Below are 54,407 nucleotides of genomic sequence, written 5' to 3' on the forward strand. Positions count from 1 at the left end.
TGAAGACCTGAAGCGCCTGACGCAGATACTTGCCGCACTGCGATCCCTGGCCGTTGTGGACCGGGCCGTGCGCGACCAGGAGCTAGAATATGACGAATGAAGACGTACTCGCGGTGTTTCGCGAGGCAGGTGCCCTCCTGGAGGGGCATTTTATCCTTTCCTCCGGACGGCGCAGCCCCGTCTTCCTGCAGAAGGCGCTCGTCTTTTCGCAGCCTGACCTGTCGGAAAAGCTGTGCAAGGCGCTGGCGTCTAAGCTGACGGCGGCCTTTGGCAAGATCGACGTGGTGGCCGGGCCGGCCGTTGGCGGCATCATTCCGGGCTATGAACTGGCGCGGCACCTGAAGGCGCGGGCGATCTTTGCCGAGCGAGTGGATGGCAAGCTTCAGTTCCGGCGCGGCTTTTCGATTGCCGAAGGCGAGCGCGTGCTGATCGCCGAGGATATCGTGACGACGGGCCTGTCGTTCCGCGAGACGGTCGAGGCGCTGGACAAGCTGCCGGGCGAAGTCGTCGGCGGGGCGTGCATCATTGATCGGTCGAACGGCAAGGCCGATGTCGGCTGCAAGCTGGTCTCGCTCGCGGCGGTGGACTTCCCGGATTATGCGGCAGACGACCTGCCGCCGGAACTCGCCGCAATGGAAGCGGTGAAGCCCGGTTCGCGGGGCCTTGCCTGATGGCGGAGCGGATACGCCTCGGCGTGAATATCGACCATGTGGCAACGATCCGGAATGCGCGCGGTGGCTCGCACCCTGACCCGATGCGCGCGGCGCTGATGGCGACGGAAGCCGGCGCTGACGGCATCACGCTGCACCTGCGCGAAGATCGCCGGCATATTCGCGATGGCGACCTGACGGAAATCCGCAACGCCACGGCGCTGCCGATCAATATGGAAATGGCGGCGACCGAGGAAATGCTCGAGATCGCGCTGAAGTTCAAACCCGAGACGGCGATGTTCGTGCCGGAAGAGCGCGCAGAGCTGACGACCGAAGGCGGCCTTGATGCGGCGCGGGCACACAACCATCTCGCGCACTTTGTCCGTCAGCTGAACAAGAATGGCAGCCGCGTCTCGTTCTTCATCGAGCCGGACATGGTGCAGCTGCATGCCGCCCATGCGCTGGGCGTGCAGATTACCGAGTTTCATACCGGGCGCTATGTCGAACTGGTGCATGCGGGCGAAGCCAAGCTGGCCGAGCTGGAGCTGGACCGGATCCGCAATTGCGCTGAAGAGGCCCATCGCATTGGCATCGAGCCGCAGGCCGGTCACGGGCTGACGTTTGATACGGTGAAGCCGATTGCGGCCATTCCGCAGATTACCGAGCTGAACATTGGCCACTTCCTTGTCGGCGAGGCGATCTTCATTGGCCTGCCGGCCGCGATTGGCGAGATGCGCCGCCTGATGGACGAGGCGCGCGCATGATCATCGGCATCGGCAACGACCTCTGCAATATCGAGCGGATCGAGAAGACGCTGGCCCGCTTTGGCGAGCGGTTCGAGAAGCGCGTCTTCACCGAGACCGAGATTGCGCTGGCCCGTCGCCGCAAGCTGACCGCCGAGACCTATGCCAAACGCTTTGCCGCGAAAGAGGCCTGCGCCAAGGCGCTGGGCACCGGCGTGCCGCGCCGCGGCGTGCACTGGCAACATATGGGCGTGGTCAATCTGCCGAGCGGCAAGCCGACCGTGGCGCTGACTGGCGGCGCGGCCGCGCGGCTCGCGGCGATGACGCCGGAGGGCCACACGGCCATTATCCACCTGACCATCACCGATGACCATCCGTGGGCGGAAGCCCAGGTGATTATCGAAGCCTTGCCGGCCGTCTGATGAAAGCCGCCCGCCCAAAACGCACCCGCCTGCGCGCTGCTGCGAAAGCGCATGTGCCGAGTCTGTCTGATGCGGACGTGAAGGCGATCCAGGAGCGGATCGGCTATAGTTTCAAGGACCGTGACCTGCTGGTGCGCGCACTGACCCATCCAAGCGCTGTGGCGTCGGCGGACTCTGTGCGCCTGTCGAACCAGCGACTGGAATTCCTCGGCGACCGCGTGTTGAACCTGACCATTGCCGAGCGCCTGATCGAGCGCCGCAAGACCGAGAGCGAGGGCGACCTTGCCCCCCGCCTTAACCGGTTCGTCAGGAAGGGTGCCTGCGCCGAGGCCGTGCGCCATTTCGGCCTGCAGGACTACATCATCCTGTCGGACGGCGAAGTGGCCTCAGGCGGACGCGACCGGGAATCGACCTTGGGCGATGCCTGCGAGGCCATGATTGGCGCGATCTATCAGGATGGCGGCCTCTCTGCCGCGCGCAAATTCATCGAGCGGGGCTGGGCACAGCAATTTGAGTCCGCCCCCGTGGAAACGCGCGATCCGAAGACGCTGTTGCAGGAATGGGCGCAGGGCCAAGGCCTTCCGCTGCCGAAATACAGCGTCGTCAGCCGTTCGGGCCCTGACCACGCCCCTGTTTATGAGATAGAAGTACAAGTGGCGCCCCATGGCGAGGCAATTGCCACCGGATCCTCCAAACGCGACGCCGAGCGCAATGCAGCCGCCTTGCTGCTGAACACCTTGACTGGAACACAATGACTGAAACTGAAATCACCCGCGCAGGCTTTGCCGCCATAATCGGCGCGCCGAATGCGGGCAAGTCCACGCTGACCAACCGCCTCGTCGGCGCCAAGGTCGCCATCGTGACGCACAAGGTGCAGACGACGCGCTTCCCCGTGCGGGGCGTGGCGCAGGTGGGCGATGCGCAGATCGTGCTGGTCGATACGCCCGGCATTTTCGTGGCCAAGCGCCGGCTCGACCGGGCCATGGTGAAAGCGGCCTGGAGCGGCGCGGCGGACGCGGATGCCATCGTGCACCTGATCGACAGTTCGGCCTGGGTGGCCGACAAGGCGGGCAATGCCACCGGCGCGCAAAAAATGTCGATTGCCGACGACCTGCGCGTGATCGAGCAACTGAAGCTGACCGAGAAGCGCGCCTTCCTTGCGCTCAACAAGATCGACCTTTTCCCGCATGATCAGGTGTTGCCGGTGATGGGCGAACTCAATGACACGGGCGTCTACGACGAGATCTTCATGATCTCGGCCGAGAATGGCGATGGCGTTGACCGGCTGTCAGCTGCGTTGGCCGATCGCATGCCTGCGGGCACGGCGCTCTATCCGCCGGATCAGACCGCCGACCTGCCAATGCGCCTGCTGGCTGCTGAAGTGACGCGCGAGAAGCTGTTGCTGCGCATGCACCAGGAATTGCCTTACCAGCTGATGGTGGAGACCGAGAGCTGGGAAGAGAAGAAGGACGGGTCTGTCCGTGTGCAGCAGGTCATCATTGTCGGGCGCGATGGCCACAAGGCCATGGTGCTGGGCAAGAATGGCGCGTCGATCAAGGAGATCGGCCGCATGGCCCGCAAGGAACTGATCGAGATGCTCGACCGGCCCGTGCACCTCTTCCTGTTCGTGAAAGTGGATGAGAAATGGCAGGAGCGCCGCGACAGCTATTCCGGTATCGGCCTGGAGTTTGATGTCTAGAAGCCCCTCTCCCTAGGGAGAGGGGTTGGGGTGAGGGGACACCGTGGTGCCCCCGGGAGCATGATTTGATGGATTGCCTGAATGATGCCGCTCGCCTCCGCAACCAGATGCCAATGGGCAAGCCTGTGACCCCTCACCCCCAACCCCCTCTCCCAGAGGGAGAGGGGGCTTCAGCATGAACTGGACCGATGAAGGCCTGATCCTTGGCGGTCGCCGGTTTGGTGAGGGCGGTCTCATCATTGATGTGCTGACGAAGACCAGGGGCCGCCGGTCGGGCCTTGTCTATGGCGGCGCCTCGCGGGCGCGTCGGGCGCAGTATGAGGCCGGGAATACCGTTTCATTATCGTGGACAGGCCGGCTGGAGGAACAGCTCGGACGCTTTGACGTGGCGGAGGCGAGCCGGGAGCGGGCCTCGCGCGTGCTGGACGATGCCGGTGCGCTGTCGGCCATATCGGCGGTGACGACGCTTCTGCGCGGTGCGCTGGACGAGGGCGATGCCGCCGGTTCGGCGCTCTACGAGGCAACCACCATCCTGCTCGACCAGATCGAGGCGCGCGAAGTTTGGCCCGCGCTCTACGTGCGCTGGGAGCTGGGCCTTCTGTCGGCTTTGGGCTTTGGGCTGGACCTTGATGAATGTGCGCTGAGCGGTGCGAACGATGGGCTCACCCATGTGTCGCCGAAGACGGGCCGAGCCGTGCGTGGCTCGGAGGCGGAAGAATATGTCAGCCGCCTTCTGCGTCTGCCGGGCTTCCTTGTGACGCCGGGCGCGCCGGTGGGTGTAGATGACATTGCCGACGGGCTGGCGCTGACGGGCTATTTCATCGAGGCGCGCGTGTTCAACGGCATGAACCGCGCCGTACCGGCCCAGAGGGCCCAGCTTGTGGCGCGGCTCCTGAAGCGGGTCTAGACGCTGGCGCTTGGCCGGGCGCCGACTTTCTCGAACCATGCGGTGAGATGCTGGAAGGCCGGGTTCAGCGGCTGGCCGACCTGGTTGCCGAAGGCGAGGAAGCAGAACAGCATGATGTCTGCGAAACTGAAGCTGTCACCGGCCACATAGGCGCGGCTGGCGAGTTGGCCGTCGAGGAATTTCAGCTTGTCCTGCGCGCGGGCTTTCAGGCCCGGTGCGGCGTCCGGCAGGCAGCGCGTGCGATCCTTGAACATGGCAAGGCCTTCGGAGAAGCGGAAGCCATTGGTCATGGGCTCGAGCACATTGAGGTCGACCCAGCGGGTCCAGCGGCGCGTCTGGGCGCGTTCCTCGGGATTGGCGCCGAACAGGCTGTCGCCGGTATGGGTCTCGTCGAGGTATTCGCAGATCGGCCAGATCTCGGTGATGATGGTGCCATCGTCCAGCTCCAGCGCGGGTGACTGGGCAGCCGGATTGACCGACAGATAGGGCTCGCCGAGGTTTTCGCCCTTCACGATATCCACGTCCTGCGTGGGCAGGGTGATGTCGCGCTCGGCCATGTACATGCGCACGACGTGCGGGTTGGGGCCGATGGATGTGTAGAGTTTCATGAGGCGCTTCCCTTTGGAATGATTGTTGTTTTCAGCTTGTGGCGAGGATGTAGATCGCCCGCCCGGCAAGCGGGAAGAGCATCAATGTCGAGGCGATGAAGAAGTAGAAGCGGATCATCACCTTGTTGGCCGTCGCCTGCCAGAGCGAGTGTCCTATCCGGATGATGACATAGGCCCACGCAAAGCCGACATCGATCATGCCAGCCGCGCCGCTGATGGCGAGGGCCAGCGCCAACGCATAGAAGATGGTCGGCTGTTCCATCAGGTGGTTGTAATTGTCGGCAACCTGCCGGACTTCCGACGGAAGGGCATTCCAGGCGTCGCCGCGTGTGTGCCTCGCTTTTTCAGGATGCATCCGGGCCTTGCCCATGGCTGGCACGCGCGTCGCGAGCATCCATATCCACATCACCAGTGACCAGGCCGCGAGGACCGCGACGGGCAGAAGCATGGCATGGGTCATTCGAAACTCCCTGATCTTCTTGTTTCTCAGGAGTGTAGCGAAGATTGCCGGGCGCAGAAGGGGCGACGCTGGGGCAAGGCTTTAGCGGCAGACGCGGCCCGGCCCCATGTCGAAGTGGAAATGGTCCTTGTGGGCGGCGTTATAGTCGGGCCCGAGGGTGACCGAGAAGATATCGCAGCCGCCATCATGGACGCGTTTCAGGAATTTCTCTTCCTTTCCGCCCTGTTTCCAATGGGTTTTCACGTCGATCAGGCGGCCATCCTCCAGCCGGAAGCCTGAAATATCGACCGCATTGGCATGGGCGTGCTGGGAGAGGCGGCTGCTGCCGGCGATGTTGCGGCAGGAAAAGCTGCCATAGGTCTCGATCCGGGCGATGGGAGAGCCGAAGATTTCCACAGCTGCGGGCCGGGCGACATGGCGCTCCCATGTATAAACGGCCGCGGTCTCTGCGCAGGTCATGCTGAGCGTGGCGGAATAGGGCGTTAGCGTGCGGTCAAGCGTCAAGGCATTGTAAAGGCCGCATTTTTCGCCCTTTTCCGCGTCTTCCAGCGGCGTGTAGAGCACGCCGGCATCGTCCAGGGCCTTGAAGCAGACTTCGCGCTGGTCGCGGGCCCGCTGCAGCTTGGCGTGGGTGGCGAGGCCGATGCGGTCGGTCAGGTCTATCGGCGCAAACGGGTTATGCCGGGGCGGGGCCAGCCATACCAGCATGGCCACCAGCAGGAGCGGTACGCCGAGAAGGAGGAGCCAGGCCCGAAACTCAGTCATGTACTTGCGATTTACCCATTTCTTAACCAAACCCCCGTCTTTGTTAATGCTGCACAGCGGCTCCGAGTCGGTATAGATTCGGTCCTGCACCAGAATGTGGCACGAGATGCAAAGAGGCCAGAATGTCCGACCTGCTAGATGACGGCCCGGAAGACCGGATCATAAACGAACCCATGAGCGAGGCGCTGTCGAAGCGCTATCTTGCCTATGCGCTCTCGACCATCACCTCCCGCGCCCTGCCGGATGTGCGCGACGGGCTGAAGCCTGTCCAGCGCCGTATCCTGTATGGCATGCGCGAACTGCGGCTGGATCCCGAAGGCGGCTTCCGCAAGTGCGCCAAGATCGTTGGCGATGTGATGGGTAACTGGCACCCGCATGGTGACAGCTCGATCTATGACACTCTGGTGCGCCTCGCGCAGGATTTCAACGTTCGCTACCCGCTGGTCGATGGCCAGGGCAACTTTGGTAACATCGATGGGGACAGCGCGGCTGCCTATCGTTACACCGAAGCGCGGATGACGCATGCGGCCGAGCTGCTGCTGGAAGGCCTCGACGAGAACGCGGTCGATTTCCGCGCCAACTATGCCGAGAATGACGAAGAGCCGGTCGTCCTGCCGGCGGGATTCCCGAACCTCCTCTGCAATGGTGCGACGGGCATCGCGGTCGGCATGGCGACCAGCATTCCGCCGCACAACGCGGCTGAAGTGATCGATGCCGCGCGCTTCCTGATCGAGACGCCGAAAGCGACGACTGAACAGCTGATGGGCTTCGTGAAGGGGCCTGACTTCCCGACCGGCGGCGTAATCGTCGAGACGCAGGAAGCCATGCTGGACGCCTATGAGACGGGCCGTGGCAGTTTCCGCATGCGCGCCAAGTGGGAAGTCGAAGACACCGGCCGGGGCACCTACCAGATCATCGTCACGCAGATTCCGTATCAGGTGCAGAAGTCGCGCCTGCTGGAGAAGCTGGGCGAACTGCTGGAGCAGAAGAAGCTGCCACTGCTGGACGATGTGCGCGACGAGAGCGCCGAGGATGTACGGCTTGTTCTGGTGCCGCGCGCCAAGACGGTTGAGCCTGATGTGCTGATGGAAAGCCTGTTCAAGTCGTGCGACCTGGAAACGCGTTTCAGCATGAACATGAACGTGCTGCACAAGGGTGCGCCGCAGGTCATGGGCCTCAAGGCCGTGCTGCAAGCCTATCTGGAGCATCGCCGCGAAGTGGTGGTGCGCCGGGCCGAGTTCCGCCTCGACAAGATCGAGAAGCGCCTGCACCTCCTCGATGGCTATCTGGTCGCCTACCTCAATATTGATGAAGTGATCCGCATCATCCGCGAGGAAGACGAGCCGAAACAGGTGATGATCGCCCGGTTCGGCATCACGGACATTCAGGCCGAAGCCATCCTCAACCTCCGCCTGCGTGCATTGCGCAAGCTGGAAGAGATGGAAATTCGCGGCGAGCACGCGAAGCTGGTCGAAGAGCGCGACGAGCTGGTCAAGCTGATCGGATCAACCGCGCGCCAGTGGACGACGGTTTCGAAACAGCTGAAAGCCGCCCGTGATACGCTTGGCCCGGATACCGAGCTTGGCCGCCGCCGCGCGCAGTTCGAGGACGCGCCGGACGTCGACCTCGCCGCCGCGCTGGAAGCCTCCAAGCCGAAGGAGCCGCTGACGGTGGTTCTCTCCGCGCAAGGCTGGATACGCGGCATGAAGGGGCACGGGCTCGACCCGGATTCGACCAAGTTCAAGGATGGCGACGAGCTGTACCTGACGGAAGAAGTGATGAGTACGGACAAGATCATCCTGATGGCGTCTGATGGCCGCGCGTTCACGCTGATGGCTGACAAGCTGCCGGGAGGACGCGGGCATGGCGAGCCGATCCGGCTGTCCATCGACCTGGAAGACAATGTCGATATCGTCGCGATGTTCCGCTACGAGGAAGGTCGCAAGCGCGTCATGGCCTCGACCGTGGGCTATGGTTTTGTGGTCGACGAGAAAGAGCTGGAATCCAACCGCAAGGCGGGCAAGCAGGCCGTGAACCCCGGCGAGGGCACACTGAACGTATGCATTCCGGTTGAAGGCGACATGCTGGCCGTGGTCGGCACGAACCGGAAGATGCTGATCTTCCCGCTCGACGAGCTGCCTGAAATGGCGCGCGGCAAGGGCAACAAGCTGCAGGCCTATCGCGGTAAGGATGCGATGGCCGACGTGATGACATTCGACAAGGAAGACGGCCTGATCGTGATGACCGGCGGTCGCCACCGCGCCTTCCCGGAATGGCAGGAATGGATCGGCAAACGCGCCCAGGCCGGCAAGACCGTGCCAAAAGGCTTCCCGAAGTCGGGCACGTTTAATGGGTAGACTGAGGATGACGTAATGGCCGTAGTCCTGTTCAACATTCAGGCGAACGGCTCATCCTGAGCGAAGTCGAAGGATCGCAACACGCCCCAGCTCGTCCTTCGACTTCGCTCAGGATGAGCGCGGCTCTGGTGGCAACTATAAAGGCGCACTGAACCTCTAACCTTCCTCAATGGCCCTGCCGACCCTAAATAGTCGCCAGTAGCATTGAAGAGGAGACAGCCATGTCCCAGCCCAAGCCCGTTTTGCGTATCCATCCTGCCGAGCGCGATGATATAGCCGATCTGGTAACGCGTCGGCCTGTGCCGGGGCGGGGCATCGATAATGTCGGCGCCTTCCTCTTCCTCAATCATCACGGGCCCCAGACCTACAAGCCGGGCAATCGCGGCCTGCCATTCGGGCCGCACCCGCATCGCGGGTTCGAGACGGTGACCTTCATCCTTGAGGGCAACCTCGCGCACCGCGACAGCGCCGGGCATGAAAGCATTATCAGCAAGGGCGGCGTGCAATGGATGACCGCCGGCAGCGGCCTCGTGCATGAAGAGGTCTCGCCGGAAGCGTTCAAGCGCAGCGGCGGGCCGATGGAAATATTGCAGCTATGGGTGAACCTGCCGTCCAAGCTGAAAATGGTCCAGCCGCGCTATATTGGCGTGCAGGCAGAGAAGATTCCGGTGGTGGAGACAGATGGTGTAAAGCTTCACCTCGTCTCGGGCGAATGGCAGGGCCAGACCGGCGCGATCGAGTCGCTGACGGGCGTGTTCATGACCTGGCTGGAGATGAAGGCGGGCAGCCGGATTGGGTTTGATTCGCTGGCGGGCCGCGATGTGTTTGCCTATGTCGCGCGCGGCGAGGTGGCGATCAACGGCACGTCGGTGAAGGGCTTCAATCTCGCCGAACTCGGCGCGGGCGACAGTGTGGAACTGGTCGCCAGTTCTGACGCCGTGGTCCTGTTCGGCCATGCCGAGCCGATTGACGAACCGATCGTTTCGCACGGCCCGTTCGTGATGAACACGGTCGCGGAAATCCACGAGGCCTATGCGGACTATCAGGCGGGCAAGTTCAGCGCGCCGGTGAATGTGGGTTAGGCCAACGGTTGCGGCAGGCTCATCCTGAGCGAAGTCGAAGGACGAGCCGGCGCGTGTTGCCATCCTTCGACTTCGCTCAGGATGAGTGCAGCTCTTGTGGAATCATAATGCCAGCTGCTCCACAACGTCGCTCATCAGCGGGCCGATCTCGGTGTGCAGCACAAGGTCTGCCATCTGGTCCTGATCGGTCGCCTCGCGGTTGACGATGACGAGTTTCGCGCCGTTGCGCTTGGCTTCGAGCGGTATGCCGGCGGCGGGGTAGACGACGAGAGATGAGCCAAGCACGAGGCAGAGGTCGCACAGCAGCGCCTCTTCGGCGGCATGGGCCATTTCGGCTTCCGGCATGGCTTGGCCAAACGAGATGGTCGCGGTCTTGATGAGGCCCTTGCAGAAGATGCAGGTGAGATCTTCGCCTGCCTCCCAGCGGGATTTGAGCTTTTCGATCTCGTAGCGCTTTCCGCAATTGAGGCAGCGGGCATAGGTGGCGTTGCCATGGATCTCGATTACCTGATCGGCTGGCACGCCGGAATCCTGATGCAAATTGTCGACATTCTGCGTCACCACCGCGCCGACCTTGCCAGTAGTGACGAGTTTCGCGATCGCATCATGGCCGGCATTGGGGCTGGCATCGGTCCAGCCGGCCGAGCGGTTGAAGACGCGGGTCCAGGACTCGTGGCGCTTCTCGGCGGAGGACACAAAGTCCTGGAAATAGATCGGCGCCATCTTGGACCACACGCCGCCGGGGCTGCGAAAATCCGGTATGCCGCTCTCTGTGGAAATGCCCGCACCCGTGAAAACCATCACGCGGGTGGCGGCGTCGATCATGCGCGCAAGGGTGGCAGCATCGGACATGGATATGATGCTACATGACTTATCGGCGAAGGCCAGACACTGATTTTCTGTTTTCCCTCACCTCCTACATTCTTCGGGTGCGGGTCCCCCCTCTCCCAGAGGGAGAGGGGTTGCCGCTCTGAGTGACTTAACCCCTCTCCCTCTGGGAGAGGAGGGGCCCATCGCATAGCGATGGGAGGTGAGGGGTTATTTATACATGCCCTCGCGCAGGTTGATGCCATGCTCGACATAAGCCTTCATGGCACAGAGCATCTGCATCCATCCCGAACAATTGCCATAGGAGGATTTCAGGCCGGACGGGGTTTCGCGCCAGCCTTCTTCGGCGATGGTGACAAGGGTGCGGCCGTCATCTGTGGGCTCGAAGCGCATCGTGACTGTGGTCTGATAGGGCGCGGAGGCCGCCGGATCGTGTGCGTCCCATTTGAGGATGATACGCTTGTCCTTTTCCACCTCGACGACATGGACCGGGAAGGCGCCGGGAAAGTCGCTGAAATCCCACGTCACAATGGCGCCTGTCTCGATACGCCCCTTCGCGCCGCCCGTGGTGAAATAGGCTGACAGTTTGTCCGGGTTCACGACAGCTTCGAACACTTCGGATACCGGGCGGTTGATACGGCCGCTGATTTCAAATTTCAGGTCCATCACATCACTCCTTGTCTTGGCCCCAATCATGTTATAAAAATATAACATGTCAAGTGATGATCAAACCGACCTCGTCTTCAAGGCCCTCGCGGCGGCCATAAGGCGCGACCTGATGGATGCCCTGAAGGACAATCCGCAGACCACCGGCGAGCTGTGCGCGCGCTTTGACAGGTTGAATCGCTGCACGGTGATGCAGCACCTTGGCGTGCTGGAGGAGGCGGGCCTCGTGATCGCCCGCAAGCAGGGGCGCCAGCGCTGGAACTATCTCAATGCCCTGCCGATCAAGCAGATCCATGACCGCTGGATTGGCGCCTATGCCTCCGGCGCTGTCGACCTGCTGGCGCGCATGAAGGACGACATGGAAAACCTCCCGGCCAACGAAGAGGCGTAAGCGTGCTTGCCACAGTGTCATTCAATCGATAAAATCGATTGATAATACAATTATACACCGTTGGAATGATTGTTCATGGCCCTGTATCTCAAAGGGATTCCCATGAAGGCCGAGATGATGCTGACCCTGTTCCACACACAAACCCATGCGCCAAAAACAGTCGTGCCCACTACGCCCGGCATCCTGCCGGGCCTGTTGCTGGCCTCGCTGATCGCGGCAGCGGCCTTTGCGCTGCGCATGCTGCCGGGCGTCCATGCACTGAGCCCGCTGATCCTCGCCATCCTGCTTGGCATGGCTTTCCACAACCTGATCGGAACACCGGCCAGCGCCAAAGCGGGCGTCAGGTTCAGCCTGAAGCGCGTGCTGCGCGCCGGGATTGTGCTGCTCGGACTGCAGCTGACGCTGTCGCAAGTCGTGGCTGTTGGCGGCACAGGTGTGCTGGTGATCGCGGTGACGCTCGTCTCGACCTTCGCCTTCACGGTCTGGCTGGGCCGCATGCTGAAAGTGGACGCGCGGCTGACAGAGCTGATCGCGGCGGGCACGTCAATCTGCGGCGCGTCGGCCGTGATCGCCACCAATACGGTGACGCGGGCGCGAGACGAGGATGTCGCCTATGCGGTGGCTTGCGTGACCGTTTTCGGGTCATTGTCCATGATGCTTTACCCCGTGCTGGGCGGCCTGATGGACCTCGGGCCTCACGCCTTTGGTCTTTGGGCCGGGGCATCAATCCACGAGGTCGCGCAAGTCGTGGCGGCGGCTTACCAGCGCGGCACGGAGGCCGGGGAATTCGGCACGATTGCCAAACTGACCCGCGTCATGATGCTGGCGCCCATGGTGCTCGGGCTCGGCATGCTGGCCGCGCGGCGCCTCAAGGCATCGGGCGGGGAGGCAAGCCGCACGGCGCCGCCGCTGCCATGGTTCGTGTTCGGCTTCATCGCCATGGTCGGCGTGGCGAGTCTGGGTGTTGTTCCGCACGCGGTGTTGCAGCCCGTCTCCACCGCCACGCAATTCCTGCTCGCCATTGCGCTTGCCGCCATGGGCCTTGAGACAGACGTAAGAAAGCTCGCGGCGGAGGGCTTTCGCCCGGCCCTTGTCGGTGCGGGCGGGTGGATATTCATTACATTGGTCAGCCTTGTGCTGATCCGGCTCACGACGGGATAAGCCTTCAATGACGCTCGAACAGCTCCGCATTTTCGTCGCCGTCGCCGAGCGGGAACACATGACCCGCGCGGCCGAGGCGCTGAACCTGACCCAGAGTGCGACAAGCGCGGCGATTGCTGCGCTGGAAGAGCGTCATGACGTGAAGCTGTTTGACCGGGTTGGGCGGCGCATCGTGCTGACGCAGACCGGGCATGCCTTCCTGGACGAGGCCCGCGCCGTTCTCGCCCGCGCGACACTGGCTGTGCAGGCGCTGGACGATCTGGCGGGCCTGCGCCGTGGGGTGTTGCGGCTTGGGGCCAGCCAGACGGTGGCGAACTATTGGCTGCCGCCGCTGATGCAGGCTTTCAGGCTGGCGCATCCCGGCGTGACGCTGGACCTGCAGATAGGCAATACGGAGCAGATCGCCGAAGCCGTTGCGGACCTGTCGGTCGATCTCGGCATCGTGGAGGGCAAACCACAGCGCAATGACCTGAAGCAAACGGCTGTGACCGGCGACCGGACAGCGCTTATCGTGCCGAAGGGCCATGAGTGGACCGGGAAGCCCCCGCGAACGGGCAAGGATTACCGCGCGGCGCGCTGGGTGCTCCGCGAGCCGGGCTCAGGCACGCGGGCGATGCTGCAAGACTTGCTGGCCGGCCATGGCCTCACCCTTGGTGATCTCGATGTGGCGCTCGAACTGCCCTCGAACGAGGCCGTGCGGTCCGCCGTGCAGGCGGGCGCAGGCGCAAGCCTGTTGTCGATGCTGGTGGCGGAGCCGTCGATCATGGCGGGGACATTGTGCGAAGTGGCGGTCGGCCTGCCGCCGCGCAGTTTCCACATCCTGCGCCACAAGGAACGCCATGAAACGGGGCTGGAACAGGCCTTTATCCGCCTCGCCGACGCGCAGGGTCCAGACGCGGAAGCCTGACATCCGAGGCGTCACTTGCCTCTGCGGCAGATGGCGGTTACGCCTGATATATCGTTTTTGTGGAGGGACGGCCCATGAGCCCCATTCTGATCGTACTTGCGATCGCAGTCGCCATCGTCGGCTTTATTATCCTTATCTACAACGGACTGGTGATGAAGCGCCAGCGGGTCAACCAGGCCTTTGCCGACGTGGATGTGCAGCTGAAGCAACGCCAGAACCTGATCCCGAACCTCGTCGAAACCGTGAAGGGCTATGCCAAGCACGAGCAGGAGACATTCCAGCAGGTGATCGCGGCGCGCGCAGCGGCCCAGTCGGCCTCGACACCGGCCGAAATGAGCCAGGCCGAAGGCATGCTGACCGGCGCATTGGGCAAGCTGTTCGCGCTGGCCGAGGCCTATCCTGACCTGAAAGCCAACCAGAACTTCATCCAGTTGCAGAACGAGCTGTCGACCATCGAAGACAAGCTGGCCGCCGCGCGCCGCTTCTACAACTCGGCCGTTCAGGACTACAACACGTCGCGCGAACAGTTCCCGGGGTCTGTCATCGCTGGCATGTTCAGCTTCGAGCCGCGTGACTTCTTCGACGTCGGCGTGGAAGGCCGCGAGGCGCTCTCGACGCCGCCGGAAGTTAAGTTCTAGTCAGAGCGTTTATCATGTAGGGTGCCTCCCATGCCTGTCGTGGGAGGACGCATGATGAAACCTTATCTATTTGTATCGGCCCTGTTTCTGGGCGCGTGCGTCAGTTCCGGCGCAAGCTGGAGCGCATCGACCTGGGACGGCCTCGTACCGCAGACGATTGCGACGCAGAATTATGCCTTCATGGCCGCGCCGATGGCGGGGCAGGGCTTCAAGCTGAAACTCTCAATCAAGACCGATGGCAGCTTTGGTGTCGCCAATGCGGGCCCGCCAACGGATGACCAGCTGACAGAGGCCGCCATCGTCGCGGCGCCGGATGGCTGCACGTTTGTGTCGCTCGAACGCACGCCGGATGGCGGGGCGGAAGCCGCTTACGATTGTAAATAGGTTGAGCCTCTAACTTCATCCGCAGTCCCGGCGAACGCCGGGACCTCAGGCAATTGAAGCAGGAAGCCAGCCGCAAGAGACCCCGGCGTACGCCGGGGATGCGGAGTTATTATAGGGATTGAGCCTCGCCGCGCGCCCTGAACCATGGCGTGATCCGCTCGAGCGCATCCTCCAGCTCCGGGGTTGAGACGGCGAACGAGAAGCGCATGAACTTGTGGCCGTTGACCGGGTCGAAATCGACGCCGGGGGCGGTGGCGACGCCAGTGTCTTTCAAGAGCTGCATGCAGAAGCCGAGGCTATCATCGGTGAAGCGCGAGATGTCCGCATAGATATAGAAGGCGCCGTCGGGTGGGGCGATGCGTTCGAGGCCGAGCGCGGGCAGGGCGGCCAGCATCAGGTCGCGGTTGCGGCGGTATGTGTCGAGGTGGCCTTCCAGCTCGTCGCGGCAATCCATGGCGACGAGGCCCGCGTGCTGGGAAAGCGATGGCGCGGTGAGGAACATGTTGCCGATATAGGCGGCCGTGCGGCTGGCCATGCTGTCGGGCGAAACGATCCAGCCGAGACGCCAGCCCGCCATGGAGAAGTATTTCGAGAATGAGTTGATGACGTAGGCGTCGTTCGTGTGTTCGAGGACGGACGCCGTGCGCGGGCCATAGGAAAGGCCGTGATAGATCTCGTCGGAGATGATGCGGATATTGCGCTCGGCGCAGACCTTGACGATTGCCGCGAGTTCCTCGGCGGGCAGGATGGTTCCGGTGGGGTTCGCGGGGCTGGCGATGATGAGGCCGGCGGGGGCGGGATCAAGCGCGGCGATCTGGGCGGCGCTGAGTTGGAAGCGCGTTTCCTCGCCGCATTCGATTTCGACGGGCACAAGCTTCAGCGCCTTCAGCGTGCCGCGATAGGCGACATAGCCGGGCCGGGCGAGCGCGACCTGATCGCCGGGGTTGAAGGCGGATGACAGGGCCAGCACGAGCGCGGGCGAGGCGCCGCAGGTGATGGCAAGGCGTCGGGGCGTGACTTCTACGCCGTACGTGTCGGCATAGTGCTGGCAGATGCGCGCCTTGAGCTGGGGGCTTTCCCAATAGCCCATGGATTCGGCATCGAGCACGGAATGCGCCGTTTCGACGGCGCGTTTCGGGGCGCCGGTCGAAGGTTGGCCGAATTCCATGTGGATGACAGAGCGCCCGGCCGCCTGCAGCTCATGCGCGAGACGGCTGACGGCGATGGCCTGGAACGGGGAGACGTCGCTACTCAATTGGCGGCGAGGCTCGGCAGCCATGTGGCGAGGGCAGGGACGAAACCGACGAGAATGATCATGGCGATCTGTAGCCCGATGAAGGGCACAGCGCCACGCCAGATGTCCATGGTTTTGATCTCGTCCGGGGCCGCGCCGCGCAGGTAGAAGAGGGCGAAGCCGAAGGGCGGCGTCAGGAAGCTGGTCTGCAGGTTGAGCGCCATCAGGATGGCCAGCCAGATGGGATCAAAGCCCAGCATGATGAGCGGCGGTGCGACGAGCGGGACGACGACGAAGACGATCTCGATGAAGTCGAGGAAGAAGCCGAGCACGAACATGACGAGCATGGTCATGGCAAGGGCGCCCCATTTGCCGCCGGGCGCCTGGTGCAGCATTGCGGCCACCATCTCGTCGCCGTCATAGCCGCGGAAGACGAGGCTGAAGAGCGAGGCGCCGATCAGGATGAGGAAGACCATGCTGGTAATGTGCGTGGCGCTGGTGAGCGCAGGCAGGAGCTGGCGCATCTTGCGCAGCACGAGGAGGCCCGCTGCGACGCCAGCGAAAAAGACCAGGCTGGCGAGCACGGTGAGGATGATGCCGATGGAGTTGGCGCCGCTGATACTGGCGACGCCCGCGCGCAGGTCCATCGTGTTGCGCAGGACGAGGATGGCGATGATGCTGCCGAGACCCGCGAGGATGAGCGGCGCGAGGCGGCTCTTGGCTTCGTCGGCAAGGCGGATGCCGGCGAGGAGGATGGCGCCCGCTGCGCCAATTGCGGCGGCTTCCGTGGGCGGGGCAACGCCGCCGAGGATGGCGCCGAGCACGGCGATGATCAGCAGGAGCGGCGCGCCAAGACCGAAGGCGACCTCTTTTACGGTCAGCGGCTCTGTGTCTTCCGCGAGTGTAACAGGTGGGCATGTGGCCGGCCGGAAGATGGCCATGGCTGCGATATAAAGCAGGTAGAACACGACGAGCAGGACACCGGGGATGAGCGCGCCGGCGAAGAGGTCTCCGACTGATACAACACCAGAGCCTGCGCCTTTGAGGCTGGCCTGGCTGGCGGCATTTGAGACAGCATCGGCGAGCAGGATCAGCACGATGGAGGGCGGAATGATCTGGCCGAGCGTGCCGGACGCGGCGATCGTGCCGGTGGCGAGCTTGGGGTCATAGCCCTGGCGCAGCATTGTGGGCAGGGCGATCAGCGTCATCGTGATGACGGTGGCACCCACAATGCCGGTGGAAGCAGCGAGCAGCGCGCCGACGAGGACGACGGCATAGCCGAGGCCGCCGCGTACACGCGCGAGCAGGCGGCTGGCAATGTGCAACAGGTCTTCTGCCACGCGGGAGCGTTCGAGGATCACGCCCATCAGCACAAAGAGGGGCACAGCCACCAGCGTCTGGCTCTGCATGATCGAGGCGCCCTGGATACGGCTCGGGAAGGCGATCAGGAAGGAGGGCGAAAAGGTGCCGGTGGCGATACCGAGCAGCGCAAACAGGAGCGCGACGCCGCCGAGTGTGAGCGCCACGGAATAGCCCGCCAGCAGGCCGAGAATGGCGCAGGCGAACATGGCGACGGCGAGGATGATCTCAAACTCCATCATGGCCTCCCCCGGTTTCGCCTTCGATGGGCGTGGCAGCGGGCGGCAGCTTGCCCGTGAGGCGCAAGGCGGCCTTCAGCGCGACCGAGAGACCGGCGGTCATCAAGAGGACCGCGAAGACCGGCACGAGTGTCTTGAACAGGAAGAGGATCGGCAGGCCGTCGGATTCGCGCGAGCCTTCGAGCAGGCTCCAAGAGCGCGTCAGGCCCTGCTCGCCATTGGTGATGAGGCGCAGGCAGATCGGGAAGAGGAAGAGGTAAGTGCCGACCAGTTCGATCCAGTTGCGGCCTGCTTCGCCGAAGCGGGGGCGCAGGATGTCGACGCGGACATGGGCGTCATCGCGCAGGGCAGCAGCGGAGCCGAGCATGAACATGGCGGCGAAGGCATAGATGACGATTTCGCTGAGCCAGGTGAAGGAGAGGCCAAAGGCATAGCGCAAGATGACGACCGCGAGCTGGGCGAGTACGAGGATCAGCGCGCTGGCAATGGCGAGGCCCAGCGCGCCGCCCGACAGCACGTCGAGGAAGGCGATCATGCGCTTGGCGAAACGGTCTATCAGGCCCGGAAAGGCCAGCGTGACAAGCGGGACGGCAAAGAGGGGCAGGCAGAGGATGCCGAGGACTTTCAGCCAGGCGCCGAGGTAGAGGTAAAACGTCGGATCCATGTTGCCCCCCAGCCAGCCTATTTGCCGAGTTCGCGGGCGGGATAATAGGCGCCGTCGGAGACCTTCGCCCAGCCGCGCATCAGTTTGAGGCTGGCCTCGAAGCTCTCATAGATGCGCTTCTCGATGCCGTCCTTGCCGCTGGCGGCGCGCACGTCATAGGCGGCCTCGGACATGGCCTTGACGACTTCCGGCGGGAAAGACCGCAGCTGCGTGCCATGCTCGCGGACGAGCAGGTCGAGGTAGACGGAGTTCTGGTAAGTGAACTCGCCAAGCGATGTGTGATTGGTGGATTCGCAAGCTGCCTTGATGATGGCCTGTTCGCCAGCGGTGAGGCTTTCCCAGACTTTCAGGTTCATGCCGACGGCGAGGCTGGCGCCGGGCTCGTGGAAGCCGGGGCCATAATAATAGGGGGCCTCGCGGTGGAAGCCGAGCGAGTAGTCGTTCCAAGGGCCGACCCATTCGGTCGCGTCGATGGAGCCGGTCTGCAGGGCCTGATAGATCTCGCCGCCAGAGAGCGCGATAGCCGAGCCGCCAAGCGCGCGCAGCACGTCGCCGCCTTGCCCCGGAATGCGCATCTTGAGGCCGACCAGATCGTCGAGGCTGTTGATCTCCTTGCGGAACCAGCCGCCCATCTGGTGGCCGGTATTGGCGCCCTGAATGGCTTTCACGCCGAACTGGCCGGAGAGTTCATCCCAGAGTTCCTGACCCCCGCCGAAATCGATCCAGCCCATGATTTCCTGCGCCGTCATGCCGAAGGGCACGGCGGTGAAGAAGGGGAAGGCGGGAGACTTGGCGGTCCAGTAATATTCGGCGCCATGATACATGTCGGCCGAGCCATTCGCGACGGCATCGAAGCTCTCAAAAGCAGGGACGAGTTCACCGGCCGCGAAGACCTTGATCTCCATCAGGCCGTCGGACATGGCGTAGACACGTTCCGACACGCGCTCGGCGGCGCGGCCGAGGCCGGGCAGGCCCTTGGGCCATGTCGTGACCATGTTGAACTTGCGGCGGTTGCGATTGATCTTGGCGGGCGCGAGGACCTGCGCGACTTCCGGATTGGCAAAGGCGGCGGCTGCGCCAGCTGCGCCGAGGAGGCCGGCGCCGACGATATTGCGTCGGTTGATCATCAGATGTCCTCCCAGAGAGCCCCGCCCTGCACTCCGTCAGGGTCTATTCGTCGTCTCTTAGCGTCCGCCACTGGTCGCCGTCCAGCACTTCGAGGGGCTTGTAGCGCCGTTTATAGTCCATTTTCGGACTGCCTTTGACCCAATAGCCGAGATAGACGTGCGGCAGGCCGCGATCCTGGGCGTGCTGGATATGGTCGAGGATCATGTAATGGCCGAGGCCGCGCGATTCCTGTTCGGGATCGAAGAAGGTGTAGACCATCGAGAAACCGTCGCGCAGCACGTCGGTGATCGAGACTGCCACAAGGGGCGAGTCTTCGTCAGGGCCGTCGCGGTATTCGAAGATCAGGCTCTGGACCGGGCTGCCGCCGACCATGGTGGCATAGTCGCGATAGGTCATCTCGGACATGCCGCCCTTGTCGTGGCGGGTCTGGACGTACGTTTTAAGCAGGCGGAATTGTTCGCGGGTCGCCTCGGCCTTGACCGGGGTGCGAATGAGGCCTGCATTGCGGGCGATGGCGCGGCGGTCATTGCGCGACTGGACGAACTCGCGCGTCGGCACGCGCACACTGCGGCAGGCATTGCAGCGCGGGCAGGCGGGCCGGTAGGCGATCGTCTGGCTGCGGCGGAAACCGGCCTGGCTGAGCGAATTGTGGATGGAATCGGACTCGGGCACCGAGAGATTGGTGAACGCCTTGCGCTCGCGCATTCCCGGCAGATACGGGCACGGCGCAGGGTTCGTCACGTAGAAACGGAGCGACCTTTCGAGCCCTGGAGGCAGTATCTGGGAGTCCATGAACTTCATGATGTGCGACGATACACTTACAGATCGAACCGCCAAGGGGCGAACAGCGTAAAGACACACCAAAGCAATAAAACGAGTGGCACGCCAAATTTCATGAAATCGCCGAACTTGTAGTGTCCGGGGCCCATGACGAGCATGTTTGTCTGGTAGGCGAAGGGCGTTGCGAAGCTGCAATTGGCCCCGTAGATGACTGCCAGAAGGAAGGGAAGCGGGTCGTGCACGCCGAGTTCCGTGGCCGCCGATAGGGCGATGGGCGAGAACAAGATGGCGGTGGCGGCATTGGTCAGCAGGTTGGTCAGGATGGCGACGCTGATGAACAGGGCCGACAGGACCGCGAGCGTACCATAGGGCGCCGCATAGTTGACCACAGCGTGCGCAATCGCAGCAGCTGCGCCGGTTTTCTCCAGCGCCATGCCCATCGCGAGGGCGGCGCCGATGACGAGGAAAATGCGCAGGTCGAGCGAGCGGCTGGCCTGACGGGTGTTGACGCAGCCGACGACGAGCATGGCCACGGCGGCCAGTACGGAGGCGTGCAGGATGGAGACAAGCCCTGTCGCGGCGAGGCCGACCATGGCGAGCGCGATGACGCGGGCAGCGACGGCGCGCGTGGTCAGCGGGATTTCGGTCTGGGACCATTCGAGCAGGATGATGTCGCGGCTGGAGCGCAGGTCGACAAAGGCATCGACCGGGCCGCAGAGGAGCAGCGTGTCGCCGGATTCGAGGCGGATTTCGCCGAGCTTGGTGCGAATCATCCGGCTGCGGCGCTGGATGCCGAGCGTCACGGCGCGGGTGAGACGGCGGAAACCGAGCATCTCGACCGTGCGGCCGACCATGCGCGAACCGGGGGCGATGACGGCTTCAGTCAGGGCGAGTGCACCGGATCGGCTGTTCTCTTCAAGGTCACCGCCGGCTGATTCCCAGACCTGCTGGAGGAAGTCCGGCTGGCGGGCGAGCACGTTTTGCAGGGCGGCGCGGGTGGCCGCGACGATGACAAGGTCGCCGGGCTGGAGCGTGATATCTTCATAGGGTGGCAGGAAGGCGCGCTCGCCGCGCTGGATCATGCGAACGGTCATGTCGGGCAAGTCGGCGAACATGCCCGCGACGGGCTTTTTGCCCTTCAGGAAGTGGCCGAAAGTAACCTCGATCTGGGCGACGAACTGTTTGCCGGAGGGCTGGGCCAGCTCGTCGCTGAGGCCGCGGCGGTTGGGCAGCAGGAATTTCGAGAAGATGGCGATGTAGACGAGGCCGGTGCCGGCGAGGATCAGGCCCATGGGCGTCTGGTCGAAGAAGCCGAGCGTGCGGCCGTCAATGCGCTGGAAGGCCTCGGCGGCGAGCAGGTTGGTCGAGGTGCCGATCAGCGTGGTCATGCCGGCGAAGATGGACGCGAAGCTGAGCGGCATCATCAGCTTGGACTGAGAGGCGTTCATCCGCTTGGCGATGGCGCTCATCACCGGCAGGAACATGATGACAATGGGCGTATTGTTGACGAAGGCGCTGGTGACAAAGACGGCAAGGAAAGCGAGCACGAGCGTTGTAACGGGGCGTTTCTCGTAGCCGCCGACAAGCGCCTTGGTCGGGCCATCGAGGGCGCCGGTCTGGAACAGGCCCTGACCCACCACGAGCAGCGCCATAATGGTGATCAGCGCCGGATTGCCGAAGCCCGAGAGAAGCTCAGCCGCGCTGACAGGCGTGCCATCAGCGCCATAGGCGCCGGGAATGGTGAACAGCAGGAGCAAAGCCGCAATGACGCCGACAGAGACAAGCTCCATCGGCCAGCGGTCCGACATGTAGAAACCAATTGCAGCAACAATAACCGCGAGGCTTGCCCACATGGGCCAGTGGGCCAGGAAATCAGCGATCATCAAGGCTCCGGTTCATCCGTCCGTCCTGATCCCTCTACAGGTTATCAGTCGTTTGTGTGAACCAATATGCTGACCCGGCGGTTCGCTGACAAGTGCGGCTGACCGGCATCAAGCGGGCGCGTATCGGCCAGACCCGTCACCGCACGGATGCGCGAGGCCTCAAGGCCGGCCCCAATCAGGGCGCGGCGGGCCTCGTTTGCCCGGTCTGCCGAGAGTTCCCAGTTGGAATAGGCACTGCTCGTGGCACTGAAGGCATCCGTATGGCCTTCAATGGAAAGGGTTTGGGAAAACGGGGAAAGTGCCTCGCCGGCGGCCGTCGCGAGGGCGAGGCCCTCGGCGGTGAAGGCGCCGCTGCCCGAATCAAACAGGGGGCGGCTTTCGCTATCGACGAGATCGATACGCACGCCATCAGCTTCACGGGTGAGGAGAACACTTTCACCCGCGTTCGCGAGGTCCGACTGGGCCTGAAGGGTGGACATCAGCTGGCTGGCGGTCGAATCGGGCAGAACGGCCGTCATCGTCAGCGTGGGGGCAGCTTTGTTGTGGAAAGTGGCGGCGATCTCTGCGCGGTCATCAGCGGACACGCCGCTGATCAGCCACATGATCAGGAAGAAGGCCATGAGCGCGGTCAGGAAGTCGGCATAGGCCATCTTCCATGTGCCCGTTTTACGGGCGGGCGCGACGGGCATTCTGCCCGCATATCGCCGAGAGTGAGTGGCAGTCGCCATGCGCTCGAAACCGATCCTTCTGATCAACACTCGCAGTCATAGCAGGGCTTGGTGAAGGTCGGGTCTAGGCGGAACGGCGGATTTCGATGAAATTTCAACGAATTCAGGGGCGGATTGATGGCCGGATTGGCGCGCTGGGCAGCTTGTCCACGCAGAACGCCTTGAAGTCATTCGGCTAAGGCGTCACTGATGGCAAAGACACAGGAGACTCATGTATGGCGCGGACGGCATTTCTTGGACTGGGCGTGATGGGCTTTCACATGGCGGGCCACCTCGCCCGGGCCGGCCATCAGGTCAGCGTGTGGAACCGGACAGGCGCCAAGGCCGCCAAGTGGAAGAAAGACCATAAGGGCGAAGTGGCGAAAGACCCGGCAACGGCGGCCTTTGGCGCCGAGTTCGTGTTCCTCTGCCTCGGCGACGACCCGGACGTGCGCACCGTGTTCGACGCGCTGGAGCCGAGCCTCGGCGCTGGCATGATCGTGGTGGATCATACGACGGCCTCGGCGGGCCTCGCGCGCGAACTGTACGAACGCTGCAAGGCCAAGGGCGCGCATTTCATCGATGCGCCGATCTCTGGCGGTGAAGCAGGCGCGATCAATGGCAAGCTGACCATCATGTGTGGTGGCGAGGCGAGCGCCTTCGCGGCGGCTGAGCCGGTTATGGCGGCCTTCGGCAAGAAGATGACGCTGATTGGCGAGAGTGGCGCGGGGCAACTGGCCAAGTCTGTCAACCAGATCTGCATCGCGGGCATCGTGCAGGGCCTCGCGGAAGGGCTTCACTTTGCCGAGAAGGCGGGACTGGACGCGGCCAAGGTGATCGAGGCGATCAGCGGCGGCGCGGCCCAGAGCTGGCAGATGGAAAATCGCTGGAAGACGATGGTCGAGGGGCATTTCGAACATGGCTTCGCGGTCGACTGGATGCGCAAGGATTTGCGGATCACACTGGAGGCGGCGCGCGACAATGGCGCGAGCCTGCCGACCACGGCAACAGTGGACCAGTATTATGCCGACGTGCAGGCCATGGGCGGCGCGCGCTGGGATACGAGCAGCCTGATCGCCCGCCTGACGCGGGAGACCTAGGCGCGTGCGGCGCCTGGACATCCACCTCGCAAAGGATGCCGCCTGCGATACGGTGATCAGCGCCATCAAGGCGGCGGACCCGATTGACTATGTCGTCATGGAGACCGAGCAAAAAGACCGCTGCATGATTGCGGTGTTCATGCGCGATGGCACCAACCAGACTCTGATGGACAATATCCAGATGGCGCTGGAGGGCCGCGATGACTGGCGCATTGCCGTGCTGCCGATCGAGGCGACAGCGCCGAAGCTGGAAGAGGCCAAGGGCGAGAAGGCGAAGAATGCCGATCAGTCGACCCGCGAGGAATTGTTCTCGGATATTTCCGACGGTGCGCGGATGGACCGGCATTTCGTCATCATGGTTATCCTGTCGACCATCGTGGCGGCGATAGGCCTGAACTCTGACGGGATCGCGGCTGTGATTGGCGCGATGGTGATTGCGCCGCTGCTGGGCCCGATCCTCGGCTTTTCGATGGGCGCGGCGCTTGGCGATTTCGACCTCTTGAAACGGGGCGGCACGACGCTGGCCGTGGGCATCGTCACGGCGCTGGCCGTCTCCTTCGCGATCTCGTTCATGTTGCCGCTGAACCTGCAGAGCCACGAGCTGATGTCGCGCGCCGAAGTGCGGGTGGACGGGCTGGCGCTGGCCATGGCGGCGGGTGGCGCGGCGGCGCTGTCGCTGACACGCGGGCAGGCCGAAGCGCTGGTTGGCGTGATGGTGGCCGCAGCCCTGTTGCCGCCGGGGGCGGCGCTGGGCCTGTTTGCAGGCGGTGGCGAGTATGACCTTGCCTTGCGCGCGGCCCTGCTGCTGGCGCTGAACGTGGCGAGCCTCATCCTGTCGGCGTTGATCGTGTTCCGGCTGCGCAAGATACGGCCGCGCAAGTGGATCGAGCAGAAGAATGCGACATGGGCGGTGTGGCTGAATGCGGGGCTTTCAGCATTTTTCCTGATCGTCGCGGCGACGCTGATCGTGCTGCTTGACCTCGGGGCCAAGGTCGAAATCGGCTAAGTGCAGGATATTTTGGACTTTTTGGGCCTGTGGCTGTAAGGTGACACAAACTTCCACTTCAAAGGACTGTGTCACACCCCCATGACGTTTGTAGAACCTGTTGCCGCTGCCTCCAAATCCCGTGTTGAACGCTATATTTCCAATCTCGATGACCCGCAGCGCAAGGCGGAATCGGAAGAGCTGCTGGCGCTTTTCGCCCGTGTAACGGACCTGCCAGCCATGATCTGGGGCACGCACAAGGTGGGCTATGGCCGTTATGCCTATACGCTGGACGGTGGCCGCAGCAGCGAGTTCATGATTGCCGGGTTCGAGCCTGCGAAGAAGCACATGATCGTCTACCTGTCGCCGGACTTCGAAGACTTCACCGCGCCGCTGGAAATTCTCGGCAAGCATGACAAGGGCAAGTCCTGCATCTTCATCAAGGCGCTGAAGGACGTGAACCTCGCCGCGCTGGAAGAACTCGTTCGCCTCGGAATGGCGTCGACCGAGAAGAATTACAAGACAAGCGAAACCTGAGCAGAAGCAGGCCTTGCCTGCCAATTCAGCATGTCGTCATGCCGCGCGCGGGTTTGCGCGCGGGGCATGGACGCCGCGCGTTTGATGGGGGAAGACAGGCTTGAACCTGTCAGTGGAACCAGCGAAATATGAGCGAGCCTTTTGTGTTCCGTCACCGCGTTGCGACGGAGGCCGATATCCCGGCCATCATGGATGTGATGAAGGCGTCGATTGCCGAGAACATGAAGGCCTTCCTGTCGCCTGAGGAAATCATCGCGGCGCAGGAGTCGATGGGCCTCGACCGCTCGCTGATCAATGACGGCACCTATTTCGTGATCGAGACCGACGTAGACGGCGAGACCGTCATGGCGGCGTGTGGCGGGTGGGGCAAACGACGCACGCTCTATGGCGGCGACCAGACGGCTGGCCGCGACGACTCGCTGGCGGACCCCGCGATCCATGCCGCGCGCATCCGGGCGATGTATACGCATCCGGACTGGACGCGGCGGGGCATTGGCTCGCTGCTGCTGGACCTGGGTGAAGGTGCGGCGCGCGCGGCGGGGTTCAAGACGATTGAGCTGGGCTCCACCGTGCCCGGCTATCCGCTTTACCTGGCGCGGGGCTATGAGCCGTTTCACCGCGAGGAACAGGTTGCGGCGAACGGTCAGGTGAAGACCGTCATCCACATGCGCAAGGCGCTTTAGAACGCGCCCATGGCGAGGCCGGCGCCGAGGGCCTGGCCGAGATTGGCGCAGCGTGTCAGGCTCGCCTCCGGAATGGTCTTTGGCGCGAGGATATCTTCCTGCGTCTTGGTATTCGTGCAGACGATGATCGGCGGCTGGGCTTCCTTGAGGCGCCAGCCCATGGCGATGCGGCGGATCTGGCGGGCGGCATTCTCGCCATCGGACCCGGCGCAGACCATCTGGGCATAGGGGCGCCCCTCGACCTGGCCGAGCATCGGATAATAACAGCGGTCGAAGAATTCCTTCATCTCGCCGGAGAGGCCTGCAAGGTTTTCCGGCGCGGCGAAAAGGAAGCCGCTAGCGGCGAACATGTCGAACGGGGTCGTGTCCTCGGCGCGCTTGAGGACGGTCTCTGTTTCGGCGCGCGCGGCTTCGGCGGCCGCCTCTGCCATTTGCAGGGTGCCACCAGTGCGTGAGTGCCAGACGATGAGAAGCTGCGCCATCTCCGCGTCATAAAACGAAACGTGCGGGATAGGCAATCCGGCCAATGGCGAGAATGTACAATCCCCCCGCACCTTGTGGGCGCAGCATGGCGTCAAAGAAACCATGACGGGGAAACGCACGATGTCGCAGGCCTGGAAATCGATTCTTCAAACACTTGGTGCGGCGATCACCTTGATGGCACTGGCGCCATCGGCAATGGCGGAATCGACGGATGCCACGGTCAAGGCGGACATGGCGGCTTGCAAGCAGGCGAACGACAACAAGGCGTGCGAGCAGGCCTATGATTTCTACGCCGCCCGGCTGGATGATGCGAAGGGCAAGAAGGCGGCCGGTTACCTCGCTGACATGGTCGTGCTGGCGGATACGGGATGTGCTGCGGGCAATGGCTGGCTGTGCACGGAAATCGGTGACTCGCATGAGGACGGCATCAAGGGCCGGGCCGAGGACCTTGTGCTGGCGCTGCAGTATCACATGCAGGCTTGTGAACTCGGCAACGGCCTCGGATGCGCCCGCGTCGGCATGGTGCATCAGCGGGGCAAGGGAGTCCCGAAAGACGCAGCAGAGGCGACGCGGTACTATCTGAAGGCCTGCGCCATGGGGGGAACTGACGGCTGCCAGTATCAGGCCTATCTCGTGCTGCTGCAGTATCTGGAGGAGATACCCTATTCCGAGGATTCCATTGAAACCCTGAAGAGCCGGTGCGCCGATACCGGCCTCGACGGGCGGGCATGTGTCGAACTGGGCAATGCGTCCTTCTTCGGTGCCTATGACATGCCAGAGGATGAAAAGCAGGCGCGGATTTACTGGGGCAAGGGATGCGCGCGCGCCGTCTATGCGCAAGGGTGCACGTTGCGCGGGCTATTGGTGATGAGTGATACGGACATGAGCGATCCGCATTCGCCCGACAATCTGAGCGGTATACAGAGCCTGTATCGCGGCTGCCTGCTGGGCGACCTGCCGGCCTGCGAATTCATGGTCGTTGCGGGGCAGGAATATGCTTGGAACGATCAGGACGTGATTGCGCAGGGCATGTATGGCCGCTGCCTGGCGAAGCCGTCGGTCGAAGACTGCACGATGTCGGGCAAGGCGTTCAGGGACTACAGATTTCCGGAGCATCCGCTGAAGGGTGAGTTGGCGAGCGACAAGTCGATGCGAGCCCTGACGACGGCCTGCAGGGAATTCACTATCGCATGCGTCGATGTCGCCAATTCCTATCTGGAAGATCAGAAGTTTACCATGGGGTCCGCCAACCTCGCCATCGGCGTGCTGGAATCTGCCTGCGAAAAAGGCGACGCAGCGGCCTGTGCACGCAAGGATGAAGTGGTCGCGGAAACCGGCGGCGTCACGGGCAGTTATATCGACCCGATGCTGGACGATGATGAGCGTTTCCTGCTCGCGCGGTTCGACATCGAAAGCGGTGAGACACAGCGGGGCCGGGAGACGATGCAATGGCTGGCCTTCATGGGCCACACGCACGCCCAGCTCTACCTCGCCTATGCCTATGAGAATGGCCTGAGCGTGGCGCAAAAGGATGCCAACGGAAACCTGCCGGACCTGCCCTATACGGTCAGCGACAAGGCGAAAATGATCTACGAGTTGTTCGATGCGGCAGCGAAGAAGGGCGTGCCTGATGCGGCCATGAAGGTCGCTGTGACCAAGTATTACGAGAATGATCACGAGGGTAGTGACAGCTATGAGTTTGCCATTGGCCGGGCGCAGTATCTGGGGGCGGAGGGTGCCAACGAGTTTTACGCGGCGGTCGTGGCACAGGACAAGGCGCGGACCGATGCGCGCATCGCGAACATTCAGGCGATGCACCGCCAGAACATCGAGTCGCGCGACAACATGGACCGCCAGACGGTGCAGAGCGCGTGGGACCAGTATTACAAGCGCCAGGAAGAGCGGAAAGAAGCCGAGGGCGGCGAGGTCTGTGGCACGGTCTATGGCGAAGGCAACTCGACCTACCGGACCTGCATGTCGCGGGCGACGGCGATGAAACATTATCGCGGGAATTTCTGAAAATGGAGATGCGCATGATCCGGATGATTGGGGCAATGTGGATGGCGCTCGTAGTGGGCGTATTCGCAACGGCGCTTGCGCAGGAACCTGTTGCGCCTTCCGAAACCGCAGCGACGCTTGATCCCGGTGTGGCATTGAAAGCGCCGAAGAGTGGTACATTGAGCGCCCTGTCACCAATCCCCAAAATGCTGGTCGGGTGGGAAGCGAAGAAGAAGTGGGGGCTGGAGCGCGGCGACGCGGTGCCCTTCCATTATGCGCGCTACACGATGAGCGCCGATACCAAGGTCAAGAAGGGCACAGCCCGTGCCGGGACCGACCTCTACGGAATCTATTACAACAGCGCGAACGGCGCGGCGAAGAAGGATGGCGACTGGGTCGTCAAACCGGAATGGTCTGGGGTTTTCCCGATCAATACCGACCAGATGCTGGTGCGGGCACCTGGGACTGAGACCTGGTATGTCCTGCGCCTGTCGAACGGCAAGCTCAAGAAGCTCGGCGACGGGCAGATCGGCATGACCCATGTCGTGGATGAGGAGGTGACAGACCTCGTCAATCTCTATGGAGATGAACTCTATTATCTTATCACCGCCGATGATGGCACGCGCCAGACGATCCACCTGCTCAGCTGGAATTCGTTCGCGCAGGAATACTCGCTACGCCCCGCAATCGACAATGTCGTGCCGGCCGCGACGCTTGGAGAGTCTCCGGTCAAGGTGACGCTCAAACAGGATTTCTTTGTGCGCCGCTACAAGGTGGACGGCTCGGTCTATGATCTCGTGGTTGAGAAGGATCCAGCTGTAAAGTCTACGCCCCAACCGGGTACCGTCTCCACGCTGGAAGTGACCTACCCGTTCAAGCAGGCGATGTATGTGCTGGATGCGGAAAAGCAGCTCTATGTTCCGGTTGAGGACAACTGGTCCGCCAGATCAATGGGCGGCGTCCAGGGCGAAGATCCTGGCTATCTCGGCGTGCGGCCCGTTGGTCGCGGCGTCACGACCGGCCTCAAGGAACACCCGCTGGAAGCTTACGCCGATGGCTTCATGGTCGCCGTGTGGAACACGTCGAATGGCCTGCGCCTTGCGCCGATAAAGCCTGACTGGAAAAGCTATATGTATTCGATCGATACCTGGGGCATTACGTATTACCCGGACAGATCGAATTACTATTTCAATTACCTGATGCCGCATCATGCGGTGGGATCGAAAGCGGCGGCCGCCTTCACCGAAATCTATCCGGTCTACATACCGGAAGACGTCCGTAATGACCCTAATCCAGAAACTGCCGTGTACAATGGCATTTACTGCGTGTTCCCTGATGGAACGGTCGATGTGAACGTCACACAGGTTGGTTACAATGAGGGCTGGTACTTTCGCGCCAATCCGGAACGGCTGGCTGACATGGACGCCGCGCGCGAATTCGTGACGGAGTCCATGACGGTTGAGGGGCGCCGGGCGATCCATGCCCACCTCAACAAACTCATTGCTGACAATGAGGCCCGAAAGGCAGCGTCGGAACTCCGGAAGAAAGAAGCTGAACAGGCGGCGATCGTGGCGCGCCGGGAAGCGGAAGAACAGGCTCTCGAAGCCAAGCATGACCAAGTAAGAAGGAAACTCGCAGTGGGTGACTATTACGGCGCGCTGGACCTCGCCTATAGCGGCGACACGCGCTTCCTGCCCGAAGCCATCGTGACGGTCATGAAGGCCGGGTATGGGGACATGGTCACCCTCGGCATGGCCGAATCCTGCATGTCCTGGGCCGATACCTGGCAGCAGTCCTATTGCGGCAATCGGATATGGACGCTGAAACCTGCACCAAATCGCACGGTTCAGTACGGACCCGCCTATTCAGGTTCGTCCGGCAGCTCGGCGGCATCGGCAGATACCAGCCAGTATGACATCATGGAGGCGGCTCGCCAGAGCTCCCGCGACGCTTATAATAGCGGCAATACTGGCAGCTATATGTGCGGTTCGGGCCAATCTTGCAAATAGGGCTGCGCTAGTCGTCAAAGCCTCTGAACACGGCGGCCTCGTCGACGGATTTGCGGGTGGAGACGACGGCGTTGGCGGGGAAGCTGTCATCGGGCCAGCCCATGGCGACGCAGGTCTGGATGACTTGGTCGTCGGGGATGCCGGCATGTTCGCGCACGACGGGGCTCTGCATGATGCCTTGTGAGTTGATGACGCAGCCGAGGCCCTTGGACCATGCGGCGTTGACGAGGCAGTTGACCACACCGCCGCAATCGAAGGGGGCGATGTCGCTGCCTTGAATCGACTTGTCATAGGTGATGACGATGGAGACCGGCGCGTCGAACTGGCGGAAGCCACGCAGGATCCAGTCCTGCCGGGCTTCCTTGTCGTGGCGTTCGATGCCCATGGCTTCGAAGAGCTGGATGGCGATGCCGATCTGGCGTTCGCGGTGGGCGCCTGCATAATCAGGGCCGAGCCGGAATTCGCGACTGTGCGGAACACCGGCGAGATTGCGTTCGACATTGCCTGCGCGGATCTTGTCGAGGACTTCACCGGCGACGACGTAGAAGTTCCAGGGCTGGGTGTTCAGCGAGGTGGGCGCGCGCATGGCGAGCTGAAGGATCTCGCGGATCAGGGCCTTTGGGACAGGTTTCTTCTGGTAGCCGCGAATGCTGCGCCGGCCCATGATCACGTCATCGAATTCCATGTGAAACCTCCCTTGTTTTTCTTGCGCCTGTTTAGGCATATCGCGGCGGGCTCGCCACCCTGCCGTTGGGACAATCAGCGGGCCATCTGCCGCGAGACCTTGTCGGCGATCATGATGGTGGGCGTGTTCGTGTTGCCGGAGGTGATGGTCGGCATGACCGAGGCATCGATGACGCGCAGGCCCGTGGTACCGATGACGTGCAGGTCGCTGTCGGTGACGGCGAGCGGGTCATCGGTGCGGCCCATGCGGGCGGTGCCGACGGGGTGGAAGATGGTGGTGCCGATGTCGCCAGCGGCGCGAGCGAGGGCGGCGTCGTCATCGCCGACACTGGGGCCGGGCAGGATTTCGGACGGGCCATAGGGCGCGAGCGAGGGCTGGGCCATGAGACGGCGGGTGACGCGGATGGCGTCGGCGGCGACGAGGCGGTCGGCTTCGGTGGCGAGATAGTTCGGGGCGATGACGGGTTTGGCGTGAGGGTCAGCGGAGGGGACGCGGACCTCGCCGCGCGAACTGGGGCGCAGGTTGCAGGCGCTGACCGTGATGGCGGGTGTGCGGTGGAGGGGCGAACCGAAGGTGTCGAGCGAGAGGGGCTGGACGTGGAATTCGAGATTGGCGCGGGTCTGTGAGGGATCAGACCGTGTGAAGATGCCGAGCTGTGACGGGGCCATGGTGAGCGGGCCGCGCTGGCGCAGGGCATAGTCGAGGCCCATCGCGGCGCGGCGGGGCAGGGAGTGATAGGTCTCGTTGAGGGTACGAGCGCCGGTGACGGCGTAGATGGCGCGCTGCTGGAGGTGGTCCTGCAGGTTGCGGCCAACGCCGGGGCGGTCGATGCGGGTCTCGATGCCTGCGGACTGGAGCGCCGCGCCGGGGCCGATGCCGGAGCGATGGAGGATCTGGACTGAACCAATGGCGCCGGATGAGAGGATGACCTCTGCGCGGCATCGGGCGGTGTGGCGGGCGCCGTTCTGGATATAGTCCACGCCGACGGCGCGGGTGCCATCCATGACGAGGCGGTCGGCGAGGCAGCCGGTCTCGACGCGGAGGTTCGGCCGTTTGCGGGCGGGGCGCAGGAAGCCGCGCGCGGCGGACCAGCGCAGGCCCCGCTTCTGGTTCACGTGGAAATAGGAGGAGCCTTCATTGTCGCCTGTGTTGAAGTCAGGCACCGCAGGTACGCCCATGTCGCTGGCGGCGCTGCGGACGGCGTCGAGGATGGGCCATGTGACGCGGGGCGCCTCGACGCGCCATTCGCCGCCGGTGGCGTGGTGGTCGCTGTCGCCCAGGAAATGATCCTCGATGCGGCGGAAGACGGGCAGGACATCGGACCAGCTCCAGCCGGGCAGGCCGAGGCTCGCCCAGTGGTCATAGTCGGCAGCCTGACCGCGCATGGAGATCATGGCGTTGATCGCGGACGAACCGCCGAGCACCTTGCCACGGGGGTAGGCGAGGGCGCGGCCATTCAGGCCGGGCTCGGCCACGGTTTCGAACATCCAGTCGGCGCGGGGATTGCCGATGGCGAAGAGGTAGCCGACGGGAATGTGGAACCAGATCCAGTTGTCGGCGCCGCCCGCCTCCAGCAGGAGGACGCTATGCTTGCCGGTTGCTGAGAGGCGATTGGCGACGACGCAGCCGGCTGAGCCCGCGCCGACGATGATGTAATCGTATTCGGTTTGCACTGCTGGGCCTGCCTTACCCGACGAGACTGAAGGGGGATTCGTGGGCGATCTGGAGGCGTTCCTTCAGGGTCTGGCGGACGAGCAAGTGGGCGCCCTTGATGAACTCGCTGGGCGTGCGTCCGTTGAAATGCTTGAACTCGCGGATGAAATGCGACTGGTCGAAATAGGCCGTGGTGGCGATGTCGCGCCAGTCTGTCAGCTCCTGCCAGGTCAGGCGGTTGGCGGAGTGGAGGGCGCGGAACTTGCGGTGGAGGCGCTTGGGCGCGCTGCCGAAATAGTGCTTGCACAGACGCTCGACCTGCCGGGCCGAAATGTCGGTGGCGGCGAGGAGGTCTTCCAGTTCGTTGGGCTCGGGATCGGTGATCCAGCGCGTGGCGAGGGCGAGGAAATCGTCGTGGACGCGGCGCTCGGGATCGTCCAGCGCGGCGAAGAGTGTGTCTGCGGCAGCGGCGCGGCTGGCGGCGTCCGTGGCGTCGAAGATGGGCTGGATTTGTAGCGCGCATTCCGGTGGCACATGGTCGGCGAATGGCACAGTGCGGTCGGCCAGCGTGTTCGCGGGAATGCCCAGCATGCGGGCCCAGCCAAGCGGCGTGATCGCCGCGCCGAAGATGAGCGTGTCATCGTCAAAGCCGACACTGCACCATTTATAGGTCGGACCACAGAGCAGGGCCGAGCCGACCGGAAACGTCTCCTCCTTGCCGTTCATGTTTGTGCGGACGGCACCCCGGATGACGAAACGGGCATTGGCTATTTCGGCGCGCATGACATCGTCGAAGCCGACGGGGATGGTGGTGTCATAATAGCTGCCGACAAGGGCGCGGATATCGGCGCGGGGGAGGACATATTCGAACTGCATCATGGCTTTCCGCTCCCCGTTGCAGGCCTCATGCCCGTCTTCGTTCTGATGCAAGTTGGACAGGATGGCGAATTTATACAATCCCGGATTCGGATTTGCGGAAATAATCCGGGATCGCCATTCCGGTTCCGGTGGCCGTCAAGGCCCGGCTGGACAGGCGTTTCGCAAGGGGGATTCCTTGCTCCAGAACGCCCGGGGATAGGCGAAGTGGAGGCGCGAGTGAGCGCCGAACGGAATGAGCTGGGTGAAGGGGACGCACCGCTGTGGACTGGGCCAACGCGCCTGCGCCACAGTCTCCGCTGCGATGATACGCGGCGGTCAGCTCGCTTCGTTCGCTTTCAAGCGCACATGATCAGCAGCACGTGCGGCCGGCATGGCGAGGCCATCCGGTTGCGTGGAGTCTAGTTTTGGCAGGCATGGTGGCGTCAGGACGTGTCCGGCACATCAGGCGCCGAAATCAGGTGCAATTCGCGCAGAGGCAGGACGGCCCCAGGTCGCACGGGGCGGGCCGTGGCCGCGAGAGTTTCCGGCATGTCGGATGCGAGGCCGGGCGCGGCCCATGCGGGCACGGACGGGGCCTCGTACGTGTAGCGCGAGGGATCGCGCGGCGCGTCGCTGATGAAGTCCACATAGAGATTTCCGTAGCGATCCACGCGGAAGAGCACGTCGCGCTTGTTTGACTGGATCCACGCTCCAAGGCGCCATAGCTGGAACCAGAGCCATGGCCAGCAGACCGGATGCACGAAGGCATAGAGATGGGCGCGGGCGGGAAGATCCATGCGCACATTCTAGGTCAGCCGCGGTAGGGGGCGGACAAGTATTCAGGCAGGCCTGTGGTTGTTGCAGGATACGGGCCTGGACCTGTGGGAAAGCGTACGGATCACACCGCTGCGGATCAATTGCGGTGCCGAAAATCGCGCTGCGAGCCGCCACAAGAAAGAAACATCTCCTTTGAATACAAGGCCGTCATATTTCCGTCAGATGGAAATCAGGCGGACCTCCGGACAAGGATTTACGGATGCGTGAGATTGGCGGGACAGCAAACGAGCTGTCCAGACGCACTCAGGAAACTTGTCTCATGTCCAGTCTCTTCAAAGCATTGGTCGCCGCTTCCGCCCTTGTCGCCCTGACAGGCGCGGCCGCAGCAGACGACTCATTCATTGCCGATTTTGAATTCTCACCCGACGCACCCGTTGATGTCACTTATGCGAACTTCGAGAAAAGGGCGAAGAAAGCCTGCCGCGTCGAAAGCCGCATGGTGGGCGGTGTCGCAGCCCGTGTGCAGATCGAGAAACTCTGCCGCGAGCAGCTGATGACCGACGCGGTTGCCGCCACGAAGATGGACGCGCTGATCGCCCATCACGAGGGGCGCACCCTGCCAGAAACAAAACTTGAGCTCGCAAGCCGGAACTAGGGTTCTCCAACCCGACCTCAATTGTTCCGGCCCGAAAAGAAGGGGCGCTCGCAAGGGCGCCCCTTCGATACATTTCAGGCGCTGGCAAACCAGACGGCGCTGACGGCCCCGAAGGCGAGCGCGGCAGAGATAAGGACGCGGAGCCAGGAAGCGCCGGCGTCAGCGGGGGTGGGGGCTGCGAAGTCTGCCTCGCTGCGTCGGCCGGTGAGCATGGGGCGGACGAGATTGTCACGGAAGACAAGGTAGTAGGCCGCGATCGCCACGATGTGGAGCGCGATCAGGGCGAGCAGGACGTTAAAGCTGGTCTCGTGGATTTCGGCAAAGAAGCGGCCGGTTTCGAAGGAGACCTTGGTGGCGAGCGGGCCGGATTCCAGACCGTCCACATCGACCGAGAAGAGGCCGGTGGTGACCTGCGTGGCAAGGGCCAGCAGCATGGCGATAACGCTGAGCGAACCGACGGGATTGTGTCCCGCATGCGGGGTGTGGCGCCGGGCGAGCAGGTCACGCACATAGGTCATGAGTGACCGCGGAGAGGGCACGAGGCGGTAAAGCCGGGCCGTTCCCGGACCAATCAGGCCCCAGACAAGGCGATAGGTGAGGAGGCCGAGCAGGACGAGGCCGACCCGCCTGTGCCAATCCATCATGCCCTGTTCGGCCGTCCACCACATGGTGGCGACGCCAAGCACGATGAGCCAGTGGAACAGACGGATCGTCCAGTCCCAGACAAGGACGTGCTTTTGCGGTTCCGGCATCAGGATCTAGTCGTCTGCGCGATAGGTTTCGTGGCAGGATTTGCAGGTGGCGCCGGTGGCCTTGAAGGCCTCGCTGATGGCGGCGATGTCGCCAGCTTCGGCGGTGGAGGCGAGCGTGGCGGCGGCGGCCTGGAAATCAGCGATCTTGGAATCGAAGTCCGCCTTGTTTTCCCAGATGGCGGGGAGGGCATCTGTCTTCACGCCGGAGGCCGGGCCGGAGCCATCGGGGAACCAGTCGCCCATGTCGGCGGTCTCGGTGGGCACGCTGGCGGCGGCAGCCTGTATGGCGGCCATGTCAGGCTCGCCGGCCTTGAGATTGTCGCTGATCGTCTTGAAAGCCTTGCCGACGGCTTTGAGGTGGGTCTGGCGCGCATCGACCACTTCGGTGACGGTCATGCCATTATCGAGAACGGTGGCGGTTTCGGAAGCCTCAGGCGCAGCCGGGGCATCGCCGGAGCCGCAGGCGCCGAGCAAAGCGAGGCCGGCGAGGGCAGCAAGGGTGAAGCGGGTCTGGCGAATCGTCATGAGGCTCTCCGTTCTTGGTCTGGAGCCAGTCGTAGGCAATCCGTGTGACAGGCGCAATCTCTGCCGCGCGAGGCGGTGGCCGAAAGCACGATGCGCGCGAAATACGTGCAGGGGACGCTAGTCGGCCGGGCGATGTACAGGGAGGGTCAAAGGAAAGTAATCGCACGCAATACAGGCGGCAGCGCGGTTTTTATTAAAAATACCGGTCGGAATTATTTGCTCATGGGTGGATGAGATCCGTATTTTCTTCCCTGACCGGACGGATGTGTGACCGTTTCCTGCCCTTGAGTTGAGCAATTCTGCAAAGGAGTGTTTTGGTTGCATCGCCTGCAACCACAGGAACGGGTGGCCTCCGGCGCTCGAAAGTGCGTACATGCAGGTTCGGGATAATTCTCCCTCAAAAAAAGTCCGGGGGGACGCTCAATTGGAAGATCCGTCGCTCGCAAATCTGGGACTGGCCCCTTTCCTGATCGGTGACGTCACCGTCACGCCGTCAGCCTTGCGCCTGTCCGGGCCGAAGGGGACATGCCAGGTCGAGCCGAAGGTCATGACCCTGCTGGTGGTCATGGCGCGGCGGCCGGGCGAGCTGTGGCTGCGGTCTGACCTGATCGACAATGTATGGCCGGGCGACCTGGGCAGCGACCAGAGCCTGTCGCGGGCTGCCTCGCACCTTCGCAAGGCACTCATCGCGCCGCATGGCATGAGCGACGCGATCGCGACCGTGCCGAAGCTCGGCTACCGGCTGGATGCGAAGATTGCAACGCAGCCGGGGCAGACGCGGGTGGCCGTATTGCCATTCCGGTCGCTGTCGAAGGACGGTGACCAGGAATATTTCGCTGATGGTCTTGTGGATGAGCTGATCGCACGGCTGGTGCAGGTGCCCGAACTGATGGTGGCAGGGCGCACCTCGTCGTTCCAGTTCCGCAATTCCGAACTGATCCTGCCGGATATCGCCGCGCGCTTGCGGGTCGATCACCTGATCGAAGGCAGCGTGCAGCATCAGGACGAGCATGTGCGCATCGATATCTGCCTGATTGACGGCAAGACCGGGTTCGAGACGTGGAGCTACCGCTTTGCCGGCAAGGTGGGCGACATGTTCGTGTCACGCGATGAAGTGGCGGCCGCCGTGACGGCTGGCCTGAGCGAAACGCTGAACGTGGCCCAGCCCGCGCTGAAGCCGCGTCCGATGACCGACAATAGGCTGGCCTATGGCCTGTACCTGCAAGGGCGGGCATTGACGAACCGTGCTTTCGGGGAGGGTCTGCTGGCCAAGGCGATCGATCTGCTGGAGCAGGCGCTGGCGCTGGACCCGGACTTTGCCGAATGCTGGACGGCGCTGGCCGAAGCGCATGTGAATAGCGTGGTCTTTACGCCCTGTCTGGACCGGCTGGGCGAGACCGAGATCATGGCCCAGTGTGCCCGCCGCGCGATCGCGCTGGACCCGTCGCAGGGCCATGCGCGCTCCATGCTGGCGCTGCAGCGATGGACGCAGAATGATGCGGTCGGTGCGCTGGACCTTGCCTATGAGGCCTACCGGCTGGAGCCCGAGAACCCGGATGTGATTATCCGGCTGGGTTCGTTCCTGCTGTATTGCGGGCGGACGCAGGAGGCCTTGCCGCTGATCGAGGCTGCGATTGATCGCGACCCTGTGCATGGCCGCAACTATGCCATGCTGTGCGTCGCGCATCTCAACCTTGGGCATGCAGAGGAAAGCATCGCGGCCGGGCAGCGCATGGTGGACCTGGGCTTTCCGTCCATGCTGCTGGCTGCGGCGACGGCCACGGCGGGCGAGCGCGAACTGGCGGTGCAGCAATACTGGCAAACGCGCCTCTTGATGAACACAGTGATCTTCCCGCCCGTGGGCAGTGCCCCGCTGGATGCGGACGGGCTGGACGCCTATTGGCTGATGGCGGCGAAGGGCGTTTGCAGCGGGCAGGAAGAAGACCGCAACGTGTATTGCCAGCTTCTGGAAATGCTGCATGTGACGCTGCATGATCCGTTCGACCCCAGCATCGTCATGCCGGCGGTGTGGATGGGCAATGCGCCGATGGTGTTCAAGACGCTGGGTAAGCAGATTACGCCTGCCAACATGATCAGCCTGATGCTGATCTGGGCGGATGTCGACCCGATCCGGAGCGTGTGGCAGCACCCCGATTTCATGCACTTTGCGACGCATATCGGCCTGGTGGCGGCATGGGACAAATATGGCTGGCCGGACCTCCTGCCGCGGCCGAAGGAGGGGCGCGAACCTTCCGAAACGCGCGGCCAAGGTGACCGGGCAGAGCCCGCACGCCGTCGGGAGCCGCAAGTGGCGTTAGGCGCTATCCGCGGCGAGCCAGGGCCGCAGTGGCCCTGACCGGTGCCTATTCGGCAGCGACCAGGGTGAACTCTTCTTTCCACTGCGCCATGACATCGCGATTGTCATGGTCCCATGGGTGGAAGCCGGGCTTGAACCAGGACAGCCAGACTTTCCAGCCCTTGCCGAACAGGGCGGGTTTCTTCCAGAGGAAGGCCTTCACTTCGCGCAGCGCTAATTCATAGCTGTAGCCATCGGCAACCAGCAGCCGGGCGGCATGATCGGCCACATGGCTGGTGAAGTGGTGCGTGATGATGACCATCGACATGCAGCGGCGGAAATAGCGCCGGAAGGGCGGCCAGTCTTTCGTGACTTCGAGGAAGACGTCATAGGCGACGGCCTTGTGCTCGGTCTCTTCCATGGCGTGCCAGCGCCAGAGGCGCTCCAGCGCGGGATCCGTCTTGCTGAACAGGGGCGCGCCGTCGATTTCGAGGCCTGTCATCAGGTCGGCCATCATGGACGTGAAATGCTCGAGGCAGATCGTCGCCATCAGCATACGGATAGGACCGCCCGAGCGGCCGAAGGCAATGCGCTCGCGGATTTCGGCCTCGATCTCGTCAACCGGATATTTGACGCGGTCGATCTTGTTGTTGAGGAGGTGGTGCTCGCGCGAATGGATCGCTTCCTGGGAGATGAAGTCCTTCACGTCCTGCGCGAGCTTGCCGCTGACCCGGCCGCGATAGGCCTTTACCGCATCGATGAACAGGCGCTCGCCGTCCGGGAAGGTGAGCGACATGGCGTTGAATATGGCGGTGGCCACCGGGTCGCCGTCCAGCCAGGGGCCGTTGTCGGCGCCGTCCATGCTGAAATGGAGATCGCGGGGGAGAATCGTCACATCTTCGGGTGTGCGCTTGTTCGTCATCGTGATTAGTGCCTTTTTAGAGCGGGCCTGTTACTGAACATGCAGGCAAGATGGATACTACTGACAAAAATGTCAATAAAGAATAAACCGTCCCCGCGTGTGCGCCGCTCTCCCGAGGAGTCGCGCAGCAATATCCTGTCGGCGGCGGAATCGCTGTTGGTGGAACAGGGCCCGCAATCGCTGCGGCTGGCCGATGTGGCCAAGGCCGCAGGCGTGGCCAATGCGACCGTGCTGCACCATTTCGGCTCGATCGATGCGGTGCAGAAGGCGCTGATGGAGCGGATGATCGGCGACCTGGTGGATGCGATCATGGCCATTGAAGTGCCTGCCGATGCCCCTGCAGCGGCGCGGGCGGCAGGGCTGAAGACGCTGTTCGATGCGTTCGAGACGCGCGGCGCGGCGCGGCTGGCGGCGTGGCTGGAGCTGACCGACGAGACGAGCCGGCTGACGCTGGTGCGCGAGGCGGTGCAGGAAGTGGCGCAGAAGAAGATTGCCAATACGGGCGTGCCGACGGAGATGGCCGAAGAGCTGATCCTGCTGAGCGTGACACTGGCGGTGGGCGTCGGCCTGTTCGGGCCATCACTCAGCACGCTGATCGGCAAGCCGCCGGAGCGGGCGCGCGAGCTGACGCTGGCGATGTTGCTGGCTTATTTGCAGAGCCTGTCGGCTTAGGCGCCCGCGCGATCAGGCTTTGGTTGCACAATTTCGTATTCTCCCTAGATTACTTTAAAAAAAGGGGAGACGTCATGTTGCGTATCGTGAAAATTCTGCTGATCCTGAGTGTGGCCGCATGGGCGCTGATTGGTGCGCTTGGCAATATTATCGACTGGGGCGGAACAACCGGAGCGGTGGCGGCGGCAACGTCCATGTCGACATTTGATACTGTGCCGGCGAGCGCGCGGGCGACATCGAACCCGGCAGTGATACTGATTGGTGCACTGCTGATTACAACCTTCAAGATTGGTGCCGGCGCCCTCTGCCTTTTGGGGGCGTGGCACATGTGGGATGCGCGACGCGGTGATGCAGCGGATTTTGCCAAGGCGAAGTCGCTGGCGCTGACCGGCTGCGGTGTTGCCATGTTCATGCTGTTCGCGGGATGGATCGTGATTGCGGAAACGTGGTTCGAGCTGTGGCGCTCACCGGTCCTGCTGGATCCTGTGCTGGGATCGGCCTTCCGGTATGGCGGCTTTATCGCGGTGATCGCGCTGTTTGTCGGGGCGCGGGAGGAGTAGGCGCCCCCGCGCGCTATTCCATCGGCAGTTCGAGGAAGTCGAGCGAGCGCTCCATGACGACGGTGCCGAGGTGTTCGCCGTAGACGCGCATGGCGTATTCGAACATGGGCGAGCCGACCTCGTTGAAGCCGACGCCGCAATTGCCCGCGGCGCTGAGGCCGGCCGTCATCATCAGCGAGCCGAGCACGCCGGTGGCCTCCTGCTTCTTCTCCTGCAGGGCCAGCAGCATCAGCTGTTTCATCTGGGCGATGTCGGCCTCTGTCGCATTGGCGACCATGCAGGCGGCGACCTCATCGGCGCGGTCCTCGGCAAGGGCCGGGGCGGCGGAAAGGCTGGTGACGGCAAGCGCAAGGCAAAGCGTGCGGATCATGGGAGGACTCCTGGATTTGACCGCCGAGGGATAGGCGCGGATCGTGGCAGGAATGGGGTGGCGCTGCGCGGGGGAGGTTACGGTTGCGTTAGGAGGGGGAGGCGGCGCGGCGTAGTATGCATTAGACGTAGCGCAATGCATCCTATGCTTACTACGTGCGTCGTTTATAGACGACATAGCTGTCGATAATATGTCTCTGGAATTCATCGGGATATGCGCGAACAAAATGAAGATTGGCGAGTAACGCATCAGTCGTGTTCGTAAAAAATGGGTCAGCCCTGCTTGGCCAGACTTCGAATACGGTCGCTTGCTCCGAATCATGCGGCGAAAGGAAGTACACAGCGTCAAATGCTGGTGCTTGCAGACTTAACCTCCGACGGATCAATTCTTGTACAGGTGGAGCAATGAAAAACTGCTCATGAGTCTTGTAAAGAAGTAGCAGCCGAAAAGGTCCACCTTGTCGTTTGGATTTCTTCTCGATAAGCGCACAGGTCAAGTCGGCCATGTCTCCGATACCTAACTGGCGAGGCGCATCATCATATGAGACGTGCAATTCTTGAAGGGGTGCAAATTCTGCCAACTCCAGCAGTCTTCTTTGGCCATCGCTGCAAACAACTGAGAAGTCGAGATCGTTCTCCTCATTGCTGATGAGCTCTGAAAAAGGAGCTAATGCGATCGGCATTCGACCGGCGTTGCCGACGAAAAGTGTGGCAATCATATCTTCAATTGCTGTTTTGGTTTCTGGAAATTGAACCGGATGGTGAGTAATTCCCTGAGGCCCAACGCTGAACGGCCCGGTCACCCCGGTAGGCTTTTTCGGGCTGCGTTTAGCTTTTTTTGCCATTCGAAAATAACCTAATCTGCCTAGAGCCAACCATGTGCTTCGGACTGGTACAAGTCCGATACAGATAGAAACCTGCAGCTTGTTAGACAAGAGCCGCAAAATTTCGATATGCGAATGGGTCTGTGATTCGTAGGTATGCTGAGGTACTGTCGATCAAGCTTGATTAGCCCAGTTTATCCGCCGCCTCTTCCGCGAAGTACGTGATGATGCCGCTGGCGCCCGCGCGTTTGAAGCACATGAGGGACTCCATCATGACGCGGTCGCCGTCGATCCAGCCGTTCATGGCGGCGGCCTTGATCTGGGCGTATTCGCCGGAGACCTGGTAGGCGAGGGTGGGGACGCCGAATGTGGTGGATACGCGGTGGACAATGTCCAGATACGGAAGACCCGGTTTGACCATGACCATGTCGGCGCCCTCGGCGAGGTCCAGCGCGACTTCGCGCAGGGCTTCCTCGCTGTTGGCGGGATCCTGCTGATAGGTTTTCTTGTCGCCCTTGAGGGACTTGGCCGAGCCGATGGCGTCGCGATAGGGGCCGTAGAAGCCGCTCGCATATTTGGCGGCATAGGCGAGGATCATCATGTTGGTGAAGCCCTCGTCGTCGAAGGCCTGGCGGATGGCGCCGATGCGGCCATCCATCATGTCTGACGGGGCGACAATGTCGGCGCCGGCAGCGGCATGGGCGAGGGCCTGCTGGACGAGCTTTTCCACGGTGGCATCATTCGGGATGGTGCCGTCGGCATCGAGCAGGCCGTCATGGCCGTGGGTGGTGTAGGCGTCCAGCGCGACATCGGTGATGAGGCCGATCTCGGGGGCGGCCTCCTTCATGGCGCGCAGGGCGCGAGGGACGAGGCCGTCGGGGTTGAGGGCGCCGGAGCCTGTCTCGTCTTTCCCCTCGGGGCCGATATAGGGGAAGAGGGCGATGGCGGGGATGCCCAGCTCGCTGGCGCGTTTGGCCGTGAGGGCGGCTTCCTTGACGCTGAGGCGGTCGATGCCCGGAAGGCTGCCGACGGGCACGCGGCCCTCGCCATCATGCACGAAAATGGCCCAGACGAGGTCGGCGGGCGTCAGCGTGTTTTCGGCGACAAGGCCGCGAATCCAGGGGGACTGGCGCAGGCGGCGCATGCGGGTGGCGGGGAAGGATTGGGGAAACTGGGTCATAAGCGGATAGATGCGGCAGATCGGGGCGATCTACAACCAGCCAATGCGACGCATCATGAAGCAGCGCTTGGAGAGGTCGAGACTGGTGGCCTGGACCTTTTCAAGATCGATCATCCAGTCGGCCTTCTTTGTGGCGGCAATTTCGCGGAAGCCGAGGCGGCGATAGAAAGGGCCGTTCCAGGCGAGATCGCGGAAGGTGGACAGCGTAATGCATTTCAGCTTGCGGGCCTTGGCCTCGCTGGCGAGACGGGCGATCAGGGCGCGGCCGAGGCCCTTGCGGCCATGATCGGGATGCACGCTGATCTGGTCGAGATAGAGTGTGCCGCCGCGCTGGGACGTGAGCGCGAATCCGACCGCGCGGCCTTTATGGTCTCGCGCGACGAGGAGGTCATCATTGGCGATGGCCTGCTCGAAAACCTCTTGCGGCACATGGTCATTCAGGGCCTCTGCCGAGAGGAGGCCGGTTTCGGCAAATAGCGTGCTGGCCGCCAGATCGACGCGGATCAGGGCAGGTATCTCATCGCGAGCGGCGCGCGTGATCGAATAATCGTCGGGTAAACGGCGCATTGACTCTCGTGGCGGCAGTTTGTCATTGCTGGCGAGTGTAATGAATAAGGGACAAAATGCCAATGAGCGCCATGTTTACAGACGAGCAGGTCATGATCCGCGATATGGCGCAGAAGTTTGCCGTGGAGCAGCTGCTGCCGCATTCGGAGAAATGGGATCAGGAGAGCCATTTTCCGGTCGATGTGATCAAGCGCACGGCGGAACTGGGCTTTGCGGGCATCTATGTGAAGGACGATGTCGGCGGATCGGGCCTGACGCGGACCGACGCGGCGCTGATCTTCGAGCAGCTCTCCTATGGCGACGTGTCGACGGCGGCGTTCATCTCCATCCACAACATGGCGAGCTGGATGATCGACACGTTCGGGTCAGAGGAGCAGCGCCAGGCTTGGGTGCCGCGGCTGACCTCAATGGAGCTGATCGCGAGCTATTGCCTGACCGAGCCGGGCGCGGGATCGGATGCGGCGAGCCTGAAGACGAAGGCCGTGAAGGATGGCGACGACTATGTCATCACCGGCACGAAACAGTTCATCTCGGGCGCGGGCACATCGGACGTTTACGTGCTGATGGCGCGCACGTCTGACGATGGGGCCAAGGGCGTGTCGGCCTTCATCATCGAGAAGGGCACGCCGGGCCTCAGCTTTGGCGCGAACGAACGCAAGATGGGCTGGAAGAGCCAGCCGACGGCGCAGGTGATTCTCGATGGCGTGCGCGTGCCGGCGGCGAACAGGATTGGCGAAGAGGGGCATGGCTTCCGCTTTGCGATGGCGGGGCTGGACGGCGGACGACTGAACATTGCGGCCTGTGCCCTCGGCGGCGCGCAGCTGGCGCTGGACAAGGCGGTGGCCTACGCCAAGGAGCGGATGCAGTTCGGCAAGGCGCTGGCGGAATTCCAGTCGATGCAGTTCAAGCTGGCCGACATGGAGACCGAGCTGCAGGCGGCGCGCGTGATGCTGTACGAAGCGGCCGGGCGGCTGGACGGCAAGACGCCGGACGCGACGCGCTGGTGCGCGATGGCGAAACGGTTCGTGACGGACACGGCGTTCAAAGTGGCCAATGACGCGCTGCAGGTGCATGGCGGCTATGGCTATCTCGCGGACTATGGCGTGGAGCGCATCGTGCGCGACCTGCGCGTGCACCAGATACTCGAGGGCACGAACGAGATCATGCGGGTGATCATCTCGCGGGACATGCTGAAGGGGTAGGGGCTAGCGCTACGGGGCAAACCAAAAGTGTGGGGCAGGAAATGGTTGGGTTAGATGATCTGTTGATCGCGCTTCAAAGACGCCGTGCTATTTGTGTAGATGTTGCCAAGAGGCCGCTTCGTCGGGACGCCCCATATTCAGGAAGTTATTTTGGTGGATTGCCCCTTCTGCCATCTGATATTTTATGGCCGAAAGTTGACGTTAATGGTGATGGCTCTGACATCCGTAGTCAAACTTTTCTCGGACAGATAGATCTGGCTGATTTGCCAATTCAGGCGAGGAAAATGTTGCCCCGATCTGGCTTGCTCCTGTTCTTTGCGGATACGCGGGATGAGGTGCGCGACGTGCAATGCGACGTCATTTACGTCGACAAGAAAGATCTTCCCGACGTCCCCCGAATGGCCCCGGACGATTTAATGCAGATGAATTACGATGTGGAGCCGGATGAGTGGCTTGATGACACTGATCTACTCAGGAAGGTGGATTTTCGATATAGTGTTCATTTCGCGCCATTTAGTAGCATTTCGGACTCGGAAGACGGGGCGGCGACTTGGGGATGGAAAACTGGTTCGGCATATGAGCAGCGGCATATGCAATACATGCTTGAACAAGCGGCTGCACTTCGGCGGCGTCTGCTGTCCGCTTCAGGGCTGAGTGAATTTGACCGAGCTCCCGCAGAAATAAGGATCAATGAACCGGGAATCCTAAGGGACTTCTGGGGAGGGCCATACACGTGGGCAGATGTAAGGCTTTGGGTCCGGGCGATGGATATCCGGCAAAGATTGTACCTTGAGCCGCCAGAGCAATATCGCACATGCCAGAAGCCTTCCGTCTTGTTCGCCCTGATAGACGAAGTGCGGCCGCATTTCGAAGAGGTCGTACAGATCAAGGAAGAGCTTCGGCAAGTGTCACTAAGCCATGATGAATGGACCCCTGTGCCGGCCGACTTCAAACTTAATATTCTCGAACGGCTTAATGGAAATGCACTGTCAGGGCGCGGATTTAGTGAATCCTGGAAAGCTGTGGACGCTGCCATTTCCGAGGAGAACCGCAATGCCAGAGAAGCGGGAAGGGCTCCTGAATTCGATAGTGGGCTCATATATTATACAACTCCGAGGTCTTTGAACGAAGTAGTCATGAAATACTCCAACGGAATTATACCTTTCAATGTGAGGCGAGCCTTTCATGAAGGGGTCGATGCTGAAAGCTTATATCCAAAAGCTGTTGTGGATACTTTTGCAAGATCGCGGTCTGTTGGTCAGAAGATACGCCAAGACATTGATCCGTCTAATCCCTTCTTCACTGCTCCTGCTTTAAACCAAATGTTTGGTTATGGAACTTCAGTCCAATCGGCACCTTACGAATTCAGCGACAAGGTGCTTCTCCTGCAGTTGTTTGGAGGTCATTTCCGTTGGCTTAGGGGGGTGTCATGTGTATTCCAGATCTGGATATCGCCTTCAGATTTGAAGCGGCGTCGTTTTGACAAAGTTTTTGCGACACGGGAATGTAACTAGCGAGGCGGACTATGGCGTGGAGCGCATTGTGCGCGACCTGCGCGTGCACCAGATACTTGAGGGCACGAACGAGATCATGCGGGTGATCATTTCGCGGGATATGCTGAAGGGCTAGGGGCTAGCGCCAAAGTTTAGACCAACAGAAGTAATTCCCAGAAGTAGCATTGCGATCTTGTCCGGATTTCGTAATCTGCCCCCAATAAAAATTGGAAAGTCTTATCCTGGGCGCGGGAATCCTCCCCGTTGTGGAAGATAATTCCAATCAACAAGGGTAGGGAAAATAATGAATAGATTTGCCAGCGCGGGCAGTGTGCTCGCGATTCTGGGTGCAGTGGCGTTTCCGGGCGTTGCCGCCGCAGATTGCACGAGGGTAGGTGCCCCCGCCGCAACCGAGATCATCGTTTTTGGCAACGCTGAATGCACAGGTCCGAAAGAGACATACAAGTTGGGACGCCATGCGCGTCTCGAGGGCTGGAGCGACGAGATATCGTCGATGAAGGTCGGCCGCAACGTGAAGGTCACAATCTACATTGACCGTGACCTGGGGCCAAAGGCTGATTCCGCGACGCTATGGGGCGGGAATTATCCGCACATGCAATGGTTCGGCGATGCGATCAGCTCGCTTGAGATTTCTGCGGCCGGAGATGGCCCGACTATTACCATGTATGAGCATCCGCAGACTGAGAATACCAAGCCGAACCAGACGATTCACACTGTTGGCCTTGGCAACTATAATCAGAGCCCGAAAAAGCATGAGCTGCTACTGGCCGACCTTATGTCTTCCATCCGTATTCCGGCGGGCGTGAAGGTTACGCTTTATGACGGTCACAATTTCGAAAGCCAGAATGAGGTCTTTGATGGCGGTAGCAATGGCCTTGATCTGAACTTGCTGAAGGAGGGCTGGGATGACCGGGTATCGAGCCTGAAAGTCGAACGCCTGGGCTATGAGATGTACAAGGTGGATACCTGGAAAGAAGCCGAGACGAACGCAGGCTCTGACAAGGAAATGATCGGCGGTTCGAACGTCTGCAAAAACGATGTGAACGCAACGAACCCAATTACGTGTACCCTCGAGATTTCGTATTCAGAAACGAAGAGCAGCTCCTTTTCATGGAACCAGAATACGTCGGTGACCGTGGGCGTTTCGCTGGCCTCCAGCGCATCCGTCGAAGTGCCGGGTGTCGGTGCCGCCGGTAGCGAGCTGACAGTGAGTACTGAATTGGCGCAGTCCTTTGGTACCGATTCCAGCAAGGGTGAAGAGACGTCCAAGGCGATCACCGCATCCCAGGAAGTGACGGTTCTGCCGGGTGAGGAAATCAAGGCCTCGGTTATGGGGCGCAAGAACACAAAGACATTTTACCCGCGCTATCACTACCGCCCCGAAGGCAGTAAAACGGAAGCGAATGCCTACACACGCAACGGTACAATCACCGTCGATATGTTCGCTGAGGTCGAGACTGATACGAAGGTGATCAAGAACGCCGTGACGCGCAACAGTGCGGCGATCCCGTCCATCACGCGCGGTTCGGCGTTGGAGGTCAACAAGAAGTATTTCACGAAGGCCAAGAATTACTACGTGGTGCTGCAGGATGACGGAAACCTCGTTGTTTATGACAAGGGTGATGCGTTCGTATGGGGAAGCCATAATGACGCGCAGGCGCCTCTCAACGGCAAGAGCGCCGAGCTTCAGATGTCCGGCAATTTTGTTCTTCTGGATGCGCGGGATAATATCATTTGGCAAACCGGTGTCGAGAATCCGCAAGCCGTTCTTGCGATCGAGAACCGCCAGCTGAAGGTGCTTGACCAGAGCAACCAGACGCTCTGGCCGAAACAATAGAACCAGAGGGCCGATCCGTGCCTGTTACATGATTGGGGCGCATCGAGGCCATTGGCCATGATGCGCCCCTTTTTAATTTCAGAGGTTGGCGGCGCTTGTGGTGCGCTGATTTTCCCACATTACAGATCAGTATACATTACGAAAAATTGTGGCTGGTTTGCGCGTATAGTGATGATTTCGTGCTGTTCGCGCCTCGACATTGGGGCGTCGATGCGGTGAGCTGTGCGTCCTTGTAGCGCGTGATGATGGAGGACCCGCGATGAATGTGGTCCGGAATATATGTGTGGCGGCGATGGTGTTGGGTCTTGGGGCCTGTGCGAGCGCACCGCGAAGCCTCAATGACAATCTGATTGTGCCGGGTGAGCGGGTTGGCGATGTCAAATTGGGGATGACGCTGTTCGAGCTGTTCGCGGCGAAGGGCAATCCGCGCAAGACGACGCCGATACCGAATACGCGGGCGACGACCTATTTCTATGACGGGCTGACAGTAGCGGCCGACGACAATGTGTACTGGATCATCGCGGATGATCCGAGCTATCGCACCGATGTTGGCGTTGGGCCCGGCGCCGAGCAGATCCTGGCGCGCGGTGCCTATGGCAAGCCGAAATGCGTGGTGACGCAGGAAGATGTCACGCTCTATGGCTATGGCGACATCTATTTCGACGTGGATAATGTGTCGGGCAAGGTGAAGGATGTGGGCATTCAGCGGGATTCGCAGGCTTGCGACGGGTGAACGCGCAAGGATAGCGCGACGGGTGGTGGGTATCGCTTCGCTCAACCCACCCTACCGTTTTTAAGACCTATTGGGGCGAAAGGGTTTGAACTCCTTCGGGGGATGCGGCAGCTTGCGGGCAGCCAGACATTACCGGAGTTGCCCTATGCGCCTTGTTGCCGCCCTCGCCATTGCTGCCCTTTCATTCCTGCCACCTGCCTGTGCGGCGCAGCCGAAAGCGTCTGTGGCGGCTGAGGCGCCGGCGTCGGGAGACTGGGGCGTGGCGACCAAGGGGCTGAAGCAGAGCGAGGGCTTTCTTGATCTCTATGTCGACGCCAAGGGCGGTCGCGTGCTGGCGGCGTTTCCAGCGCCGGATGGGGACGGGCTGTCGCTGCGGGCGATCCATTCGGCAGGGCTGACGGCGGGGCTCGGCTCCAATCCCATCGGGCTGAACCGGGGCTATTTCGACGAGGGCGGCATTCTTGCGTTCCGACGTGTCGGCAAGAAGCTGGTCGCGGAGAAAGAGAACTGGACCTACCGGGCGAGCGCGGACAATCCGCTGGAGCGCAAGGCGGTGCGGGAATCCTTTGCGCGGTCTTTCCTCTGGTCGGGCGATATCATTGCGGAAGGTGCGGACGGCGCGCTGCTGGTGGACCTGTCGGGCTTCCTGACGCGGGACGCGCTGGACGTGCGCGGGGCGCTGCAGGCGAATGAGGAAGGCGGCAGCTTTGCGATTGCCGAAGACCGCACGATGCCGGACACGGGCGCGGCCTTTGCCTTTCCGGACAATGTGGAATTCGATGCCTTCCTGACGCTGACAAGCGACGAGCCAAAATCGCAGGTGCGGGCGACCGCAGCGGATGCGCGGGCCTTCACGCTGGTGCAGCACCAGTCGCTGGTGCGCCTGCCGGACGATGGTTATACGCCGCGCGCGTTTGATCCGCGCAGCGGAGCGATTGATGTGGGCTTCTATGATTTCTCGGCGCCGCTTTCGGGGCAGGTGCGCCAGTCTTTCGCCCGGCGTTTCCGGCTGGAGAAGCAGGACCCGACAGCGGCGAGCAGCCCGGCGAAGACGCCGCTGGTATTCTATGTGGATTCCGGCGCGCCGGAGGAGATCCGCAACGCGCTGATGGAGGGCACGTCCTGGTGGGCGGATGCCTTTGCGGCGGCGGGCTTTCCGGATTCATTCGAGGTGAAGGTTCTGCCGGAGGGCGCGCATCCGCTGGACGTGCGTTACAATGTGATCCAGTGGACGCACCGGCAGACGCGAGGCTGGAGCTATGGCGGCGGTGTGTATGATCCGCGTACAGGCGAGATGCTGAAGGCGAATGTCATTCTCGGCAGCCAGCGCGTGCGGCAGGACCGGATGATTTTTGAAGGCCTCGGCGGCACGGCGAAGACGGGCACGGGCGAGGCGGACGATCCGGTGGAGCTGGCGCTTGACCGTATTCGCCAGCTGGCCGCGCATGAAGTAGGCCACACGCTGGGCTTTGCGCATAATTTTGCGGCCTCGGCGAATGACCGGGCCTCTGTGATGGATTATCCGGCGCCGCTGGTGACGGCGAAGGCGGATGGGACGCTGGACTTCTCACAGGCCTATGCCGAGGGCATTGGCGCGTGGGACAAGGTGGCGGCGCGCTGGCTGTATGGGCAGTACGCACCGGGCAGCGATGCGGGCGCCGAAGGCAGCAAGGTGCTGAGCGCGGCCTATGCGAGTGGGCTGCGCTTCGTGGATGATCCGCAGGCGCGGGGCACGGGCACGAGCCACCCCTATGCGAGCGTGTGGGACAATGGAAACGATCCGATTGCGGCGCTGGGCGAGACGATGCGTGTGCGGAAAATAGCGCTCGCGAAATTCGGGTTGGGCGACATTCGGCCGGGCCAGCCGACGTTTGACCTGCGCGCGGTGCTGGTGCCGGTTTATCTTTATCACCGGTATGAAGTGGCGGCAGCGGCGAAGTCCGTTGGCGGGTATGACTTCCAGTATGCGGTGAATGGGGATGGCGGCGGACGCGGCATGCCGGTGCCTGCTGATCGGCAACGCGAGGCCCTGGCTGCGCTGGTAGCGACGCTGGACCCGGCTGCGCTCGACCTGCCAGATGCGACATTGAACCTGTTGAACACGCCGCTCGATTCCTTCTTCGGGACGGATAGCGGCGCGGAATATTTCAACGGGGAGACGGGCGCGATGTTCGACCTGCTGGCGGCGGCGGATACGGCGGCGTCAACGACGCTGGGCGCGCTGCTGCATCCGGCGCGGGCGGCGCGGCTGGTGGAGACGGCGCGGCGTGAGCCCGGCGCGCTGACCTATGGCAAGGTGCTGGGCGCAATTGAAGGCGCGGTGTTCATGGCGCCGGGAGCGCCGCGGCAGGCCACGATCCTGCACCGCGAGCAGGTGCGCTATGTGTCGACGCTGATAGATCTGGCGGCGGGCGGCAAGGCGACGCCGGAAGTGGTGGCCGAGACGAATGGCTATCTGATGGCGCTGGGCCAGAAGCTGGAGAAGCCGGTGGCGGGAACGGATACGGCGACGCGGACCGATCTGGTGCGGCGGATTGCGGCGCATCTGGCGCGGCCAGCCGAGGCCTATATGCCGGGCGCGAAAGGCACGAATGTGCCGCCGGGCAGCCCGATTGGCGGTGGCAGCGCGGAAGAATGCTGGCACTGCGATACGGCGCTGCTGGCGGCGGGCCGGTAGGCGAATTGTGCGCTTGCCTGCTGCCGCGTCTGGAGTAGGCTGATCCCGCAAGACCGGGTGAAGCCGGCGGATCGGGAGAGACCTATGCATATCGAGACATTGCCCGGCGTGGGCGCGGAGATTACGGGCGTGGACCTGCGCAAGGTGACGGACGGGGAGTTTGATGCGCTCCGGCAGGCCTATGCCGATCATGGCGTGATCTTCTTCCGCGACCAGGACCTAAGCGAGGAAGACCATATCGCCTTTGCCGAGCGCTGGGCGCCGATCAATGTGAACCGGTTCTTCGCGGCGCATCCAAAGTATCCGCAGATCGCCATGGTGGCCAAGGAGGCCGACCAGAAGGACAATATTGGCGGTGGCTGGCATACCGACCATTCCTATGACGAGATCCCGGCGATGGGATCGATCCTTGTGGCGCGCGTGTTGCCGGAGAGCGGCGGCGATACGTTCTTTGCCAGCATGTACCGCGCCTATGAAACTCTGGACGATGAGACCAAGGCCGAGATCGAGGGCCGGCGCGCCGTGCATTCGGCCAAGCAGATTTTCGGGTCGCAGGGGCAGACGTATTACAACAAGACAGATGCAGGCGGCGAGCGGATCGGCAATGCGGCGGCGGCTGACGTGCTGGACGATGTGGTGCACCCGATGGTCATCACGCACCCGTTGAGTGGCAAGAAGGCACTTTATGTGAACCCGGCTTTTACGGTGGGCATTGCGGGGCGGACGCAGGAGGCGGCGATGCCATTGCTGGCGAAACTGTATGCGCATGCGATGAATATGGAGAATGCGTACCGGTTCAGCTGGAAGCCGGGATCGGTGGCTTTCTGGGACAACCGCTCAACCTGGCACTGGGCGCTGAATGATTATCACGGCCAGCGGCGCATCATGCACCGCATCACGCTGGAAGGCTGCGCGCTGAACTAGTCTTCTATGGGGACGGCGTTGGCGAACTCGACCCCGGTCTCGCTGCCGCTCTGCCAGCGGCGAATGCAGGTGCGGGGGGTCTTGAAATGCGGCATGCGCATGGTGAAGCGTTCGGGCAGGTCAGCGCCTTCGGGCGTGACGATGCGGGCGCCGCCGGGCGAGACATCGCGGATTTCGCAACTCAGGCGCTTGAACAGGCCTAGTTTGATGACGCCGGTTCCGGTAATCGGCTTTCGGCCGCCCCTGCGATTTGGTGTCGTATCCATGACGGCTCCTCGGGGACGCCGCGTGCCTGTATTGGTGCGTCCACAAGTATATATGCCAGAAACTGGTAAACAGATTGTCCTGTATTGATGGTCGTTTTAAAGCATTCGCATAAGAGAAGAAAAAGGAAAGCCAGATGACTGAAGACGTCAGGATCGAAGTTCACAAAGGCTTGGGCCGTATTACACTGACCCGGCCATCTGCGCTGCACGCGCTGAATGCGCCCATGTGCGAGACCATCCTGTCGGCGCTGGAGCGCTGGGCGGAGGATCCCACGGTTCATCTGGTCATGGTGGAGCATGAAGAGGGCACGCGCGGCTTCTGCGCCGGCGGCGACATACGCATGCTTGCGGAAAGCGGCGCGGGGGATGCCAGCGAGGCGCGTGCCTTTTTCAATGTCGAGTACCGGATGAATGCCGCGCTGAAGACATTCCCGAAGCCTGTGCTGGCGATCATGGACGGCGTGACAATGGGCGGGGGCGTGGGCCTTTCGGTGCACGGCTCGCACCGGGTGGCGACGGAGCGGACGCTGTTCGCCATGCCGGAGACGGGGATTGGCCTGTTCCCGGATGTGGGCGGTGGCTGGTTCCTGCCGCGCCTCAGCGGGGCGCTCGGCACATGGCTGGCGCTGACAGGCGCGCGGCTGAAGGGCAGTGACGTCGCAGCGGCGCGGGTGGCGACGCATTTCATACCGTCAGAACTGATCGGCAATTTGAGGAAGCAGATTGAAGGCGCTGACTTCTCGGTGGACGCAGCGAACCTGCTGAACGAGATCCTGCGGACGCTGACGCATGCCGTGACGGACGCGACCTATGGCCCGCATGTCGACGTGATGGATCGCTGCTTTGCGCTGGATACAGTGGAGGCGATCGTGGCAGCGCTGGAGGCCGATGGAGGCGAGTGGGCGCGCGAGCAGCTGGCTGTGATGAAGACCAAGTCGCCCGAGACCATGAAAGTGGCCCTGCGCCAGCTGCGTGAGGGCGCTGCGGCGGAGACGTTCGAGGACAATATGCGGATGGAATACCGCATTGGCTGGCGCAAGGTGCAGAGCGCCGACTTCCTTGAGGGCGTGCGGGCGGTGATCGTGGACAAGGATAATGCGCCCAAATGGTCGCCCGCGCGTCTGGAGGATGTCGGCGTGGCGGATGTGGCGCGCTATTTCGAGCCGCTTGGGGCGGACGAACTCGAATTCGACTGATCGAGCGGTTTGGGGTGGACAACCGGCTGCTCCCTCGGTCAAGAACGACGCGGCAGCTGATGGAGCGATTCAATGCGTGGTGAGGTTTTGAAGGCAGATAGCCCTGACGGGGCAGGCTTGATCCTGGGTGAGGATGGGCAGCGTTACCAGTTCTCGCAGGTTCAGGTGCGCAATGGCTCGGTGCTGCAGGCGGGCCAAACCGTCGATTTCGTCAGCATGGGCGAGGAGGCGCGGGACATCTATGCGCTGGGCGCTGCGCCCGCGGCCGCACAAGCGGCGGCGGCGGCGCCTTATCCGGCGGCTCCA

At 62.3% G+C, this 54,407-nt stretch carries 57 protein-coding genes and 1 pseudogene (2 of these 58 only partly in view); 33 read left to right on the forward strand and 25 right to left on the reverse strand.

What is annotated here, in order from left to right; genetic code table 11:
- The 7 genes from HOC_RS03330 to recO form a co-directional block, all read left to right on the forward strand.
- Positions 1-100 carry the final stretch of a RelA/SpoT family protein gene (locus tag HOC_RS03330; protein ID WP_035535862.1) on the forward strand. It extends 2,165 nt beyond the left edge of the window, so the window shows 100 of its 2,265 coding nt (coding positions 2,166-2,265); its start codon lies beyond the left edge, outside the window; its stop codon occupies positions 98-100.
- A complete protein-coding gene (gene pyrE / locus HOC_RS03335) occupies positions 90-671 on the forward strand; it encodes an orotate phosphoribosyltransferase (RefSeq protein ID WP_035535863.1) in 582 nt (193 codons plus the stop codon). The genes HOC_RS03330 and pyrE overlap by 11 nt, the downstream gene beginning before the upstream one ends.
- A complete protein-coding gene (locus HOC_RS03340) occupies positions 671-1,414 on the forward strand; it encodes a pyridoxine 5'-phosphate synthase (RefSeq protein WP_035535864.1) in 744 nt (247 codons plus the stop codon). The genes pyrE and HOC_RS03340 overlap by 1 nt, the downstream gene beginning before the upstream one ends.
- On the forward strand, positions 1,411-1,815 hold the full coding sequence (acpS, locus tag HOC_RS03345) for a holo-ACP synthase (RefSeq protein ID WP_035535865.1): 405 nt from the start codon (positions 1,411-1,413) through the stop codon (positions 1,813-1,815). Before HOC_RS03340 ends, acpS begins: the two co-directional genes overlap by 4 nt.
- On the forward strand, positions 1,815-2,570 hold the full coding sequence (gene rnc, locus HOC_RS03350) for a ribonuclease III (protein WP_084146111.1): 756 nt from the start codon (positions 1,815-1,817) through the stop codon (positions 2,568-2,570). The genes acpS and rnc overlap by 1 nt, the downstream gene beginning before the upstream one ends.
- Complete coding sequence (gene era, locus HOC_RS03355; RefSeq protein ID WP_035535866.1) at positions 2,567-3,514, forward strand: GTPase Era; 948 nt, start codon at positions 2,567-2,569, stop codon at positions 3,512-3,514. The genes rnc and era overlap by 4 nt, the downstream gene beginning before the upstream one ends.
- 175 nt (positions 3,515-3,689) lie before the next feature.
- Complete coding sequence (gene recO / locus HOC_RS03360) at positions 3,690-4,421, forward strand: DNA repair protein RecO (protein ID WP_035535867.1); 732 nt, start codon at positions 3,690-3,692, stop codon at positions 4,419-4,421.
- Here the strand turns inward: recO and HOC_RS03365 are convergent.
- The 3 genes from HOC_RS03365 to HOC_RS03375 all read right to left on the reverse strand — a co-directional run bounded on the left by HOC_RS03365 (position 4,418) and on the right by HOC_RS03375 (position 6,254).
- Positions 4,418-5,029, reverse strand: coding sequence for a glutathione S-transferase family protein (locus tag HOC_RS03365; protein ID WP_035535868.1), 612 nt, complete (start codon positions 5,027-5,029; stop codon positions 4,418-4,420). The two genes, recO and HOC_RS03365, sit on opposite strands and share 4 nt — an antisense overlap.
- 31 nt (positions 5,030-5,060) lie before the next feature.
- On the reverse strand, positions 5,061-5,489 hold the full coding sequence (locus tag HOC_RS03370; RefSeq protein WP_035535869.1) for an MAPEG family protein: 429 nt from the start codon (positions 5,487-5,489) through the stop codon (positions 5,061-5,063).
- A gap of 81 nt (positions 5,490-5,570) precedes the next feature.
- Entirely contained in the window at positions 5,571-6,254 is a 684-nt protein-coding gene (locus tag HOC_RS03375; RefSeq protein WP_035535870.1) for an extensin-like domain-containing protein, read from the reverse strand.
- Between the two features lie 122 nt (positions 6,255-6,376).
- Between HOC_RS03375 and parC the strand changes: the two genes are divergently transcribed.
- Both parC and HOC_RS03385 read left to right on the forward strand, forming a co-directional pair.
- Positions 6,377-8,611, forward strand: coding sequence for a DNA topoisomerase IV subunit A (gene parC / locus HOC_RS03380; RefSeq protein WP_035535871.1), 2,235 nt, complete (start codon positions 6,377-6,379; stop codon positions 8,609-8,611).
- Between the two features lie 221 nt (positions 8,612-8,832).
- On the forward strand, positions 8,833-9,693 hold the full coding sequence (locus HOC_RS03385) for a pirin family protein (protein WP_035535872.1): 861 nt from the start codon (positions 8,833-8,835) through the stop codon (positions 9,691-9,693).
- 102 nt (positions 9,694-9,795) lie between these two features.
- Here the strand turns inward: HOC_RS03385 and HOC_RS03390 are convergent, their stop codons facing one another.
- Together HOC_RS03390 and HOC_RS03395 are read right to left on the reverse strand one after the other, a co-directional pair.
- A complete protein-coding gene (locus tag HOC_RS03390; RefSeq protein ID WP_035535873.1) occupies positions 9,796-10,545 on the reverse strand; it encodes an SIR2 family NAD-dependent protein deacylase in 750 nt (249 codons plus the stop codon).
- 186 nt (positions 10,546-10,731) lie between these two features.
- Positions 10,732-11,187 (reverse strand): SRPBCC family protein, encoded by a 456-nt coding sequence (locus HOC_RS03395; protein ID WP_035535959.1) that lies wholly within the window; start codon positions 11,185-11,187, stop codon positions 10,732-10,734.
- Between the two features lie 46 nt (positions 11,188-11,233).
- On the opposite strand from HOC_RS03395, the gene HOC_RS03400 reads away from it, so the two are divergent.
- The 5 genes from HOC_RS03400 to HOC_RS03420 all read left to right on the forward strand — a co-directional run bounded on the left by HOC_RS03400 (position 11,234) and on the right by HOC_RS03420 (position 14,668).
- A complete protein-coding gene (locus HOC_RS03400) occupies positions 11,234-11,578 on the forward strand; it encodes an ArsR/SmtB family transcription factor (protein WP_035535874.1) in 345 nt (114 codons plus the stop codon).
- Between the two features lie 114 nt (positions 11,579-11,692).
- Complete coding sequence (locus HOC_RS03405; protein WP_084146121.1) at positions 11,693-12,739, forward strand: YeiH family protein; 1,047 nt, start codon at positions 11,693-11,695, stop codon at positions 12,737-12,739.
- Between the two features lie 7 nt (positions 12,740-12,746).
- Positions 12,747-13,646, forward strand: a complete 900-nt coding sequence (locus tag HOC_RS03410; protein ID WP_035535875.1) for a LysR family transcriptional regulator — start codon at positions 12,747-12,749, stop codon at positions 13,644-13,646.
- Between the two features lie 74 nt (positions 13,647-13,720).
- The gene (locus HOC_RS03415) at positions 13,721-14,284 is read left to right on the forward strand and encodes a LemA family protein (RefSeq protein WP_035535876.1); all 564 of its coding nucleotides are present in this window, start codon (positions 13,721-13,723) and stop codon (positions 14,282-14,284) included.
- A gap of 51 nt (positions 14,285-14,335) precedes the next feature.
- The gene (locus tag HOC_RS03420) at positions 14,336-14,668 is read left to right on the forward strand and encodes a hypothetical protein (protein ID WP_035535877.1); all 333 of its coding nucleotides are present in this window, start codon (positions 14,336-14,338) and stop codon (positions 14,666-14,668) included.
- A 109-nt stretch (positions 14,669-14,777) separates the two neighbouring features.
- On the opposite strand, the gene HOC_RS03425 is transcribed toward HOC_RS03420, so the two are convergent.
- Genes HOC_RS03425 through HOC_RS03455 form a run of 7 tightly spaced genes read right to left on the reverse strand, consistent with a single transcriptional unit; the run spans position 14,778 to position 22,644 of the window.
- A complete protein-coding gene (locus HOC_RS03425; RefSeq protein ID WP_241766880.1) occupies positions 14,778-15,947 on the reverse strand; it encodes a pyridoxal phosphate-dependent aminotransferase in 1,170 nt (389 codons plus the stop codon).
- Positions 15,920-17,500, reverse strand: coding sequence for a TRAP transporter large permease (locus HOC_RS03430; RefSeq protein ID WP_035535878.1), 1,581 nt, complete (start codon positions 17,498-17,500; stop codon positions 15,920-15,922). Before HOC_RS03430 ends, HOC_RS03425 begins: the two co-directional genes overlap by 28 nt.
- On the reverse strand, positions 17,490-18,164 hold the full coding sequence (locus HOC_RS03435; RefSeq protein WP_035535879.1) for a TRAP transporter small permease subunit: 675 nt from the start codon (positions 18,162-18,164) through the stop codon (positions 17,490-17,492). The genes HOC_RS03430 and HOC_RS03435 overlap by 11 nt, the downstream gene beginning before the upstream one ends.
- A 17-nt stretch (positions 18,165-18,181) precedes the next feature.
- Positions 18,182-19,291 carry a TRAP transporter substrate-binding protein gene (locus HOC_RS03440; protein ID WP_035535880.1) on the reverse strand — a complete coding sequence of 370 codons (1,110 nt, stop codon included), beginning with the start codon at positions 19,289-19,291 and terminating at the stop codon, positions 18,182-18,184.
- A gap of 43 nt (positions 19,292-19,334) precedes the next feature.
- A complete protein-coding gene (locus HOC_RS03445) occupies positions 19,335-20,084 on the reverse strand; it encodes an arginyltransferase (RefSeq protein WP_035535962.1) in 750 nt (249 codons plus the stop codon).
- A gap of 26 nt (positions 20,085-20,110) precedes the next feature.
- Entirely contained in the window at positions 20,111-21,955 is a 1,845-nt protein-coding gene (locus tag HOC_RS03450) for an SLC13 family permease (protein ID WP_035535881.1), read from the reverse strand.
- Positions 21,956-21,999: 44 nt separating this feature from the next.
- On the reverse strand, positions 22,000-22,644 hold the full coding sequence (locus tag HOC_RS03455) for a flagellar motor protein MotB (protein WP_051624483.1): 645 nt from the start codon (positions 22,642-22,644) through the stop codon (positions 22,000-22,002).
- Between the two features lie 254 nt (positions 22,645-22,898).
- Here HOC_RS03455 and HOC_RS03460 point away from each other — a divergent pair, with 254 nt between their 5' ends.
- From HOC_RS03460 to HOC_RS03475, 4 genes are all read left to right on the forward strand, one after another.
- On the forward strand, positions 22,899-23,762 hold the full coding sequence (locus tag HOC_RS03460) for an NAD(P)-dependent oxidoreductase (RefSeq protein WP_035535882.1): 864 nt from the start codon (positions 22,899-22,901) through the stop codon (positions 23,760-23,762).
- A 4-nt stretch (positions 23,763-23,766) separates the two neighbouring features.
- On the forward strand, positions 23,767-24,768 hold the full coding sequence (locus tag HOC_RS03465; RefSeq protein WP_035535883.1) for a TIGR00341 family protein: 1,002 nt from the start codon (positions 23,767-23,769) through the stop codon (positions 24,766-24,768).
- Positions 24,769-24,849: 81 nt separating this feature from the next.
- On the forward strand, positions 24,850-25,284 hold the full coding sequence (locus HOC_RS03470) for a DUF1801 domain-containing protein (RefSeq protein ID WP_051624484.1): 435 nt from the start codon (positions 24,850-24,852) through the stop codon (positions 25,282-25,284).
- Between the two features lie 128 nt (positions 25,285-25,412).
- Positions 25,413-25,967 (forward strand): GNAT family N-acetyltransferase, encoded by a 555-nt coding sequence (locus HOC_RS03475; protein WP_035535884.1) that lies wholly within the window; start codon positions 25,413-25,415, stop codon positions 25,965-25,967.
- Here HOC_RS03475 and HOC_RS03480 read toward each other — a convergent pair.
- A complete protein-coding gene (locus tag HOC_RS03480; RefSeq protein WP_035535885.1) occupies positions 25,964-26,449 on the reverse strand; it encodes a flavodoxin family protein in 486 nt (161 codons plus the stop codon). The two genes, HOC_RS03475 and HOC_RS03480, sit on opposite strands and share 4 nt — an antisense overlap.
- Before the next feature lie 103 nt (positions 26,450-26,552).
- On the opposite strand from HOC_RS03480, the gene HOC_RS21000 reads away from it, so the two are divergent.
- Positions 26,553-28,469: a tetratricopeptide repeat protein gene (locus HOC_RS21000; RefSeq protein ID WP_156950362.1), complete on the forward strand. Its 1,917-nt coding sequence runs from the start codon at positions 26,553-26,555 to the stop codon at positions 28,467-28,469.
- Positions 28,470-28,483: 14 nt separating this feature from the next.
- A complete protein-coding gene (locus tag HOC_RS03490) occupies positions 28,484-30,457 on the forward strand; it encodes a hypothetical protein (protein WP_156950363.1) in 1,974 nt (657 codons plus the stop codon).
- A 7-nt stretch (positions 30,458-30,464) separates the two neighbouring features.
- Here HOC_RS03490 and HOC_RS03495 read toward each other — a convergent pair whose 3' ends face one another.
- The 4 genes from HOC_RS03495 to HOC_RS03510 form a co-directional block, all read right to left on the reverse strand.
- A complete protein-coding gene (locus HOC_RS03495; protein WP_035535887.1) occupies positions 30,465-31,142 on the reverse strand; it encodes a nitroreductase in 678 nt (225 codons plus the stop codon).
- A gap of 74 nt (positions 31,143-31,216) precedes the next feature.
- Complete coding sequence (locus HOC_RS03500) at positions 31,217-32,815, reverse strand: GMC family oxidoreductase (protein ID WP_035535888.1); 1,599 nt, start codon at positions 32,813-32,815, stop codon at positions 31,217-31,219.
- A 13-nt stretch (positions 32,816-32,828) separates the two neighbouring features.
- Positions 32,829-33,674 carry a helix-turn-helix domain-containing protein gene (locus tag HOC_RS03505; RefSeq protein WP_156950364.1) on the reverse strand — a complete coding sequence of 282 codons (846 nt, stop codon included), beginning with the start codon at positions 33,672-33,674 and terminating at the stop codon, positions 32,829-32,831.
- Between the two features lie 422 nt (positions 33,675-34,096).
- Positions 34,097-34,450: a hypothetical protein gene (locus HOC_RS03510; protein WP_035535890.1), complete on the reverse strand. Its 354-nt coding sequence runs from the start codon at positions 34,448-34,450 to the stop codon at positions 34,097-34,099.
- 299 nt (positions 34,451-34,749) lie between these two features.
- Between HOC_RS03510 and HOC_RS03515 the strand changes: the two genes are divergently transcribed.
- Positions 34,750-35,085 (forward strand): hypothetical protein, encoded by a 336-nt coding sequence (locus HOC_RS03515; RefSeq protein WP_035535891.1) that lies wholly within the window; start codon positions 34,750-34,752, stop codon positions 35,083-35,085.
- Between the two features lie 74 nt (positions 35,086-35,159).
- On the opposite strand, the gene HOC_RS03520 is transcribed toward HOC_RS03515, so the two are convergent.
- Positions 35,160-35,837 carry a cytochrome b/b6 domain-containing protein gene (locus HOC_RS03520; RefSeq protein ID WP_051624486.1) on the reverse strand — a complete coding sequence of 226 codons (678 nt, stop codon included), beginning with the start codon at positions 35,835-35,837 and terminating at the stop codon, positions 35,160-35,162.
- A 6-nt stretch (positions 35,838-35,843) separates the two neighbouring features.
- Complete coding sequence (locus tag HOC_RS03525) at positions 35,844-36,362, reverse strand: c-type cytochrome (protein WP_051624487.1); 519 nt, start codon at positions 36,360-36,362, stop codon at positions 35,844-35,846.
- A 424-nt stretch (positions 36,363-36,786) separates the two neighbouring features.
- On the opposite strand from HOC_RS03525, the gene HOC_RS03530 reads away from it, so the two are divergent.
- The gene (locus HOC_RS03530) at positions 36,787-38,718 is read left to right on the forward strand and encodes a winged helix-turn-helix domain-containing tetratricopeptide repeat protein (RefSeq protein ID WP_035535892.1); all 1,932 of its coding nucleotides are present in this window, start codon (positions 36,787-36,789) and stop codon (positions 38,716-38,718) included.
- Positions 38,719-38,725: 7 nt separating this feature from the next.
- Here HOC_RS03530 and HOC_RS03535 read toward each other — a convergent pair whose 3' ends face one another.
- Positions 38,726-39,580 carry a metal-dependent hydrolase gene (locus HOC_RS03535; protein WP_035535893.1) on the reverse strand — a complete coding sequence of 285 codons (855 nt, stop codon included), beginning with the start codon at positions 39,578-39,580 and terminating at the stop codon, positions 38,726-38,728.
- Between the two features lie 69 nt (positions 39,581-39,649).
- Between HOC_RS03535 and HOC_RS03540 the strand changes: the two genes are divergently transcribed.
- Together HOC_RS03540 and HOC_RS03545 are read left to right on the forward strand one after the other, a co-directional pair.
- Entirely contained in the window at positions 39,650-40,252 is a 603-nt protein-coding gene (locus HOC_RS03540) for a TetR/AcrR family transcriptional regulator (protein WP_035535894.1), read from the forward strand.
- A gap of 74 nt (positions 40,253-40,326) precedes the next feature.
- On the forward strand, positions 40,327-40,812 hold the full coding sequence (locus tag HOC_RS03545) for a DUF2165 family protein (protein WP_035535895.1): 486 nt from the start codon (positions 40,327-40,329) through the stop codon (positions 40,810-40,812).
- A 13-nt stretch (positions 40,813-40,825) separates the two neighbouring features.
- Here the strand turns inward: HOC_RS03545 and HOC_RS03550 are convergent, their stop codons facing one another.
- From HOC_RS03550 to HOC_RS03565, 4 genes are all read right to left on the reverse strand, one after another.
- On the reverse strand, positions 40,826-41,182 hold the full coding sequence (locus HOC_RS03550; RefSeq protein WP_035535896.1) for a hypothetical protein: 357 nt from the start codon (positions 41,180-41,182) through the stop codon (positions 40,826-40,828).
- A 151-nt stretch (positions 41,183-41,333) separates the two neighbouring features.
- Positions 41,334-42,026, reverse strand: coding sequence for a hypothetical protein (locus HOC_RS03555; protein WP_156950365.1), 693 nt, complete (start codon positions 42,024-42,026; stop codon positions 41,334-41,336).
- Between the two features lie 163 nt (positions 42,027-42,189).
- The gene (gene hemB / locus HOC_RS03560; RefSeq protein WP_035535898.1) at positions 42,190-43,185 is read right to left on the reverse strand and encodes a porphobilinogen synthase; all 996 of its coding nucleotides are present in this window, start codon (positions 43,183-43,185) and stop codon (positions 42,190-42,192) included.
- A gap of 30 nt (positions 43,186-43,215) precedes the next feature.
- The gene (locus HOC_RS03565) at positions 43,216-43,752 is read right to left on the reverse strand and encodes a GNAT family N-acetyltransferase (protein WP_051624488.1); all 537 of its coding nucleotides are present in this window, start codon (positions 43,750-43,752) and stop codon (positions 43,216-43,218) included.
- A 62-nt stretch (positions 43,753-43,814) separates the two neighbouring features.
- Between HOC_RS03565 and HOC_RS03570 the strand changes: the two genes are divergently transcribed.
- The 7 genes and pseudogenes from HOC_RS03570 to HOC_RS03595 all read left to right on the forward strand — a co-directional run bounded on the left by HOC_RS03570 (position 43,815) and on the right by HOC_RS03595 (position 52,639).
- Complete coding sequence (locus HOC_RS03570; RefSeq protein ID WP_035535899.1) at positions 43,815-44,954, forward strand: isobutyryl-CoA dehydrogenase; 1,140 nt, start codon at positions 43,815-43,817, stop codon at positions 44,952-44,954.
- Positions 44,955-44,995: 41 nt separating this feature from the next.
- Positions 44,996-46,468 (forward strand): DUF1963 domain-containing protein, encoded by a 1,473-nt coding sequence (locus HOC_RS03575; protein WP_084146114.1) that lies wholly within the window; start codon positions 44,996-44,998, stop codon positions 46,466-46,468.
- A 1-nt stretch (position 46,469) separates the two neighbouring features.
- A pseudogene (locus tag HOC_RS21665) lies at positions 46,470-46,583 on the forward strand (acyl-CoA dehydrogenase family protein); the annotation flags it as partial.
- Positions 46,584-46,751: 168 nt separating this feature from the next.
- Positions 46,752-48,305 (forward strand): hypothetical protein, encoded by a 1,554-nt coding sequence (locus HOC_RS21005; RefSeq protein ID WP_051624489.1) that lies wholly within the window; start codon positions 46,752-46,754, stop codon positions 48,303-48,305.
- A gap of 259 nt (positions 48,306-48,564) precedes the next feature.
- The gene (locus HOC_RS03585) at positions 48,565-49,038 is read left to right on the forward strand and encodes a hypothetical protein (RefSeq protein WP_035535901.1); all 474 of its coding nucleotides are present in this window, start codon (positions 48,565-48,567) and stop codon (positions 49,036-49,038) included.
- 145 nt (positions 49,039-49,183) lie between these two features.
- On the forward strand, positions 49,184-51,715 hold the full coding sequence (locus tag HOC_RS03590; protein WP_035535902.1) for a zinc-dependent metalloprotease: 2,532 nt from the start codon (positions 49,184-49,186) through the stop codon (positions 51,713-51,715).
- A gap of 84 nt (positions 51,716-51,799) precedes the next feature.
- Positions 51,800-52,639, forward strand: coding sequence for a TauD/TfdA dioxygenase family protein (locus tag HOC_RS03595; RefSeq protein WP_035535903.1), 840 nt, complete (start codon positions 51,800-51,802; stop codon positions 52,637-52,639).
- Here the strand turns inward: HOC_RS03595 and HOC_RS03600 are convergent.
- The gene (locus HOC_RS03600; protein WP_035535904.1) at positions 52,636-52,905 is read right to left on the reverse strand and encodes a PilZ domain-containing protein; all 270 of its coding nucleotides are present in this window, start codon (positions 52,903-52,905) and stop codon (positions 52,636-52,638) included. The genes HOC_RS03595 and HOC_RS03600 overlap by 4 nt on opposite strands.
- 134 nt (positions 52,906-53,039) lie before the next feature.
- Here HOC_RS03600 and HOC_RS03605 point away from each other — a divergent pair, with 134 nt between their 5' ends.
- Together HOC_RS03605 and HOC_RS03610 are read left to right on the forward strand one after the other, a co-directional pair.
- Positions 53,040-54,101 carry an enoyl-CoA hydratase/isomerase family protein gene (locus tag HOC_RS03605; RefSeq protein WP_035535905.1) on the forward strand — a complete coding sequence of 354 codons (1,062 nt, stop codon included), beginning with the start codon at positions 53,040-53,042 and terminating at the stop codon, positions 54,099-54,101.
- Positions 54,102-54,173: 72 nt separating this feature from the next.
- Positions 54,174-54,407, forward strand: the 5' portion of a protein-coding gene (locus HOC_RS03610) for a DUF805 domain-containing protein (RefSeq protein ID WP_035535906.1). It continues 471 nt past the right edge of the window; the window shows 234 of its 705 coding nt (coding positions 1-234); its start codon is at positions 54,174-54,176; its stop codon lies beyond the right edge, outside the window.

It is taken from the genome of Hyphomonas oceanitis SCH89 (assembly GCF_000685295.1).
GTDB classification, from domain to species: domain Bacteria; phylum Pseudomonadota; class Alphaproteobacteria; order Caulobacterales; family Hyphomonadaceae; genus Hyphomonas; species Hyphomonas oceanitis.

Excerpts from the sequence above, each read along its gene's own strand:
- pyrE (WP_035535863.1), top strand. The coding sequence starts at position 90 with ATGACGAATGAAGACGTACTCGCGGTGTTTCGCGAGGCAGGTGCCCTC.
- HOC_RS03340 (WP_035535864.1), top strand. The coding sequence starts at position 671 with ATGGCGGAGCGGATACGCCTCGGCGTGAATATCGACCATGTGGCAACG.
- acpS (WP_035535865.1), top strand. The coding sequence starts at position 1,411 with ATGATCATCGGCATCGGCAACGACCTCTGCAATATCGAGCGGATCGAG.
- rnc (WP_084146111.1), top strand. The coding sequence starts at position 1,815 with ATGAAAGCCGCCCGCCCAAAACGCACCCGCCTGCGCGCTGCTGCGAAA.
- era (WP_035535866.1), top strand. The coding sequence starts at position 2,567 with ATGACTGAAACTGAAATCACCCGCGCAGGCTTTGCCGCCATAATCGGC.
- recO (WP_035535867.1), top strand. The coding sequence starts at position 3,690 with ATGAACTGGACCGATGAAGGCCTGATCCTTGGCGGTCGCCGGTTTGGT.
- HOC_RS03365 (WP_035535868.1), bottom strand. The coding sequence starts at position 5,029 with ATGAAACTCTACACATCCATCGGCCCCAACCCGCACGTCGTGCGCATG.
- HOC_RS03370 (WP_035535869.1), bottom strand. The coding sequence starts at position 5,489 with ATGACCCATGCCATGCTTCTGCCCGTCGCGGTCCTCGCGGCCTGGTCA.
- HOC_RS03375 (WP_035535870.1), bottom strand. The coding sequence starts at position 6,254 with ATGACTGAGTTTCGGGCCTGGCTCCTCCTTCTCGGCGTACCGCTCCTG.
- parC (WP_035535871.1), top strand. The coding sequence starts at position 6,377 with ATGTCCGACCTGCTAGATGACGGCCCGGAAGACCGGATCATAAACGAA.
- HOC_RS03385 (WP_035535872.1), top strand. The coding sequence starts at position 8,833 with ATGTCCCAGCCCAAGCCCGTTTTGCGTATCCATCCTGCCGAGCGCGAT.
- HOC_RS03390 (WP_035535873.1), bottom strand. The coding sequence starts at position 10,545 with ATGTCCGATGCTGCCACCCTTGCGCGCATGATCGACGCCGCCACCCGC.
- HOC_RS03395 (WP_035535959.1), bottom strand. The coding sequence starts at position 11,187 with ATGGACCTGAAATTTGAAATCAGCGGCCGTATCAACCGCCCGGTATCC.
- HOC_RS03400 (WP_035535874.1), top strand. The coding sequence starts at position 11,234 with ATGTCAAGTGATGATCAAACCGACCTCGTCTTCAAGGCCCTCGCGGCG.
- HOC_RS03405 (WP_084146121.1), top strand. The coding sequence starts at position 11,693 with ATGATGCTGACCCTGTTCCACACACAAACCCATGCGCCAAAAACAGTC.
- HOC_RS03410 (WP_035535875.1), top strand. The coding sequence starts at position 12,747 with ATGACGCTCGAACAGCTCCGCATTTTCGTCGCCGTCGCCGAGCGGGAA.
- HOC_RS03415 (WP_035535876.1), top strand. The coding sequence starts at position 13,721 with ATGAGCCCCATTCTGATCGTACTTGCGATCGCAGTCGCCATCGTCGGC.
- HOC_RS03420 (WP_035535877.1), top strand. The coding sequence starts at position 14,336 with ATGATGAAACCTTATCTATTTGTATCGGCCCTGTTTCTGGGCGCGTGC.
- HOC_RS03425 (WP_241766880.1), bottom strand. The coding sequence starts at position 15,947 with ATGGCTGCCGAGCCTCGCCGCCAATTGAGTAGCGACGTCTCCCCGTTC.
- HOC_RS03430 (WP_035535878.1), bottom strand. The coding sequence starts at position 17,500 with ATGGAGTTTGAGATCATCCTCGCCGTCGCCATGTTCGCCTGCGCCATT.
- HOC_RS03435 (WP_035535879.1), bottom strand. The coding sequence starts at position 18,164 with ATGGATCCGACGTTTTACCTCTACCTCGGCGCCTGGCTGAAAGTCCTC.
- HOC_RS03440 (WP_035535880.1), bottom strand. The coding sequence starts at position 19,291 with ATGATCAACCGACGCAATATCGTCGGCGCCGGCCTCCTCGGCGCAGCT.
- HOC_RS03445 (WP_035535962.1), bottom strand. The coding sequence starts at position 20,084 with ATGGACTCCCAGATACTGCCTCCAGGGCTCGAAAGGTCGCTCCGTTTC.
- HOC_RS03450 (WP_035535881.1), bottom strand. The coding sequence starts at position 21,955 with ATGATCGCTGATTTCCTGGCCCACTGGCCCATGTGGGCAAGCCTCGCG.
- HOC_RS03455 (WP_051624483.1), bottom strand. The coding sequence starts at position 22,644 with ATGCCCGTCGCGCCCGCCCGTAAAACGGGCACATGGAAGATGGCCTAT.
- HOC_RS03460 (WP_035535882.1), top strand. The coding sequence starts at position 22,899 with ATGGCGCGGACGGCATTTCTTGGACTGGGCGTGATGGGCTTTCACATG.
- HOC_RS03470 (WP_051624484.1), top strand. The coding sequence starts at position 24,850 with ATGACGTTTGTAGAACCTGTTGCCGCTGCCTCCAAATCCCGTGTTGAA.
- HOC_RS03475 (WP_035535884.1), top strand. The coding sequence starts at position 25,413 with ATGAGCGAGCCTTTTGTGTTCCGTCACCGCGTTGCGACGGAGGCCGAT.
- HOC_RS03480 (WP_035535885.1), bottom strand. The coding sequence starts at position 26,449 with ATGGCGCAGCTTCTCATCGTCTGGCACTCACGCACTGGTGGCACCCTG.
- HOC_RS21000 (WP_156950362.1), top strand. The coding sequence starts at position 26,553 with ATGACGGGGAAACGCACGATGTCGCAGGCCTGGAAATCGATTCTTCAA.
- HOC_RS03490 (WP_156950363.1), top strand. The coding sequence starts at position 28,484 with ATGATCCGGATGATTGGGGCAATGTGGATGGCGCTCGTAGTGGGCGTA.
- HOC_RS03495 (WP_035535887.1), bottom strand. The coding sequence starts at position 31,142 with ATGGAATTCGATGACGTGATCATGGGCCGGCGCAGCATTCGCGGCTAC.
- HOC_RS03505 (WP_156950364.1), bottom strand. The coding sequence starts at position 33,674 with ATGATGCAGTTCGAATATGTCCTCCCCCGCGCCGATATCCGCGCCCTT.
- HOC_RS03510 (WP_035535890.1), bottom strand. The coding sequence starts at position 34,450 with ATGGATCTTCCCGCCCGCGCCCATCTCTATGCCTTCGTGCATCCGGTC.
- HOC_RS03515 (WP_035535891.1), top strand. The coding sequence starts at position 34,750 with ATGTCCAGTCTCTTCAAAGCATTGGTCGCCGCTTCCGCCCTTGTCGCC.
- HOC_RS03520 (WP_051624486.1), bottom strand. The coding sequence starts at position 35,837 with ATGCCGGAACCGCAAAAGCACGTCCTTGTCTGGGACTGGACGATCCGT.
- HOC_RS03525 (WP_051624487.1), bottom strand. The coding sequence starts at position 36,362 with ATGACGATTCGCCAGACCCGCTTCACCCTTGCTGCCCTCGCCGGCCTC.
- HOC_RS03535 (WP_035535893.1), bottom strand. The coding sequence starts at position 39,580 with ATGACGAACAAGCGCACACCCGAAGATGTGACGATTCTCCCCCGCGAT.
- HOC_RS03540 (WP_035535894.1), top strand. The coding sequence starts at position 39,650 with ATGTCAATAAAGAATAAACCGTCCCCGCGTGTGCGCCGCTCTCCCGAG.
- HOC_RS03545 (WP_035535895.1), top strand. The coding sequence starts at position 40,327 with ATGTTGCGTATCGTGAAAATTCTGCTGATCCTGAGTGTGGCCGCATGG.
- HOC_RS03550 (WP_035535896.1), bottom strand. The coding sequence starts at position 41,182 with ATGATCCGCACGCTTTGCCTTGCGCTTGCCGTCACCAGCCTTTCCGCC.
- HOC_RS03555 (WP_156950365.1), bottom strand. The coding sequence starts at position 42,026 with ATGGCAAAAAAAGCTAAACGCAGCCCGAAAAAGCCTACCGGGGTGACC.
- hemB (WP_035535898.1), bottom strand. The coding sequence starts at position 43,185 with ATGACCCAGTTTCCCCAATCCTTCCCCGCCACCCGCATGCGCCGCCTG.
- HOC_RS03565 (WP_051624488.1), bottom strand. The coding sequence starts at position 43,752 with ATGCGCCGTTTACCCGACGATTATTCGATCACGCGCGCCGCTCGCGAT.
- HOC_RS03570 (WP_035535899.1), top strand. The coding sequence starts at position 43,815 with ATGAGCGCCATGTTTACAGACGAGCAGGTCATGATCCGCGATATGGCG.
- HOC_RS03575 (WP_084146114.1), top strand. The coding sequence starts at position 44,996 with ATGGTTGGGTTAGATGATCTGTTGATCGCGCTTCAAAGACGCCGTGCT.
- HOC_RS21005 (WP_051624489.1), top strand. The coding sequence starts at position 46,752 with ATGAATAGATTTGCCAGCGCGGGCAGTGTGCTCGCGATTCTGGGTGCA.
- HOC_RS03585 (WP_035535901.1), top strand. The coding sequence starts at position 48,565 with ATGAATGTGGTCCGGAATATATGTGTGGCGGCGATGGTGTTGGGTCTT.
- HOC_RS03590 (WP_035535902.1), top strand. The coding sequence starts at position 49,184 with ATGCGCCTTGTTGCCGCCCTCGCCATTGCTGCCCTTTCATTCCTGCCA.
- HOC_RS03595 (WP_035535903.1), top strand. The coding sequence starts at position 51,800 with ATGCATATCGAGACATTGCCCGGCGTGGGCGCGGAGATTACGGGCGTG.
- HOC_RS03600 (WP_035535904.1), bottom strand. The coding sequence starts at position 52,905 with ATGGATACGACACCAAATCGCAGGGGCGGCCGAAAGCCGATTACCGGA.
- HOC_RS03605 (WP_035535905.1), top strand. The coding sequence starts at position 53,040 with ATGACTGAAGACGTCAGGATCGAAGTTCACAAAGGCTTGGGCCGTATT.